We start from the raw sequence: 57,671 nt of genomic DNA, 5'->3' as shown, positions 1-57,671 counted from the left end.
TATTTTGAAAATAAAGTTTTAAAACAAAATATAATGAAAAACATTGATAAAAAAATGTTTAAGATCAAATACTATTTAAGTTACATGATACAAAATAAAATTGACTATGATTATGCGAACTTAAACCTTGAAATTAATGCCATTTCAATTTATATAACTAGTTTAATTAATTATGATTTATCGTTAGCTATAAATGAGAAAAGAAACACACAAAAGATTTTTAATATAATTATGATTCTTTCAATTATTTCTATTATTTTGGTATTTTTGTTTTCAATTGTTTTATCAGTTTATATTATCAATAACTTCAAGATTTTACATAATTCATTAGAGCAAAAAGTAGAAGAAAAAACCAAAGAGCTTACAGAATTAAATGCTTATTTAGAAATAAAAATTTCAAAAGAAGTAGCGCAAAATAGGAAAAAAGATATTATTATGTTTCAACAAGCAAGACTAGCAAGTTTAGGAGAAATGTTAAATAATATTGCTCACCAATGGAGACAACCTTTAGGTTCTATTACTATGATAGTTCAAAGTTTTCAAACAAAAATGTTACATGGAAAATTAACAGATAAATTTGTAGATGAAAAAGTACAAGATGCTTTACTTTTAGCAAATAATATGTCACAAACCCTAGATGACTTTAAAAACTTTTTTAGTCCTAATAAACAGAAAAGTACTTTTGAAATAAAAGATTGTTTAGATCACTCAATTGAGCTTTCTAAATACTCTTTAGAGAAGCAAAATATAAAAATAAAACTAGAAATTAAACAAAATGTAAAATTAAATACTTTCTATAATGAACTATCTCATGTTTTTTTAAATATCATTTCAAATTCAAAAGATGCTTTATGTAACATATCCAATAAAGATGATAGAATCATAAAAATCATTGTAAATAAATATAAACACAGTGTTGTTGTAAATCTAATAGATAATGGTGGAGGAATCAATGAAGAGATTGTTTCTAAAATTTTTGAACCTTACTATACAACTAAATATAAAAGTGCAGGTACAGGGATAGGTTTATATATGTCAAAACAAATAATAGAAAAACACATGAATGGTTCAATCTCTTATAAAAATATTGTACATAAAATAAAACCTGATAGTAATGAAAACTTTAAGTGTTCATTGTTTACAATAAAAATTCCAATTACTAACAACAAAGAGGCTACAAATGAATAATAGAGATTTAAATATCTTACAACAATTTAATATCTTATATTTGGAAGATGATGTAAACCTTTTAAAACATACAAAAGATGTTTTAGAGGATTTTGTTAATAATATCTATGCTGTGAAAACATCAAATGAAGCGATGGATGTACTATTAAATAAAAAGGTTGATGTTATAATTTCTGATATTTTACTTGAAGATGAAAATGGAATAGACTTTTTAAAGCATATAAAACAAAAAGATATAAATATTCCTACGATTTTAACAACTGCACACACTGATACAAAATATTTACTAGATGCAATAAAACTAAAAGTAGAAAACTATATAATTAAACCTATAAATATAAAAGAGCTATTAAATAGTTTACATGATGTACTACTACCTATAGTACAGCAAAAAGAAATTCAAAAAAACTCAAATGTAATTAGAACTATTTCTGCCATAACTGATAGTAAACAAGTTGATATAGTAAAATTTATTATAAATAATCTAGATAATCAAAATCTATTTACAGCCTCATATAGTGATATTATGGAAGAAGTTTCTATATCAAAACCTACATTGATTAAACTTTTTAAAGAATTAGCAGAAAAGAATATTTTAGTAAAAGTACAACATAAAACTTATAGATTTAATGAAGCAGCGTTAAAGAATATTTAATGCAAAAATACAATTTAGAAAATACCTATGTCATTTCAGATGTGCATGGGTGCTATAATACCCTAATGGCTCTACTACAAAAACTTCCTAAGAATGCAAACTTAATATTTTTAGGAGATTTATGTGATAGAGGACTTTATTCAAAAGAAGTAATAGAATTTGTAAAAAGTAATAATTATCCTTGTATTTTAGGAAACCATGACTTTTATCTTTTAGATAATATTGAAGCTTGTCTAAATGGTGCTTTGGTTAGATGGAATGTAAAATCATACATGGGTGGTATTGAAACCATTGAAAACTATAAAAAAGATTTATCTTTACTCTCTTCTCATATTGATTGGTTAAAAACTTTACCTCAATATCTAATCATAGAAAAATATTTTATTACCCATGCTTTTTGTATGCCTTATTTTAAAAGAAGAGATGATAAAACAAAAAGTCATGCTATGATGGTAAATAGATTAACAGATGAAAAAGAGTGGATTTGGGATTGGGAAAAAGATTGGCAAAGTTACGATTATATAAATATATATGGTCATGAATCATCAAAACATGTCATAAAAAAGCACAACTACATTTGTATTGATACAGCTTGTGTTTATGGAGGGAAATTAACTGCATTAAATCTTGCTACATTAGATATAATACAACAAGATTTAATAAAAAAAGATGTTTTACTTTAGGTCACATCCACAACCAATAAGTTTTTCATCTGCTCTTAAATAATCTCTTACTTTTTTTGATATCAAATCAATAGAAATATTTAAAAGTGCTGTAAAAAATAAAAGTATTACAACCTTATCAAGTCTAATATCTGCAATTGCTGAATCAATAAAAAATCCTAGTGTAGCTATTCCTAAAATACCTAGAATAGCTGACTCTCTCATAATAACTTCCCATCTATAAAAAAGAAAAGCTAAAAAAGAACTATAAAGCTTTGGTAACACTTCATAAGTATATAAATTTAGATGAGTTGATTTGTCTAAGACATATTGCATTTCGTTTGATTGTTTTCCAATAATAAAAGCTATAATCGCTCCATTATGAAGCATAAGAGCTAAGACTGCTGGAAGCATAGAAGCTCCAAATATTGATAAAAATAAAAAAGCTAAAAGATACTCAGGAGTTGATCTTAAAACTACTAAAAGTATATGTGAAAAAAACCTTCCTGTTTTACCTACAAACTTATAAGAGATTAAAGGAAACAAAACCAAAGCTAAAATTGCAGTTGCTACAAGTGAAATTTGAGTTAAAACTACAGTATTAAAGATTCCTGGAACTATTTCATTTATAAATATTTTGTAAAACCAGTTAAGCCCTTCTACAAAAGTAGAATCATTTTTAATTGGACTTGGAATAATATCACTTGTAAAAAATCTTATAAAATTATCATAAGAAAAAGATGATATAGACATAGGCATTTTAAAAATCGAAAATACAAAAAGAGGTATGATTGTGTATTTATTAAACCAGTATTTAATAGTAGCTATTAAAATGTAAAAGATGATAAGCATTAACCATACTTCATTGTAATAACCTTGATTAAAAGATGAACTTAAGTAGTAACCCAAAGTAGTAATCCCAACAAAACCTAAAATAGCAGAAGATTTCATAGCACATTCAAATCTATATAAAGTATAAGAGATTAAATGTGGCATTGCATTTGGAAGCTTTGTATAAAAAAATAAACACACTTTTGATACTTTACTTGAAATAGTTCTTTTATCAAAACTATCATACTCTTCAAGTATTTCAAAATAAACCTTAGCAAGAATAGCACTATATGGTAAAACTATGGCTAAAACTGCAGTAAGAGTATTGAAGCCAAATATTTGTAAAAAAATCAATGCCCAAAATATCTCATGTATAGCTCTAATATAAGATAATACAACTCTTACAAATAAAAACTTGAAATAAAAACTTAAAATAAAACCTATAATTGCAGATAAAACAATAGAAATAGTCGCAATATAAATAGTCTGTAAAGAAGCATCTATAAGTAAATCAATCGATGAAAAACTCATATCTTTTATGGCAAAAATAAATTTTGAAAACTCCAAAAAAGGCTCATAAGCACTTATTTCTAAATCAGCAAAAAATAAAGAGATTATAAAAATACCAAGGAAAATAAGACTTACCCTTAGTTCTTTTGAGATATTAGCTAGCAACATAATATAATTTTTTTGTGTCTTCACTATTTATATCACAAGATAGTTTATCAAGAATAATTTTTCCATTTTTAATCCCAATAACTCTGTCAAATGATTCAATGGCAATTTTTACATCATGAATTGCACAAATTATAGTTTCAAAAGATTTATGAAGTAAAGCTATTGATTTTTTACAGATATATTCATCCAAAGCTGAAATAGGTTCATCAGCAAGTAATACTTTCTTTTGAGAATAAATAGATTTAGCAATAGCTACTCTTTGTTTTTGTCCACCTGATAAATTTAAAGACTTAGTTAAAAGCTTATCCTCTGTTTCAAGCTCTTTCAAAATCTTAACAATTTCATCCATATTTTGTTTAAAAGGTCTTATTAGATTTATAAGATTATAAATAGTTGATTTTTGTTCTAATCTTGCTGTATAGATATTGTGATATGCACTTAGATTATGTACAAGTCCTAAATCTTGTGGCAAATAAGAAACCTCATCACTTTTTAGTTCATATAGTCTTTTTAGAAGGGTTGATTTCCCACTCCCACTCTTACCAAGAAGGGCTATTTTTTCGCCCTTCTTTACTGATAAGTTTATAGAATCTAAAACTTTTTTATTCTCATAAGAGATTGTTTCATTTTCTAAATTGAAAATCATTAGTCGATTAACCCAATTTGTCTTGCTGTTTTTAATACTGGCTCAAAATCTTTATTTTCAGCTTTGATAAAACTAGCTCTTGGAAATGCACTTAAAATAGTTTTATCTTCTAACTTGATTAAAGCGTCTTGAACTTTTTTTGTAAATCCAGCTCCATAGTTTTTATCAACATCTGCTCTGATTGTAAAGTTATAATCAGGATATGCAGGAGTTTTATAAATAACTTTTACTTTTGAAGTATCAATATTACCAGCTTTTAGCTCTCTATCCCATACTTTAAAGTTTACAGCACCTACTTCATAAGCACCATTTTGAACTAATGAAATAGTTTTAGAGTGATTTCCTGAAAAACCAACTTTTTTAAACACATCTTTTGGTGCTTTATTAAAAGTCTCTCTAATAAAATACTCTGGCATTAATCTTCCAGAAGTTGAACCTTTTGAACCAAAAGTGAAAGTTTTACCAGCAATATCTTTGCTTAAGTTATCAGATTTTTCTAAACCTGTACTTTTATGAGCTATAATATAAGAGTGGAAATTTGGATCTTCAACACCTTGTGCGATTGCTTGTGAATCTTTTACTAAAAGTCTAGCTTTTACACCTGATAAACCACCAAACCATGCTAATTGAACTTGATTATTTCTAAAAGCTGCGATTGAAGCTGCATAAGATTTAACTGGAACAAATTTTACATCAACATTAAGTTCTTTACTTAAATATGTTGCTAACTTAGAGAATCTCTCTTTTAGCTTTGTTTCATCCTGATCAGGAATAGCTGTAAATGTAAATGTTTGTGAGAATACTGTAGTTGCTAATAGTGCAACCGAAACAAGAATTTTTTTCATAAAAAAACCTCAAATATTTGAAGCATTAATGAAGAAATAAAGATAGAAAATTATACTTTATGTCCAACCTAAACCTTAGGTCTATATGCTAATTTATGTCGAAATACTATAATATCTTGTATAAAATAAAACTTAATATAACACATAAAAGTAAAATTTTCTTTACTTTTTAAGCTTTTTAAAAATGAAAAATCTGTATTATAAAAGATATAAATTATAGTAGAATACTATCTTAATATAAGGAGTTTTATGAACAATGAATATAAATTAACCAAGTTCGTTAAAGCTGCTGGTTGAGCTGCAAAGATGGGTCCGGGGGATCTTAAACAAACAATTTGTGACTTAAAACCAAATGACAGCAGAATTTTAGTGGGCTTTGATACAAGTGAAGACGCTAGTGTATACCAAATAAATGATGAACAAGCTATAGTACAAACTCTAGATTTTATTACTCCTGTGATTGATGACCCTTATGTTTATGGACAGATTGCAGCTGCTAATTCTTTATCAGATGTATTTGCTATGGGAGCAGAAGTCAAAACTGCTTTAAATATAGTAGGATTTGATAAAGCTAATCTATCTTATGAAGCTTTAGGAGAGATTCTAAATGGTGGAAATGAGAAGATTAAAGAGTGTGGTGGACTTTTACTAGGTGGTCATACTATTGAATCACCTGAGATGTATTATGGACTTTCTGTTACAGGTATGATACATCCAAATGAAATAGTAAGAAACAATACAGGAAAAATTGGTGATGTTTTAGTTCTTACAAAACCAATAGGAATGGGTATTTTAACAACAGCTATTAAAAGAGATTTATTAGAACCTGCACTTATTAGAAAATGTGCAGATATTATGGCAAGTTTAAACTACTTACCTTCAAAAATAATGAAGAAATATAGAGTAAGTTCTTGTACTGATATTACTGGTTTTGGACTTTTAGGTCATGCTTTAGAGTCTGTAAATGAAACTACATCATTTATGATAGAGTGCTCAAACGTACCTGTGGTTGAAGAAGCTATTGCTTTAGCAAATGATGGAGTTGTTCCAGGTGGTACAAAGAAAAACATGAAATACTTAGAAGATAAAGTATCTTACATGAGTGGTTTATCACAACACTGTAAAACCCTACTTTGTGACGCACAAACATCAGGTGGTTTACTAATAGCAATGCCAAAAGAAGACGCAGTTGAGTATATAAAAGAGCTTGAAGAGTTAAGCTTTGGTTATGCTTCAATTATTGGGGAAGTTATTCCTAAAGGTGTTAAAGATATTATAGTTCACTAACTGTAATATCTTAATACATACTACTTATAAGCTCATCTTTCTTCTCATGAGCTATCTCAAAATCACAAGCATATAAAGAGTTTGATTTTAGAAATGAAATTGAGTCATTTATAGTTTTCATAGCATCATTTGAAAGAATAAAATATTGCATTAAACCTTCATGAATATCAACAGCAACTAATTTTAAACTATCACTTTCTTCTAAAGCTTTTAAGTGATTTTGTTCAAATGCAGTAAAAAAAGCCAAACAAGCAGGATCAGGAAACATAATATCATCACTTGCATGATACTTATGCTTTATAGTAACTAAATGACTAAAACTTTCTAAAGTGCTTTTTAAATCAATATCATTTCTGATTCTTAACATTTGATTTAAATTATCCGTTACTTTTAGTTGCCAAATCTCTTCCATACTCTCTCCTAAAATTTATTATTTTTCTAGTCTATTTATTAGCTTTTCACCAAATGCTTTTTCTATATATGGTGAGATTTGCCATTGGTTTTTAAACTCTTTGTATTCGTTTACTACTTTGCTTATATTTTTAGTGTCTTCAAAAAAAGCTCTTATCATTATATTTTTTGGAGTATGTTCCATATCTATAAACTCTAAAACTTGTGTTCTATATCCCATAATCTCTAAAACATTTGCTCTTAAACCATCAGTAAGTAATGATGCTACTTTTTCTTTGATGATTCCATACTTCATAATAGGAGCCATTTTTTCATTTTTGATTTTCTTTAACAGCTCATGTTGACAACAAGGCACTGCTAAGATAACCTTCGCACCCCATCTTACTGCTTGAGCTAATGCTTCATCTGTAGCAGTATTACAAGCATGAAGTGAAATAACCATATCAACCTCACCGTAATGCTTAAAACCTTTTATATCACCTTGCTCAAATCTTAAATCATCATAGTTTAGTTTTTTTGCTAGGTTTGAACAAAACTTGATTACATTTTCTTTTAAGTCAAGCCCTACAATCTCTACATTGTAACCCATCTTTAACACTAGATAATCATAAAGAGCAAAAGTTAAATACGCTTTTCCACAACCAAAATCAATAATTCTAATAGTTTTGTTTTTATCTAAATAAGGAATACAATCAGAAACCAACTCTAAATAACGATTTATTTGTTTAAACTTATCGTATTTTGATTTGATAACTTTACCTTCTTTTGTCATAATTCCAAGTTCTATTAAAAAGGCTGATTTTTCACCCTCATTTATAATATACTTTTTCTTTCTATTATGACTTATCTCTTCAAACTTTCTAGTGGCTTGCTTTTTGTTTATCTTAGCTTCACCTTTTTTGTTTACTAAAATATGATAATCCCAAGAGCTTGTATGAATAACAGCTTGTTTAAAATATGTTTCAATAAGCTTAGATAACTCTTCTTTTGTTTCGTCATTGTTTAAGTTTTTATGTTCTACATTTTTGTCATAAAAGTATTCAAATTGGTATTTTTCTTCATTTTGAATGATTACTTTTTTTATTGTTACTTTGTTGAAAGTTTTTTGGGCATTTTTTTGTATACCACTTAAAACTGAATATATTATCGCTTCTTCATCTACTATATTTTGTATTGATTGAGTTATGCTTTGCATATTGTATTAAACTCCTGTTACTTACTGCTTATCTATAAGACTATTTTTTCGTATAATATCTAAAGTGAGTTCATTTATATATTAATCAATGAACTCATTTTTGTTGCCTTGGATTTTTTCTATTAGTTTGTTTCTTTGTCTTTCCCACTTATCTACTGGATCTAGCTTATCCCAAACTTCTAATATCTTTTTATCTTTTGGTGAGATTTTCATGCCATAAGTCTTTTCAAAATAAAAGTATGTTCTTGCGATATTTCCTTTTATCTCATCCCTTGGCTCTACTACTCTTCTTTTGAAATCCACTTCAAAATCCACATCTTTTCCATACCATCTTCTCTCACCTTCAATTTGAGAAAATCTAAAGTTTGATCTATCAGCATTTAACTCACCAATGGCTGGAACTAAATTGTGTAAATCAGCTTGCATAAATCTATACTTTTGATTTACTTTAGTACAACACTTTCGACCTTTGTAAGATTTGCCATTTTGCTTTACACACTGTGAATCACCCTCATACCAACAAGAAAACTGTCTACCAAAGTTTTGTGCAGGTATTACATGCTCCCACTCAATTCTTCTTGCTCTTTTATTTTGCTTGCCTTTTTTTGTGTATTCATTTCTTGGTGTATAACCACATGAGCTTCTATCAATCATACTTGATTTATCTTTATAGTTGTATTTACAAGCTGCATAAAAAGTAATCTGATTACCTTTATAAACTTTCTTTAGAAGCTTTTTTGACTTACTAAAAGAATCAATAGTAGAATTTGCATACATAAATGCAAAAGATAGAATAAAAATAAAAACTAAACGCATAAACTCTCCAAACTTTTTGAAGAAGTATAACGTATAAATAATTGCTATAGATTTATAAAAATGGGAAGTTTTAAAATAAATAATATTTTAATTTGTTTTATATTTATATAGTTATTTATTAAAAATATATCTATTTATAAGTTAAGGAAATAAAGACTAAAATCAAACAACTAAATCAATTTTAGGATTAACATGAATAGTGATTATAAAAAACGAGCTTTGATAAATACAAACAATATATCATTTTTCAAATGAACAAAAAATCATTATTGATACTGAAACTTCACAATGCCTAGAAGGACAAGGCAATCTAAAAATAATGCCTCTTGATATTCAAACAACACTGGTTAAATGGCCAAAAGACGAAAGTTTTATTCCTCATAAACATTGGGGAGGTGAAGAGATATTTGTTTTAGATGGTGTATTTATGGATGAATATGGCAACTACCCAAAAGACACTTGGATAAGAAGTCCTCACTTAAGTGAGCATTTTCCCTTTGTAAAAGAAGAAACTATCATCTTTGTAAAAACTGGGCATTTATAGAAGAGTATATTTTGTGAGAAAGTATGCTTCTAAGGGCAGTTTGACCATTTAGAAATGGCAGATGTAGGAATCAAACCTCCGATCAGGTTTTAAGACCTGCAGGGCATACTTAAAGAACACCCTATATATAGGCTTTTTAAGAGTAAATAAATTTTTCAAATCCAACTTTTAACCCAACTTTTATGATAAAAAATGATAAGATTTGATAAAATTACTAATTAATTTTTTAACTTAAAACTATCATTAATTTATTACTTTTATATCCTTTATTCTTTAATAATATTTTCAAATTCACTAAAAGATTTATTTTCATAATTATCAAAATCTTCTTTTATGGTCATTGCATCTTGGTAATCTTTTTCAAGAGTATCATAGTACTGTACAATCTTATAAGGTACACCATAATCACTTGCTAACTTTCCCTTCTTTGTAAAGGCGTTATGTTCTAGCTTAGATAATAATTTATCAATACCTGCAACATCTTCTTTATTTTCATACTGTGAACGCCAAAATTTATATAAATTATTAAAAACTCCCAAGTATTTAACTAATTGATATTTCAATGTATTATAAATAAACTTTGATGATTGTTGTATAGCCTTATCTACCTCAATACCCTGATTATTAATTTTATAATCAATTAATCCCCTAAAACCATATTTTAAATATGCATTTAATAAAAAGGTTATATTGGAATATCTTCTGTTTGAGAACTCACTAAACTTAGTTCGTTTTATTAAGTTTTTCAAATCTTGATTATGAACAATTGGTAACATTTTATTTACAACTAAGTCAAATCCATCAAAATCAATTTTTAATTCTTCACCATTTAAATAAGAAATTAATCTCTTTATGCTCTTATTTTCAAAATATGTTAAATTATCAATAATGTCAAAAAGTTTGATTTTATCAGTATAACTAATTACTTTATAAGTATTTAAAATTTCAAGAGGTATTCCTCTTTCCGCAATTTTTTCAAGAATATCCACTTTATTACTTAAATTTTCATTATTTAAATATTTATCATTTGTTATAAAATAATCAATTTCATCTTTTGGTGAATTTTCATCATAATTTTTATGCTTAATACCAATATCTTCTGAATTAATAATATTAAAGAACTTTTCGTCAATAATAATTACATTGCCTTTATAATGATGCATAAATCTACCTGCTCTACCTTCAATATTTTTTGCATCAAATTTTTTCAAGCTTTTATTACCTTTTAAACTATCAAAAATAATAATATTCTTAGCAGTAGTATTTACACCCTCAGTAATGGTTGTCGTAGAGAAAAGAATTTTTATAATTCCTTTATTAAAAAGATTAATTATTTCTTTTTGTATATATTTAGGAACCAACCCATGATGTATTCCAATACCTTTTTCTAAGGCCTTTGATACAATCCAATTAGAATTAAACTTACTATTGATATGATTAATTAAATTTTTAACTTCTAATTCATATACTGAACTATTAATATGTTCATGAAGTAATATTTCCTTTGCCCTACCTTCTGCAGTCCCTGCACCTCTACAATAAATAATACAATTATCAAAGTTTTGAATGATAGGGGTTAGCACTTGCTTTAACTTTTCTTTTTTATTTAATTTTATTGAACTAGAAAATAGCTCTCTATGCTTATTAACTATTTGATAATCATTATAATCAATTAATTCAAAATCACTTTCATTTAAAAAGTTTATAAATGATGGATTGTAATTTTCATCATAAGCATTTGATACAGAGATATAAGGTCCTACTAATAACATATCTGACATATAATTTAATGCATTATATAATGCTACCCTATAAGCCGTATCTCTTTCATTTTCTTTAGCTTCCTCATTATCAATAATATATTCATTATCAATCTTATAAATTTCATCCATAAATATAAAATCAAAATCTAAATTACTCTTATCAAGAAAGGATAAAAATCTTTCAGGTGTAAATATAAAAATATTATTTTGAGCTAAGTCATCTTCTTCTATTTGACTTAATGTATGGATTTTATAATTTTCTCTAAAATACTGATAGTAATTATCAACTTTTAATTTCTCTAAATTTTCTGATAATAAAGCAATTGTTGGAAACATAAGAACAATATTTTTGTATTTCATTTTTTTAATTATTTCATATACAAGATATGTTTTTCCAAAAGAAGTACTTGCAGATAAGAATATTCTATTAAGTTGAGAAGGATTAAACTTTTGCAGTATAGTATTCTGATGTTTATGTAATTTAATCTGCTCATCAATATATAAACTACTTTCATAAAATAATGAAGCAAAAGTATTTAAGTTGAATTCATTAAAATCTTTATCAATACCTTGAAACTTTTCTAATAACAAATCATAATAGTGAGGGATACCTATTAAACTCGAAATATATTTTAAGAATTTCATATCAGAAAATGATAAATCAGAATATTTAATTAAATCAAAATAATCACATATTTGTTCAGTTAACTCAAATTCTAAAAGCTCACCATTTTTATATTTATTAATAGAACTTATGATAATAGAGGCTTCTTTGACTCTATCCATTGAATAACCTCCTTTTTGATATTTGTAGTTTCATGTAATGGTAAAAAAATAAAAAAGATTTCAAAATCTACAGTTATATCATATTTTATTTTTTCAAATTCACTATTTATTAATTTAACTGCTTTATTGATTTTTTTATCATAATCAATTTCTTTATCATCATAAACTATTAAAATAGGATACACAAGCTTCATATTAAAATTGTTAATTTCATTTATAATATTTATTGTTGGTTCTTTCATCCATTTATCAATAATTAATTTTATTTTAGAATCTTTAAATTTTTCATTTTCTTTATAATTTACCATTGCTAAAATATTAGAATTTAAATAATCATCACTAATTGCTTTTTTCAAACCTTCAATAGCACTTGTTACACCATCTTTAAAAGATTTTCTAAATTTAACTTCTCCAAACCAAAGTTCAACTCTGTCTAATGTTTCAATTAAGTGGTAAGAATCATATCCTTTTGTTTCTGACTTATTTAAAGGATCATAAAAATAACCTCTTGAAATAAGAGTATCTGTTTTATACTTTGTCATTAAAATTGAATATAATAATACTTCTCCAAAAAAGCCATATGCAATTTTAGATTTTTCACTTACTTCTTTATTATATTTTAGTTTAGTTAGTAATGCTATAGTTAATAAGGAATCATAATCATATACATTTAGTTCAAATTGATCAAAAGAGTATTCAATTATTGAGTTATAAATTATTTCAGCTAAATCATTATTATCAACAGAGATATAGCAATCATCTTTAGATGTAGTGAATATTGTTTTTTCAATATTTCTAAGAGTACAGGATAAAGAATATTGATATAGAATTGTTTTATCTATAAGTTCAATTAAATTATTTCTCATAAGTAAGACCTTATTTTAAATTAATAAGTATATTATCTTATTTTTTATTATAAAAAAATTATTAGTTTTATATTAGTTTAATATTATTTAATTTCTAACTATCTATACTATTGACTTTGATGTTTTATAAAATGTTTAGTATTAAAAACTCAGTCTGTTAGCCAACACTAACAATCGATAGCATATTGAAAAATTGGAGTATTAAGAATCTATAAACAAAAAAAACAAACCTTAAACCCACCTCTTATGATAAAAGATGATAAGAATTGATAAAGCTAAGTCTTAAAAGTAAAATATTTTTTACCATTTTATTAAGTTAAAATGAATTATATATTAGATAAAATCTCTGAATTATTTTGTAAGAAAGCATGATTTTAAGGGGAGTATAGCCATTTTAAAATGGCGAGAAGGTGTAGGAATCGAACCTACCTCTTCTTTTTCTCAAACCCCTACTTTACGGACTCCCTCAAATTAAACCCCTATATTTCCAAGCATATTTTAATGTACTTTGTAGTATAAATGTAGTATAAATTCTAATGCTACAAAGGTTTGAAAATGAAGTTAATTAAAACTGAGATGTCAGGAATTTCTTACACTGAAAATAAGAATAAGACTATTACTTATTATGGTAATTTTAGACATCCTCTTACAAAAAAACCAACAAGAAAAAAACTCTTAACTAAAGACAAACATCTTAAAAAAAATAATAGAGAAGCACTTGAAAAGTTAAATAAAATTATTGAAGAAATCAAAGAATCAAATAATTCAAATATTATATTGAATAACAATAATGAAATCAAAAATTATTTAACAATTAATGAACTTGCAGATTCACATTTTACAATCAGAAAAGAATTAGCTATTAAAAAACTAAAAGAAGATAATCCAAGTATTACGGATGAAGATTTTTTCCAACACGCAAAAGTTAAAGCTAAGATGAAAAACTTAATGAAAGATGTTTATACTTATAATAAACATATTCGGAACTCTTGTGTTGGGGATGTTGCAGTTAATAAAATTGATGTTAACTTAAAAGATGAGTTTTTACTTAATATTGATGACAGATTATCAAAAAAAAGTAAATTTAATGTATTCAGTATCGTTAAAACAGTTATTAACAAAGGAAAAGAAAGAAGTTTAATTACTGTTGATAATATCTTTGCAAACGATAAAACAATTACTAACCCTAAACGTCAAAGGTCGAGAGTTCTAAATGAAGAACAGTTATCAGAGTTATTAACAAAATGTTATGAATATACAAGCAATCCAAACGTTTATCTATCTGTTTATTTTGCAACATTAACGGGTGCAAGGTCTAATACGATTCTTAACTTAAGAGTTAAAGACATTGATATTGAAAATAGAATTATTTATTTAGACAACTTTAAAGCAAGTAGAAAATACAAACAAGTAATAGACCAAAATCAAATAGATTATATAAAAAATCAAATTCTCCCAAATTACTCTTCAAAAGACGAGTACATTTTAAGACATAATAACCCAAATAAAAGAAAACTAGAACCAATGAGTAGAATCCCCGAAAAAGTCTATGAAATCATGGATATAAATTTTAATGAAGATATTAATAAACAAGATAATATTGAAAGAGATTCAGTTCTAAATTTTCATAGCATCAGAAGAAGTGTAGCTACAAACCTTGCTAAAAACGGTACAAGTCTTTACAATGTAATGATATTCTTAAATCACTCAAATATAGAACAAACAATGAAATATTTAAATCTTACAAACAACGACCTACAAAAAGGTGTAACTACAATTATGAATAGTATTTTTAAAAGTATAGATTTAGAAAATAAATTCTTTGAGAAAGAAATGGTAGTACCTAATTATCGGGAAGAAGAAGATAAAGAGGAAATGAAAAAATTAGATGATTCAATTAGAATCAGAGAAGATGTTAAAACAGTTCTAAATGAAGAGTTTGATAAAAGAAAACTTCCAAAGAAACAGATATTCAATCCTTTCGCTAAAGAAGAAACAATTAAGTAGCATACATAAGTATATTTAATAATATATTAAGATATGTAATGCTACTATTTTTAAGTTCAATTATTTATTTTTTATAAATTCCTGAACCGCTTGACGTAAGATATAAGAATTTGTACGTTCTTCAGACTTTGCGATTTCTTTTATCTTATCAAGTTCATATTCATTTAGATAGGTTACTACTCTTTTGTCTGCTTTTTCCGCTGCACTTAAAGTTTTTGGTCTACCTAACTTTTTTTCTTCATCACTCATTGATTTACCTCATAAAATATATTTAACTAACTATTATAACATACTGTACTTTTTAAATATATTTAATACTTTATTATACTTTAGTGTGCCACTTAAGTATTTTGTGTGCTACTTAATGCTAGAATTATTATAAATTTAGTAAACAAGGAAGCAAAATATGAAACACTTTACTTTAATCGTATTAGTACTTTTATCAGGTTATGCAGTAACAGATGTTATATCAAATCTTTCAGAAAAAGACACTCCTAAGTACAAAAAAGTAGAAACAATTAAGGTAGATGAATAATGTTTGAATTACTAACAGAAGTAGCAATAATCGCAATTGATGTAACAGTAGTAAATGTAGTAGATTTAATCTTATTACCTTGTCATTTATTAACATAATTAAAAACAAAAAAAAGGATACAGACAATGAAAAAAACACTTTTAACTTTAGCACTTACAGCAAGTGCTTTATTAGCTCAAGATTGCTCTTATGCACACAATTTATCACCACATCAATATAAATCATCAGATTTAGACTGTATAGGTAAAATAACAGAAAAAGACTTTGCAAAAGCAACACCTTTACGAATAGATAATACAACTGTTTTAACTTCTTTAAAATATGATGAGAAAACTAATACAGTTATTAATAAATATACACTATTTCAAGGTATGCACGTAAGTAAGCGTGATTGGGATTTAGCAGTTAAAGAAGTATCTAAAAACACAACAGAAACTAATTGTACAAACCCAAATTCTAAACAATTATTAGATTTTGGTTTAAATGCAAAACACATCTACACAGACTATAACACGAAAAGACAATTTACAGTTCTTGTAAATAAAAACATCTGCAAGTAAAAACACTATGAAGAGATTGATAATAAAGTATTACATACGTTCAAAGAACTTTACTCTATTATCAATACTTCTATTATTGCATTACATATCACTTATAACTCTTCTATTTTTATAATATTTCTTCTATATTAAACGTAATATTGAATATCTTTCATAGAAAAGTCTACAATCTTTATAATCATTTCATTTTCATCAATTATTGAAATATCTCTTAAGTTGTTAATTCCTAAAGATTTAAAACTATCAAGTAATTCTTTTTTATTTGAAAAATCATTTGTACCAAGTTTTCTAAATCTACCATTAACATATTCCATCATATAAGAATAACTAGTATAATACTCGTTACTTACATCTTCTTCATTTTTATTAAAAATTTTACTAATTGCTACTTGTCCAAAAAAGTTTGGAATATATTCTTTCGTTATATCATTCTTATATGCGATTTGATAAGCTTCTATTTCACTTTCAAAAGTTCTTTTTACGTGAATATCTCGTTTTGAAGTTAAATCATCTTGCTTTTTATAAAAAACTTTGATAGCTTTTGTTTTATTCTCATTAACAAAAACACGACCATATGAACCATGAAAATTAGTATTTTTTATATTACAACTAAATTTTTCATTATCTAAATATAAATCATGTTCCATAAAATTAAAACAATCTTTCATTAGTAATTTTATTTATTAAAAACTCTATCATTTCAAAGGAGTATTTTGATTGTATTCCTCTTCTACTATTTTTGATAATAACCAAGTTCTCATTACCTTTTGTAGGTAAATAACAGCTTTTTTCTTTAATAACAATTCTTTCATTTAGTAAAAAACTATTAATATCTCTTGCTGTTTGAAAATGATTAATATCTCTTTTTTGCAGTTCCTTTATAACTTCTGATGCTGTTAAACCATTATTCGAACTATATAATTTTTGTATATTAGATTCTTCTTTTTCTAACTCATTTAAAAAGTCATTTTTCTTTGAACTATAAACTTTAAATGGCTTATTTAGCTTAATCAATCGTAATATATTTTCAAAGCTTCCTTTACTCTCTTCATCCCAAATCACTAAACCATAGTCACAATCTTCAGTCATTTTAATATCTTTAAACTTTTGACGTTCTCTTTCTGATTTAATTGAGTCATCATTTATATTTACTGTTTGTGTTAAGAACTCTGAAGATAAGTTATTTCTGCTTTCATAATATATTGAATATACCTTTAAATTGAAATAATTATTAATAGTACAATATTTTTGTATTTCTGTATCAATTCCATTTGCATCACCAACCAAAATCATAAAATTATTTGATATTATTTTATCAACACTTTCAGTTACAATATTGGTTAATTCTTTTATTGAAATTGAACCACTAATAAATACTTTCGTCACCTTTTTACATCCTTCGCTACTATAAAGAAATAGTTAATTTTATTAGTTATATCATAAAACTTTTTTAATGTAGTTAACATACTACATCCTAATCCCATAACATCGTCAACAATTAAATACATTCCATCTTTATTTTCAGTAATAAATTTCGAGTTATATTTATATTTTTTTTGAGAAAATTCCATTGACTCAAAATAATCCTGAATACTTTTACTATCTCCAAGTTCAGAGTCTTTTTTTATCAACTTTTTTAGTGTTATATCATAGTCTTCAGAAAGTTGTTTAGCAAGAAGATTTGATGTTTTTGTTGATGAAGGTATGTATGTTATAAAAAGCTCTTTCTCTTTTCTCTCAGCTTTTCTAATTAAAGAATTAAGATTCTTTTCAAAACGTTCTGCAAATGAATTTATATATGTCTTTCTAAGACTCTTTGGAATTTTTGGTGAAGTATAGAATTTTATTTTATGAATTTTATTTCCAATATTTGTATTATTTAGTGGGAATGTATAAAGATTTCCCCAATCACTTGTTCTTATTTCAAATTTCTTATAAAAGTCAAGAATTACACCACGTCCTATTTTTTTCCCATCATAGAAAACTTCTACATATAAAGTTTTACCCTTTCTATCTTCTTTTTTTGTATATGATAAATATGGATTTTTTGGTTTTATAGGAACATCATATTTATAGTCTATATTTATAGTAAATTTTTTAAAATCTTCATAATTCATTTTGAACCTTCGTAAATATTTTAAATATTATATCTAAGCTCAAGTTATAGTATAAAATTGAATTCTAAAAATAAACCATATAATTAAATAAAAAGGATTTTAAATGATAGAAATTGAAGAAGAAAAATTTCAAGCTATGAAAGTTATAGTTGAACTTTATCAAACTAAATATAAACCCTTAGAAAAAATTAAATTAAAGCCTAGAGATATTACTAAGCTGCGTAAAAAAATTCAAGAAAAAAAAGTAGAGGGATATACTCATTTACTTAGAATCATAACTATGTATTCACAAGAGCAAAATGAAATATTAGAACTATATGTAAATAAATTATACTTAGAATACTTAGACCCTAAAGAAGATTAAAACCAAGGGGCATATTTTCTTTCAAAAAAAGATAAATATGTCTTAGTCTGTAAAGAAATATTATTTGAGCATAGAAAAGCCCACCTAAAGACTATTACAAAGAAGCTGACCTAAAAAAGACACAACCACCCAAAAAAAGAACACCACCCGACACATTATTTTTGATTAATTAATATCGTTTGAAGATAATTAGACATTTTTTAATTGGAGAAGAATAGACGTGATTTTTGATGAGGGCAAAATCTCTGATTTTGCACGATTGGACTTGCAAAAAACGTGGTGATTGTTAGCCAATGTTAAGAAAAATGGTGAATTATAGTCAAAAGAAAGAGATTATTTAATCTTCTCGAAAAATACCTGAATCAGACCCGTAGGGCTAGTCTATCTGATTCAATGTGTCACCCACCCAAAAAAAAGCCCATAATATCGTCAAATATGAAATTAGCCCTTTTCATACCCCAAAAAAACAATACTTCAAGCAAAATTTAACATCAAAGAAATTCTGAAATTTATACTACTTAGAAATTGAAAAATAGAATCTACGAATATAATCTTTCTATATCTAAAAAATTAAAAGGAAATTGATGTTAGAAGAACTTAACTTTGATAATTACAGTTTTAAATCAATAAATATTATTAACTCTATTAATTCTAAAATCAATGACCTAGATTATAAAAGTCAAAGATTCATAGATAATTATGATGATATGAAAACAGTAATGAAAAAATCATTCATTCATAAGTCATATATTCAAAAACAATACTTCTTAAACAATATATCTCAAATGTATAACACTATGACTAATAAGCCTATTGTAGACTTCTACGATAATGAAAATGCAGTTATTGATTATCAAAGAGATTTAACTTATTCACTTGATAAAAACAATGAAATTTCATATAAAATGTCAAGTGAACTTATATCAGGTCAATTCATTAAAAATCAAAATAGAACTAAAAACTATAAAAGATTTTCTAAAGTAAGATACCTTGAACATCATAATCAAGATAAGAAAAAATTTTTCCTTACTTGGACGTTACCATCGTCATTCCACAAGTTTAAACAAAGAGAGCATTTAAACAAATCTTTTAGAAAATACGAATCAGAACAACTAGTATTAAATCCTAATTATCAATTTGATAACTTCGAAGAGGGCATTATCAAAGGTTTAGAAACTTTAAATGAAATGCACAGATATTTTTATAAAAATTTCAAAAGAAAAATACAATATAAAATCAAGAAATCAAAAAAATATTTATCTCTTAGAATAGCGAAGTTATCGAAATTAAAAGAAGAACTTAAAGAACTTAAGAAAGATAAAAAAGCTAATAAAGCTTTAATAATTAAGAACCAAAAAAAGAGAAGAAAACTTATATATTCTATCAATTACAGTAGAGATATTATCAAACATAAAAAAGAGTATTATAACTTTGATTTTATCAAAATGATAGAACCTCATAAGTCTTTAACACCCCATCAACACGCTTTATTTTGGGTTACTCCTAAATTCGAGCAAGAGCTTAAAAGAGCTAGAAAAGCTACTGTAAAAGAATTTGGACTTAATCAAAAATATCAAGATTTAGAAATAGTAACTACGGCTAAAGCTAGTACTTATATTATTAAATATCTTATGAAAGAAATCGAATTAGAAAGGGGTGAAGATGGTGTTGTTGATATTGAAGCTTCAAAGGATGATGAACACGTATTCGAAATCTATAAACAATACTTTGGAAAACACACTAAGTTTTTCACAACTTCGAACTTTAAAACAAGAGGACTTAATCAAAAAAAGATAGATATTATGTACTCATATCTAAGAGATAATAGACCTAATATCTTATCTGCTATGAAAAGAAATGAAAAAGATATTCCTATGTACTTTTTCTTTGAACTTTTATACAAAAAAGGTATTTTTAAATTCGAAGAAAGAGAAAATGAAAGTGAAGAATATACTAAGTTTCATATATTAAGACCATCTGAATTAAAAGATACTCTATTCAAGAAAGATTTAAAAATTTTTTTTAAGGATAAAAAGAATCATACTTATGTTCTTGAAAGAGAAAATAAATTCGGTGATAAGAACATTATCGAAGTTAAACAAGTATGTAATATTAATACTAAAAAGTTAAATTATGCAATAAAAGATTTAACTGTTAAGCCCTATTTTAAGGTAAATAATAGTTATATTGAAGAACAATTTAAAGAGTTTCAAGAAGAAGCTATTAATAAAGCTAATTCAAAATTATTAGAGATTTATTCTAATAAATATGATGCTAAAAAAATAGTTGATAATGAGTATGTAAACTACGATTTAGACGACTATAAAAAGATGTTAAAACATCAATATAAAGATGATTTAAATTCACTTATAGAATCAAAAGCAAAAGAATTATTAATAGAAGATATTAATAATAAAATGAACTTCTGTACATATGAAGAAAACCCATATATTGACTATTCAAAGGGTAAAATTATTACAAAAGTTTATTACAAAGACTCTTATAATCCTCAAAACAAAGATTACAAGCTAATCTATGAAGAGGGACAATATCAAAAAGAAGAAATTGATTTAGATGTATTCGTTAATGAATATGTAAATTATCATGGATTCTCAATCAATCACGATTATTACAAACGTAATCATATACATCATAGAGATAATTATGAACATCTATTTAATCAAGAGCCAACAGAAGAACAAATTCAAAATCTTAAAGATATTGAAGATGAAATATCAGATATATTTGATGAAGAATTTGAAAGAGTAGAAATAAAAAAAAGAATCAAGTTTAGAAAATATTTAAAGCTTTCTCCCGAAGCTATTAAGAGATTAGTTTCATAAAAAAATAACGCTAAATGACTTTTTTTAAAAATCCTTTATAATCAAACATATTAGCTGAAAAAGCAAAAAAATTAAAAAAGGATTTACTATGAAATTTATAGATTTAAAAGGTGATTTTAACCCAACTAAAAAACAAGAGATATTAGATACTTTTAACAAAATGTTAGAAGAACAATTAAAAGGAAAAATAGAACCTAATAAGTTCTTTAGTATATTTTTTGAAGGTTCAAATACAGTTAACACGTTACATTTGTATGTAAAAGATTTTAAAGAATCTCCAATAGTAGGGAAAACTTATGTATTCCCACTAAATGATAGAATTAAATGGTTTACAGCTAAAAAAGAAGATGGTAAAAGAAGAACTATCGAATTAATTTTAGAACCATGTATTCAAGGTTCACCATCACAAGCATTTAATCTATTAGATATTAATAATCTAAAGAATCATTTAGAGTTAATTAAAAGGAGTTAATAATGGAAAAAAATTTTAAAAAAGCAGAAGTAATGGGTTGTGAATATACATATCATAATAATCAATCAGAGATTAAATTTATTGAATTTAATGAAGACGGATATATTATAATACATAAAGTAATTTTAACTAACAAAATATCAAAAGAAAAATTAATGTCTTTAGTTGGAAAAATAGCATTACTAACAGATGTAAAAAAGATAAAAGTAAAAGGTTTATATGAACATCATTATGAAGCTAATTTAGATTTAAATTCAATAACTTAAAATCTGTATAACCATAACATCAAAATATCAATAAGAGAAGCCTAAAAAACTTCTCTTTCTACTTAAAACTAAATAAAAAATAACAAATTTCAAAATTTCTCAAAAAAAACATATACATAATTTGACAAAACTTTTAAAATTAAATTAAACTTAAAAAACAAAAAAATTTTTTTCTAATTATAATGAATTATACAAGACTTGAAAAAGTCAAAATTAATACAAAGGATTAATTATGAATAAAACAGTTAAAGCAATAAAAGAAGAGTTTGAAGAAGAATATCAATATTTATTAGAAGAGTTTAAATTAGAAGAATCACAAGATGAAGAATTTCTAAAAAAATTACTAGAAGAAGAAGTTAAATATAATGAATGTGTTCAAGAAATAGTTGGTGGTACTAATTATTCATTAGAAGAATTGCAAGAATTATTGAAAGAACTTCAAGAAAAATATTTACCAAGTATTCTTTATTATACAGGAATAGAACGTGATATAGAAGATGAAATATCAGACCTTAAAGATTTTACAGATAGAGGGAATCAATTTTATATAGGAGATTTTTATAGTGATATAATCAGGTATCAAGGTGAATTTAGATTTTTATATGACTTTATTTCAGATGGTCTTGTTCATGAAGACCTAAATCGTGCTTATAATTTTGAAAGTCATAGTGAAAGAGATATTTTTTATAGAATTGAAAATACGTATTTATTATCTGATTACGTTACAAAATCTGAAATAAGAAAGATAATAGAAGAACTTGAAGATGAATATAAATTAACATCAGACGAAGAATCAATATTAGAAGATATAGATGAAGAAGTAGACTATGAAGAATTAAAATCTTCATCTATAATCAAAAGATATATTATTGATAATCACACAACATCAACAGAAGAAGAGTATTAATTTACTCTCTTCACCTAACAAATAAAACCTACAAAATCACAACTTTCAAAAAATATTAAAAATAATAAAATTAAATTTTTTTTTCGATTATACTCTAAGAACAAGGCTTGAAAAAGTCAAAATTAAAATAAAAAAGGATTACTATGAGTAATAGAATAGAATTAGAACACTTACTAGAGCAATGGTTATATTTCGATGAAGAGATAAGTAAACATTATAATATTGATGTTTATTATGAATCACATCTTCCTGATTGGAAATATGAATCAAGATTATTTGGTGATGTATCAGAATATATTGAAAAAGAAACAACATCAGAAATTTATAAATATACAGATGAAGTAAATGATTTAGTACTTGAGAAAGAAGGAATATTATTAGAACTGAATAATTTATATATTCGTAGAGAAGAAATTTTACTATCTATACTTGATGATGAATATAAAGATGAAAAACTAACTAAAGATAAAGATGAAATTATTAATGATATGTTAGAGTTAAATACATCTACTTATAGTGAAAGAAATAATTTAATTCACCACATTCAAGAATATTATGTTGAAGAAGAAACATATGAAGAACTTTATAGTATTGTTGAAAAATTCATTATAGAAATCAAAGAAGAACTAGATGATGAATATATTATAGAAGACTATGGTGATTTAGATTATCAAGTTGTAACTAGTTTAGAATTATTTGATATAGAAGATTATGAAACAATATCAAAATCAATTATCAAAGACTATATTATAAATAACCATGCAAAACCAAAAGAAGAAGAGGATTAAATCCCTCTCTTCATTATTCTACTTCTAATCCTAAATCATCTTTATTATCGTATATTAATTTTGCCCAATCATATAATTTCCTTGCCGTACTACTCGCATATGTTTTATGTTGACTTTCATCAATTAAATCAGGAATTATATCCTTAAAGTTACGAGCTTTTATATTTGGTTCAGTACAAAGTTTTGAAAATGAATAGTTAATTTTATGAGCTTTAAGAGCATTTCTATATATTATTAATCTATCATTTTTAGCTTCATTACCTAAAGATGTTAATCTAACTTTATGATTCTTATAAGTAATTAATCCAAGTGCTTTTAAATCATATAAAAATTTATTTTGCTCTTTTGTAAATTGCTGTTCATCAGATAAGTTATCAAAAAACTCTAAAACTCTATTAGGTTTTTCTTGAGGAGTAAAAGTATTTTCATTTCTAGTTTTTCTTAATAGTTCAGGATTAATATTTCCTATTGATAATTCAACATAATTAAGCCAATTTAGAAATAGTTGAGCATAATCAGAAAGTGTTTTTTGACTATAACTACTTCCTGTGTTTACTTTATCTGTTATTATTTCAACCAATTCACTTAAGTCAATTTGTTTATCTTTAATTTTTAATAACTCCATATAAAAAGTATGTTTTTCAAGTTTATTTTTCATAAATGCTTTAAAGTTTTCTTCTGATAAATCAAAGTTTTCATCCTTTAATTTATATTTTTCACTATCATATTCAATAATATTAAAACCTCTTAATTCTCTTAGTTGATTTTCAAGAGTACTTTTTGAATTATTTGTTAAGAGTGAAATCTCATCTAAAGTCATTTCTTTTTGAGAATCAAAATATGATAAAACCTCATATGCAGAATTAGGTTGTGTTCTAATGATATATGTTTCACCAACTTTTGGTACATTATCTGTAACAAGATAGTCTCTAAAAATATCCCAATAGATATTATATTTTGCTCCTGTTTTTATAATTAAATTTTTATTTGTTAAACTTGTAATTACATCTTGAGAAACTAATTCATTAACTTCTGTTGTATCAAACATATTACTTTCATAAGCTCTTTGTGCAATAATTCTTAAAGCTCTAATTTCATCTTCATTACATTGTTCTAAGTCCTTTGTAAATAAAGATTCTACATTTAAGTCTTGAGAAAATAAATCTACCAATGAAATCCCATCACTTACTTGTTTATAAATATGTACACATAATTTTTTAACTAGCCAAGGAAAACCTTGAGAATTATCAATAATTCTATTAATAAATTGAATATCTAACTTCTCATTAATGTCTGTTTCTAGTTGTTCAATAATTTTTTTACATTCATTAGTTGTAAATTCTGACATTGTAATAGATACAGAATGTTCTCGTGATTGTGATAGTAATCTTGATACTTCTTTTTCATCAGCAGAAATAAAAGTTTCATTTTTCCAAGAAAAGCCTAATACAATATTAGATTGCTCCATATTCACATCAGTTAATAATTTGAAAAAGCTTTGTAAAATACTTTCTTTTCTAAATATATCTTCAAATTGGTCAAAAATTAATATAAGTAGTTTATTATTATCTTCAAGATACTTTTTAAGTTCTTCAATACCTTGAGAATTCATAATATCAAAATAAGATGGTATTTGAATATTAGAAAGATTTTCAGGAATAAACTTTTCATTAGAAGCTTTATTTAACATTGTTGTAAATGCAAGAGATATAAAACTCTGTGAATTTGCACTTCTTGAATCTACAACATATCCATAATATTTGTTTTTATAATGTTTATTTCGCAGTTTTCCTCGTAAAGCAACTAAAAGAGAACTTTTCCCCCAACCTGATTTTCCATCAATATAAAAAACTCTATGTTCTGTTTTCTTATCAATAATATCTTTAAGTACATCCATTATTTTTTTTGTAAATTTATCTCTACCAACAAAATATTCTAAAGATGCAGGTTTATAGTCATACCAACTTTCACTTTCCTTAACCTCTGCAATACTTTCTATTTCAATTGGATTATTTTTTAATGTAGATTCTGTTTTTGAGTCTAGTTGATAGTGGTCTAATTGTTTAGTTTCTTTTATATGTTTTTGAACAACTTCAATTGTATTTGGATTTGTAATACTTTCTAATGTCTTTGCATTAATTACTGAAAAATATTTAGGTAGAGTGGTGTTAGAGAAGAAAGGTATATAATAAAATCCATCATATGAAAAGAATAGTATTACCTTTGTTATTTGGAAATTTTCACTATTAAAAGAATATTTTTTAATTTGATTTGATTCAACTAGTAGTTCAATAACTTTTTTACCATTCCAAAATGAAAGGTTATTATACTTATTACCATTTTTCCACTTATCTATTGTTCCTTGTACTTGATGACCAAAGTCTTTAGAATAAATAAAAATACCCTTACTATATTCATTATCTAATACTTTAAAATTGAAGAGATTAAGTTCTGCACTACTTATTGATTCTTTAGCTTTACATTCAATAAGTATTTGTTCATTTGTATTTATATCTTTATGCGAACATACTAAATCAAATTCTTGACCTGTAATATTCATATTTTTTGCATCAATATTAAACCTTTGATTAACAAATATATTTCCTACCAAATCTTCAAAGTAATTTCCCTTTTTACTATTATTTTCTTCACTAAAAATTATTGCTATTTCTTCAATCATAAAATATCCTAAAAATTATATATTAAGCAAATATAGTATCTAAAAATAACATAAAATACAAAATTATATTCACTAGAAGACTAAATCAAAAAACCCTTTATAATCAATCTAAATAATATTAAGGATATAGAAATGAATAGATTTGATGAAGTGACTATATGGGTTAGAGATTTAAGTAATATGAATAGACCTGATTTTGAATTAACATTACCAACATCAGAAGATTTAAATTATGAATTTGATTATCTAATAGCAGATGTAGAAGATGATAATAATGTCTTTTATACATTTGGGCTATATGAATATCAATCATTAACTAAACTAAATGAAATTGCAGAAGCATTAACAGAAGTAGAAGATATTACTTTAGTGTTAGCAATTCATGAAGCTCATAGTTTAGATATTAATGAGATACTAGATTTAAACCTAGAAGATTACTATATATATGGTAATTACGATTTGAAAGAATATGCAATAGAATATGTAGAAGAAAATTATTCTGATTTAGATAGCTTCATTCTTAACTGTATAGATTATGAAAAGATGGCTAGAGAATTTAGTCATGATAGTAATTTAAATGAAACTTCTCATGGTTTACTTATAGGATAGAAAAATCTTCTATCCAAAATTGCAAAAAATCTATACTTCAAATACAGTAAATGCAGTAAAAACAGTAAATAAAGTAAAAATCTCAAAAAAATCTTACAAATTTCAAAATTTTTTTTATTAAGAAAAAGCCCATAATATCCCTAAAAATAGAACTTACAGTAAAAAATTTAAAAAAATTACAAAAAAAATAAAAAAAATAAAAAAAAATTCTTTTATAAATAAAGTAACAAAAGTTTGAAACACAGCTTTTAAAAAATTAAATTAAAAAAGGATTTTCCATGGGAAATAAAGACTTAAACTTAAACACAAAAACAGAGAACAAAGATAGTAAATTAAAAGCTAATGAAACAACAGTAATAGATAATGAGGTATTAAAACTTGACGAAGACGCTGTATTCTTAAATACAGACTTAACATGTACAGTAAGTGGTTTTTCATACGGTTCAGTATGGGATGATGATAAAGGTGAGTATGTTGAAGATAGAAGTTCATTCCAAATCCAATCAATTGTATGGGATGAAGAATTAGGTAGATTTGACAGAAGAACTATAAAAATCAAAAAGAAAATGGAAGAAGATGAACTTGAAAAATTACGTGGAAGAACATTTTTCTTTAAAGATGTTAATGTTTACCCAAATAAAAAAACAAGAACTAATGCGTATGGTACTGATAATTTAGGTGAAGAATTAAAAGATATTAAAGAACCTACATTTATAGTTAACTCTCATGCAAAAGTTATTTTATCTCACTTATATACTCCACAAAAAACAGTAGATAAAAAAAGAGGTATGACTGTAAAAAAAGTAAAAGTTGATACAAAAGATACAATGGTTCAAGCAATCATTCAACATGGTACAAGAGTTGATTTAAAAAATATTAAAATCAAAAATACGAATGTTTCTGACATAGAACATTTAAAAGGTCAAGAAGTAATTATTGAGAACATCGAAGTATTTAAACCATCTAACGGTGCTACTTCATATTCAACAGAAACTTTACCTAAAAAGTCTTAAGAGGTTAACCCCTCTTATAGGTTATTAGCATGAAAACTTTAAGAATCCATTTAACAAGCGAGGAGCTAGAGCAACTAGAAAACATCTTACCTTATACATCTTTCAATACATTAGAAGAGTTTATCTACGACTCTTTAAATGACCTCCCAAAATATTCTAACTTTCATGAAGCTAATAACCTTTTATTAATTCAAAAAAAGGAAAATCATGAAAACGAATCAATCAAATAAAAAATATACAAAAAAGAAAATTTCAATTCAATTATATGTATATCAAGATGAATATACAGAGCTTCAAAAACTTAATAAAGAAGATATGCCAATGACTATGTTTGTTAAGAAGCAAGTATCTAAAGCAACAAACATAAAATTCAAATAAAAAAAATTTAAAAAAGGATTTCACATGATTTATTTATTCAAATTTATAGATTTTATAATCGCATTATATAACCAATTAGACTTTATACAAATTACATTAATTTTATTTATGGGAGCATTTTTAATTTTATCAATTTACTCTTTAATATTAATTTTCAAAGAATCAATTATTGATGTTAAAAAAGAAGTTGAAAAAAGAGTTGATGAAAGAATGAGAGGTGAAATATGAGAAATTTATTAAAACTATCATTAATCACTTCAATGTTATTAACATCTAATTTATTTGCATTAACAGACGCAGAACAAGATATAAGAATAGAGCAAAACACAGATGATATTAATGAAGATTTAAAACCTCGTATGGATTCTGTCGAAAGACTTGCAAGTGATGCTTTTGCAACTGCTACAAATGCAAGAATAAAAGCAGATAATAACACAAGTGATATTACAACACTTAAAACAAGAATGACTAATGTAGAAGATAATTATGTAAAACAAGATATGTTTTTTAATGAAATGACATATGTTTTTAATGATATTAATCAAAATAAAGATGATATTTCTATTGAAAAAGATAGAAATGATAACCAACAAATACAGATAGATAATAATACGTCTAAGAACACTTCTCAAGATATATCTATTAATCAAAATATATCTGATATTTCTATTGAAAGAGATAGAAATAATGTACAAGATACACAAATTTCAGACAATAGAAATTCAATTAATATTAATACATCAAATATTTCATCAAATAGAAGTTTAGCTCAAGATAATCATTCAAGACTAAATCAAAAAGATGTAGTTGATAATAGACAAGATGCAGATATAGCAGAACTTAAAAAAGATGTAGAAGAAATCAAGAACCAAGGTTTAGAAAACTTCTTAAGTAAAGTAGATGAAGAAATGGATAAAAAAGCATCGGTGTTAGGTGCATTAAATGCAAATCATGACTTTACAAATGGCGATACATCAGTTTCACTTAATACTACATCATTTAATGGTAAAGAAGCTTTTGGGGCAAGTATAGCAGTTAGAAAAGAGAATTTGATTTTTAGTTTATCAGGTGCAACAGACTTTAAAGGGAATAAAGCACTTCAAGGAAAAGTTCAAATGAGTTTTTAAAATTGCAAAAAATCAATAGAAAAAATTGCAAAAAACAAAAAGTGAGGGTGAAAATCCCTCAAAGGTAAAAATTAAATTTTTAAAAAAGACCATATTTTCGTAAACCTTTGAAATTTGTACTTTATATACAGTAAAAAAAGTAAAATCTTTTATAATCTTAAATATAGCTGAAAGGCAAAAAATTAAAAGGATTATATTATGAATGCAATTATCAAAATGGTATGTATTTGGTCAATGACAATGGGGTTATATTTAACTCAACAAATTTTACAAATCATCTAAAGGAAAATAATGTTTGACAAGTTAATCACAATATTTATAGTTATCTTAGCTCTATTAGTATTTTATTATGAGCCACCAAAACCACCAAAAACTAAGAGTGTAAAAGCTTCAGTTGCGAAGATGGTATTTCAAAATAAAAAAGATGCTGTAAAAGAAAAAATTAAAGTTATAAAAGAATCAGAGAAATACCAATCTACTAAAGAAGTAGTAACTCAAACCATAGCAAAATGGAAAAGAGGTTTTAATGGTATGAAGCAACGTAGGAAAGAGAGAAAAGAACTCGAAGAATTACAAGAAAGGATGAAATATGCAAGATAAAATGAAAAAAATTTTTCAATATTTATTAATAGTGTATGTAGTATTTGGACTTACTCAAGCAACAAATAAATATCACGTAGCAAATCTTTTATATAAAGAAGATGCAAAGATATTAACAGAGTTTAATAGATGGTCTAAGGTAGAAGAAAATCAAGATGAAATCAATAAGATTTTAAAAGGTGAAGAAGAGACTAAAAAAGATTCTTCAACTCCTAAATTTGTAACATCAAATACTAAAGATAAAGAACATAGAACATCAGATAATAAATATTCATATTCAGAGGTAAGAAAATATCATGAAGATGTAAAAGGTTTCAATAAAATAAATTCTTTTATCTTTAATATGAATACTATAAACTTCACAATTGTTTTATATCTAGTGTTCAAGTTTTTTAGAAGAAGAAGGTTTTAATTATGAAGTCTGAAAAAAAATTTGAATACGACTATTTCGATAGAGAGGGTAACTTAGATAAATCTTCTCTAAATAATTGGAGAATAGGATATTTTGTCTTATCTTCAATTTTAGTTTTTATAGCCTATACATATGTATTTGCTTTTATAGTTATAGGTCAAAACCCATTCGTTGATTTTGCTTCTACATTTGAAAATTTAAAAATTATGGCTATTTTTATAGCTTCTACTGAATTTAAAATACATCAAATAATTTATTTATCACTATCATTAATTCTTTCATATTTTATTTTTCAATTACATTTTAAAGATATGCAAACTAAGGCTTCACATCAAAAGAAGCTACATCAGTTAGGATTAGGTCAATATTACTTAGAAAAAATTGATAAATCTAAAGATTGGTATTATTATAAATTATCGCCAAATGGTACGATAGCTTATGATAGGTTCTTATCTAGTGCTAATAACTTTAAACAATTATTCAATGTTCCAAATGTAAAAATAGAACGTGATGGTGAAGATAAGGTTATAGTTAAGTTTCAACAAAAAACACCATCTTTAAGTGCCTTGTATAAAGGTAGCGTTTTAACTATGGATGAAATGGATGAACTTGTTACAGATGGAGCATCACCAAAAGATTTTGAAATAGTATCAGATTGTGAAAGAACAGATTTTTCATCGGAGTTTGGTGAAAATAAATCAATTCTTGGTACTCAAGATATTAAAGGTAAACCTTTATTCGCCCCATTCGCAAAAACAGTAGGTGTTTTATATGGAATGTGTTTAGTTGCAGGTGGTATTGGTAGTGGTAAATCTTTTCTAGGTGTTAATTGGGTTAAAACATGGTTCTTACCTGAAAACTATAAAAATCTAGGTCATGTATATATAATAAATTTAAAGCAAGGTTCAAAGGATTGGAGATTTTTAGACGGTATTAATAAAGTAACTTTTGTTGATATAGAAGATGGTATAGATGCAGTATTAAATACATTAAAAAAAGCTTATATCTTATCTACTGCTAAATCTAAAGATAATACAAACTGTGGTGTTGAAACAACAGAACATTCTCAAGATATAGTAGTTATTGATGAAATTCATGTCTTAATGATGATGATAAAAGATAATACTTTGCCTAAGCCAATTAGAGCTAAAGCTGAAAAATGTGTATATTTTATTGATAAGTTATCTACTCAATCAAGAAGTTCAAATCTTTTTATAATCGGTATCTTACAAAAAGCTACATTAGACATGATTCCTAATGTATTTAGGTCTATGGTTACATTCTTCTTATTATTAAGAGCAGATAAAATAACTGCAAATATTTTAATAGATTCAGAAACTCAATTAGAATTTGGTGTAGATTCTTCAACTTTAACATCAGGTCAATTCTTGATGTATGATAAAGATAAAAGAATATTAAAATCAGGGTTTGCAGTTGAAGCTGTTAAAGAATTTAATATAGATGAAATTAATAATTATGAAGAAACAGAAGCTTTAAAAGAAGCTAGAAAAAGAATAGAAAAACTAACTGAACTTACAAAAATAGTAATTAGGTTAGAAATGGAAGAAGCTGAAAAAGAAGCTGAAAGTGATGATTATAAAGATGAAATTAATAGCTTTGATAATTTAGATAAAAAGAAAGAAAATCTTTGGATTAAAGCAGAAGAAGTTTATAAAGCTCAATTAGAATCAAAAGGTGATGATACTAAAGAAGAATCTAAAAGTGAAGAATTAAATCTTGATAAGAAACCATCTAACTTAAAAAATAAGAAGAGAAGAAAAGTTAGTCATGCTAAAAAACGTACTTTATCAGAAGAAGAAATCAAAAAGTACGAAGATAAAAAAGAAGCTATGAAGAAAAGACTTTTAACTAGAAATAAAGAGAAGTTAGAAGAAGAATCACAAAAAGAAGTAGATTTAGAAGAAAGCACTATTGAAGATATTGAAAAAAAAGCAAAAGAAGCTCTTGATGAATCTACACTACAACAAGTTGAACAAGAAGTAAAAGAAAAGTTAAATAAAGAAAATATTCAATATTCAGAAGATTTAACATTTTAAAAACTAAAAATCACCAATATTATTATAATGAAAACAAAGGGGTTAATAGCCCCTTAATTAAATTAAAAAAGGATTCACATGGAAGTAGAAAAATATTCAAAAAGTATAGACCAATTAGTTGAAAATGTTATATCGAAACATAGGATTCAAAATACCATAGAACAAATAAATTCATTTGGTTTTGATTTTGAAGATATGTTTGTTAAAAAAGATTATCTAATAAAAGATGAAGAAATTGTTACAGAAGTTGAAATTAGATATTTAAAAGATTACTTTTTAGATATTGTAAAGTCAAAATATAAAGTTGATAATATTCAATATACTTACAATAACTATCAAATTGAGATAGAAGAAGTAAGTAGTGAAGATTCTTCAATATCATTAAATTCTAAGATTAAAAAACTTCAAGCTCAAGCAGAAGAATGGAAAGATTTATTTAAAAAAGATGAATATGATAATGAACATGAAGATGTAAATTTTAATCTATCAAATAACTATCTTAGACATGAAGAAGAAATAGAACAATTAGAACAACTTGAAAATAAAAGACTTTCAAAAATAGCTAAAGAAATTGAAGTAACTATTAATGAACAGTTAGTATTTCTTAAAAAAGAAACACTTGATTTAGAACGTGAGTTAGAAGAAAAGATAAAAGAGTTTTTAGAAACTAAACAAATTAAAAAAGGTTTCTTTAATAAAGTATCAGATTTTTTTAAAAATGCTCAAGTTGAAAGAACTAAAAGTCGTGTAGTTTCAGAGTATATGTTAAACATAGATAATCATGTTGACAATTTAAAATTAGAAAAGATAAATCAAAATAAGAGAATCGAAAAACATAATGATTTAATCAAAGTTGCAGCCAAGCAGTATGATAATGCTCCATTCTACAAATTACCTCAAATATTCATGGAAATTAGAATATTAAAAAACAAAGGTAAACTTCTTAAAAAAGAAGTAAGAATTAATAGAGAAAAAATAGATGCACAGATTACTTATTTTAGAAAAAAATATAATGTAATAGAAGAAGAAATTAGACTATTAATTGATGAAAAGTATGAAGAGATTTTACTTAATCAATATATAGATAATGGTGCGGATGAAATGTATGTAAGTGAAAGAGAATTAGAACATTATACAATTCAAGACTATCTTAAAATTGCAAAAAAATACAATATCGACTAAGGAAAAAGGGTAAAAATACCCTCTTAGTCAATCAAAAACCCCTTATTTTTAAATTTATACTTTATTTACAGTAAAAAAAGTACAAATAATAAACTTTCCTAAAAAACTTATTATAATCTTAAATATAGCTTAAAAGCAAAAAACCAAAAAAGGATTATAAAAATGAAAAAGCTAACTTTAAAAATAGAGTCAAGTTTAAAATCAAATTACGAAGAAGTTTACATTGAAATATACAACCCAAATGATATTGATATGTCAAATGAATATAACTATGAAGATAGTAATGATGAAACGGTTTATTTTGAAAAGAATAACAACATAAGAAAAGCACAAAGAAAAGCTTTCCTAAATCAATAAAAGGAATATTATGGATTTTTTAATAGTATTATTAATAGTAGGAATACTAGCAATTATCATAGTAGATAAAGAGACAAAAATAAAAGAGTTAGAAGAAGAAAATAATTTACAAATAGAATATATAGAAGAGCTTAATGAATCAATAAATTTTCAACGTTCTCATATAGATTCTGCAATATGTTATATAGATACAATCGAAGATGAAAATGAAAAAGAAAAATTTGCAAAATATCTATTAGATAATGAACATTTTTTAGAAATAACTAATGGACTAATTGACTTTGTACAAGATAAAAAAGAAAGAGAATTATATATTAAAAAGCATAATCAGATTATGGAAAGATTAGAGGATATGTCATGGAGATAATTAACGAATACTTCAATTACTTCTTTAGTCTGCCTAAGTGGATTCAATATACAATTTTAGGTGTACTTATTTGGATAAATAAAGGTAGTATATTTAAAGCAGTAGTTGAAACAATTACATGGATTATTTGGAAGTTATTAGGTAAGACTTTTAGAGTTCCAAGTAAAGTAAAAAATTTTTTCATAAAAAAGCCTTTTGAGTTCAAAACTTTAAAAGGTCACAATAACAATAACAGTAAAGAAATTCTAAATTATATGAACAGTTTACTAGATGAAGAATTTTTAATAAAAAACTTAGAACTTAAAATAGATGAACAATTTCAAGAACTAAGATTTAATTATCTATTTTTATTTTTAAATGATGAAAAAGTCTACAAATTCATAAAACCACTTAATAAAAAATGGTTTGAATCAGAAGAAATCATAATCACAATAGAAAAAATATAGAAGAGACTTAAAAAATCTCTTTTATATCCTCATAAAACGCAAATAAACACCCAAATTCAATTAATAAAGTGTAATTCGAATCTTTATGTATATAATATATTAAAAGGCACATAAGGAGCAAATATGAAAGCAATTAAAGAATTATGGTATTACACAACATTACCATTTATAAAAATCAAAGATTGGTATATCAAAAATGATGTAGAAGATAACACAATTGAGTTCAAACATTATCATATAAAATATACTAAATTAGACAACTTAATCAAATGGTTTACAGATAATCAAGAAGACTATGTAAATGCAATAAAAGGTGTAATATTTCTATATAAACAAACAAAGTCAAAATATTTGGCAAGGTTTCTTAATGAGACTATTTGGGATATTGAAAAAAATACTAATGTAAAAATGTAAAAAATCACTAAACTCTTCTAATATATTCAATTATCAACAATATCTTATGCATTAATCAATGTTCAAAAAAACCCATATTTTCGTAAACCTATTAAATTTGTACTTTAAATAAAGTATAAATAAATTTTATTCTCAACAAAATCATTATAATAACTTAAAGTTAACTTAAAGGATAGTTTATGATTAGAAAAAATGGTCTTTTTCAATACTTCTTAATTTTCCTAGGATGTATAGGGTTTCTTATAGCATCAGATAATGATAAAAACTTCTTAAAATTTATTCTAAGTCAAGATTGGAATTACATAGGAAATATAATCATGGATAAATGGGAATATCTAAAAAGTATAGAAATGACAACAGAAGTTAATAATGTAAATTTTGGAAGTCCAATATCAATATTTAATTTCGCAGTATTCTTTTTAGCAGTATTCAAAGGTGTAATAACATTACCCGCAGTTATATTCTATTTGTTAGCAAAGTTTTCAAGAACAGAAGGTGGAATCTTAACAAGACTAAGACTTACTTTCGATGGTCTAATAGCTATGAAAATATTGGGACTTTTATTAATATTTGTTGTTCCAACATTAAGTAGTTATGTGAACTCATTATTAATATAAAAAATAAAAAGGATTCAACATGAAAAATTTATTAATTCCAACAATAACAACAGCACTTTTATTAGGTGCAACAACATTAAAAGCAGAAGAACCAAGTTCAAGTCCATGTATAGTTATGTATAAAGCTATGACTTGTTCAGTAAATGATATAACATCAAGAACAATAAACAAAGTTGAAGGAGTAGATTATTCAAGCGGTTACGATACCGATATTACTTCAATAGATGTAGAATTAAATAGTGAAAGAGAGACAGTATTTCTAAATCTTAAACCATATAAATATTTAAAAACATTAAATATTAAAAAGAACAAAACTAAAAATATATATGTACAAACTTACTATACAACTTTGAAAATAGAAGATAAGTAAGAGGTGATAAATGAAAAATATAATTAAGTCACCAAACTTTATATTATTGATAGCAGTAATATTATTAATAGCTCTTTTTTCGACAAATAATACAGAAGTGGAAACAGTAGAAGAGGTGAAACAAATAGAAACACCAAAAGAAGTAAAAGAGGTTGCAAAAGTAATCTCTTCACCTCTTAAAAAAGTTCATAAAGTAATTGTTAAAAAGAATGATATTAAAGAAGATAAAGAGTATCAAAGGCTAATTAATAAGTTGTTTAATGAAGATGATGCACTATACAAAAGAGGATATAAAAAATCTGATATTGATATTGTTATTGTTAATGAAAGAATAGCTTATTATAAAAGGAAAATTTCTGAAATGGAAGTTGATAAGTATATTCAATATAAGAAAGATTATAAGTTATTAGTTGAAGATTATAAAATCTTAAAAAGGTTAAAAATCTTTTATGATAGAGAATATAAAACATATAGAAAACAAGGTAAAAGTAGAGTATGGATATATAAAACTTTTAATGAAAGAATATTATCACCATTTGAAAAAAAATTTGTAAAACTTCATAAGGGTGTTTTATCTTATCATGAAGTAAATGCTTTAACAAAATATCATTTTAAAGATACAAGCGGTTCAAAACTTAATCCCGTGGGATTCTTAGAAAGAATTAGAAAAAAAAGGGATAATAAAAAAATATTTGTAGAGGTTTATGAAATCAATAAAAAGTCATTCGATAAAATCTTATCATTGTATGGAAAACTTAAAAAGAAAATGAAGGTAGGAGATAGTCATGAAAATAATTAGTTTTACACACAATGCAGAAACAAACATATCTACATTTACAACATTAACAACAATAGATACTATTTACAAAATAAATAATATAGAAGTCAAAGATTTAAATTTTAGTAAGTTCCATTTTCAAAATACTCAAGCTCTACAAGAAATTGAAATTGAGTTTGTACAATTAAGAAAAATAAGTAATAATCTATTTAAAGCAAAAGATGTAAAAGTTTTACCAATTAGTAAGACTAATTAATTTAAACTAATATAATAAGTTTATGGATATTAAATATCCTAGTGATTCTTCTTATGGAATCCTTTTTAAAATTATAGGCTAGAGTAGTTAACATATAATACCTTTTAATTTATTTTATGCTCTAGCCTATTCTATTTTATATCAAAAGTAAAAAAAAATTGACAATTAATCAATCTCATTATAAAAAAATGCTAAAATCAAAAAAATATAAAGTTGTAGTATATTTGTAGTATATTTACATTTTTATAGACAAAGAATTATGTAAGAGTTACGATTTTACGGGATGGGGAATGGCGAGAAGGTGTAGGAATCGAACCTACCGAGGCGCGTACACACGAACCTCCGATCAGGGTTGAAGCCTGCGGTGTCCACCAGGATCACATACCCCCCGCTTAAAAGAACTGAAATCTTACACCATTTTATTTTAAAACTATCTGAAAGGGTAAATATGGGTTTACTTAAGAACCTTCCAAAGGTTGACAAGTTTGTCAACAACAAAGCTTTTGAAGAGCTTTCAAAACAGTTGATTACGAGTATCAGTAAAGATACTATAAATCAGTATAGAAAAGATATCTTAGATGAAAAAATCCAAGATTTTACACAAGATGATATTATAAATGATGTACTTAAAAAGTACAAAAACATCACAAAACCTTCACTTCAAAAAGTTATAAATGCTACAGGTATTATCGTGCATACGAACTTAGGTAGGTCTTTGATAAATCCTGATAGTTTTGATAGAGCAAAAGAAGTTGCTACTTCATACAACAACTTAGAGTATTCTCTTCAAGAAGGAAAAAGAGGTGAAAGATATGAACATATAGTATCTACTCTTCAAGCTCTTACAGGTTGTGAAGATGCAGTTGTTGTAAACAACAACGCAAGTGCTGTATTTTTGATACTAAATACTTTTGCAAAAAACAAAGATGTAGTTGTAAGTCGTGGAGAACTTGTGGAGATTGGGGGAAGTTTTAGAGTTCCTGAGGTTATGAGCCAAAGTGGTGCAAAACTAAAAGAGATAGGTACTACAAACAAAACTCATCTTAGAGATTATGAAAATGCCATTGATGAAAATACATCGATGCTTATGAAAGTTCATAAATCAAACTATTCTATTGAAGGCTTTACATCAGAAGTTTCTTATGAAGACATCATCAAAGTAGCCAATGAACACAATGTTATAGATTACTATGACATGGGAAGTGGTCATATCATAGATTTGCCTTACAATCTTGACTTAAGTGAACCATCACTTATAAAATACATGCAACACAAACCAAGTCTACTTAGTTTTTCAGGAGATAAACTTCTTGGTTCAGTTCAAGCAGGTATCATAGTTGGTAAAAAAGAGCTAATAGCAAAAATCAAAAAAAACCAACTTCTAAGAATGCTAAGAGTTGATAAACTCACTTTAGCAATACTTGAAGATAATCTTACTTCATATCTAAAAGGTCAAACACAAGACATCCCTACTTTAAAGATGTTACATGAAGATATTAAGACTTTAGAGCAAAGAGCAAATACTTTAAAACAAAGTATAGAAGATATTTGTAAATGTGAAGTTATAAAAACTCAGTCTTTAATAGGTGGAGGAACTACTCCAAACAAAAAGATACCAACTATCGCACTTACTTTAGAATACAAAGATTATAAAGCAAACAAAATAGAAAAACTTCTTAGAAAACAAAACTTGATAATAAGAATTGAGAATGAAAAAGTTTTAGTAGACTTTAGAAGTATTCAAGAACACGAAGTAAAAGAAATAGAAGAGATTATAAGAGGAGTTTTTAACTAATGTCAAATATTATTATAGGAACAGCAGGACATATTGACCATGGTAAAACTGCTTTAATCAAGGCTTTAAATGGTTATGAAGGTGACTCTACAAAAGAAGAGCAACAAAGAGGGATAACTATTGATTTATCTTTTTCAAACCTTTCAAGAGGACAGCAAAACATAGCATTTATTGATGTGCCTGGGCATGAAAAACTTATCAAAAACATGATTGCAGGTGCTTTTGGATTTAACTGTGTTATGTTTGCTATTAGTGCCCAAGAAGGTATCATGCCACAAACTGTTGAGCATATTGAGATTATCAATCTTTTAGGTATCAAAGATATAGTCATTGTGATAACTAAAAAAGATTTAGTATCACAAGATGAGCTAGAAGACCAAGAAAAAAGAATTCAAGAGTTTTTTAGTGAATATGACTTTGATATAAACTTTATTCAAGCTGTTTCTGTTTATGAACCGGATTCAATAGAAACCTTAAAAGACAAACTTTTTAGTATAAAAAATAAAGCAAAAAAAGAAGAAAACTTCTTTAGGTACTATGTAGATAGAGTGTTCTCTCCAAAAGGTATAGGTACTGTTGTTACAGGTACAGTTTTAGGGAAACCTTGTGAGTTAAATGAAAAGGTTTTTTTATGTCAAAGTGAAAAACAAATCAAAATCAAAAACATCCAAGTTCACAATGAAAATGCCCTAGAAGCAAACATCTCAAATAGAGCTGCTTTAAACCTACAAGGTATAAATGCAAATGATATTCAAAAAGGTGATTTACTTAGTAAAAAAGGCTTCTTAAGAGGCTTTGATATGATTGATATTTCTTTTAACACTTTAAAACAAAAAGAGTTAAAACACAATCAAAAATATACACTTTTCATAGGTTCAAAAAAACTTGAAGTTAGAGTTTTATTATTTGATTCAACAACTAGCTTAAAAGAAGGTTTTGCCACTATAAAAGCCGATGAAAAACTATATACTATTTTTGGTGAGAAAATCATCTTAAGATTAGGAAATGATACTATTGCTGGTGGTAAAGTTTTAAATCCTATCGCAGATCCTATGAAAAAAAATCAAAAAAGAGAACTTTTAGAAGCTCTAAAAGAAGAGAAGTTTACTTATGCTTACAAAAAGCTTCTTGAAGCTCACAAAAAAGGTTTAGGGCTTATTTCATCATCTCAAAGATTTGCACTAAGTCATGAAGAGGCTATCGAGTTTGCCAATAATTTAGAAGATGTATATATTGATGAAAAAGAACTTACGATTTATCCTATTGAAACAAAACAAGTTATTATTGACTTTATCAAAGAAATCTATACTAAAAATAAGTACGCCCTACTTTCACCAGCTTCTATAAATCTTAGAATCAAATGGGCAAGTGAAAGCTTCATCGAAGATGCTTTAACACACCTAGTGGATGAAGGCTTTTTAGTAAAAAATAATAAGCTTTACAAAAGTAAAGATATAGAAGAAGATTATGAAGACAGACTAAAAAACATAGTTTTAGAAAGATTAAAAACAGAGCATATTACACCAACAGCACCTTATAATATCTATGATGATTTAGATTTAGATAGAAAACTTGGAGATAATATTCTTAAATCTTTAACAGCAAAAAAGCTTGTGATTAGACTTCAACACAATCTATTTATTCATAGTGAAAGTTTAGATAGTATCGTAAGACAGATGAAAGCTATCATTCAAGAAGATGGATTTATTGAAATTTCAAACTTCAAAGAAAGACATCCTTTAAGTAGAAAATATCTTATTACTTACCTTGATTATTTAGACAACTTCTCAAATATCAAAAAAGACGGGAAAAGAAGAGTTCTAGCCTAACTAACACTGCTTTAATTATAAAATAAGTACAATTCCAATCTTATATAAATTTAGGATAAAAAATGGAACTTGTACTTATTGCTATTGCATTAGCTATGGATAGTGTTGCTGTGTCTATTGCTAGTGGAAGTAAATATAAAAATATAAACTTTTCAAACACTTTAAAAATAGCAGCTTTTTTTGGTATAGCACAAGGTTTAATGCCTCTACTTGGATACTATCTAGGTGCTTTATTTGCAGATTTTGTGGATAGTATTGATCACTATATTGCTTTTGTGATTTTAGTATTTTTAGGTTATAAGATGATACAAGAAGCAAGAGAAGATGATTTTGAAGATGAAGTAAAAGACTTAAAAACTAAAACACTTTTTATTTTAGCAATTGCTACATCTATTGATGCACTTGCAGTTGGAGTTACTTTCTCTTTTTCAAATACTGATATTTTTTATGCTGTAAGTTTAATCACTCTAATAACTTTTACTTTATGTATAGTTGCTGTATATATTGGTAAATATTTAGGTGGATATTTAGAAGATAAAGCAGAATATTTAGGTGGGTTTATATTAATAGCCCTTGGATTTAAGATACTAATAGAAGGATTAGCTTAATATAAAATGACTTTTACAAAAGAACAAGAAGAGATTATTTTCTCAAAAGAGCCATCTTTTAAAATAAATGCCGTTGCAGGTAGTGGTAAGACCACTACTCTTTTAGAGTATGCAAAGCAAAACAGACATTTAAAAACTTTATATCTAGCATACAATAAATCCCTTCAACAATCAATCCAAAAAAAGCTAAGCGAATATAACTTATCAAACATGAGTATTAGCACTATTCACTCTTTAGCCTATAATAAAATAGAAGCATATAGATATACTCTTGCCCATGATTTAAAGGTACAAGTAATTGAAAGAGTCTTATGCTCTTTTGAGCAAACAGTAAATCAAAGAAATAACTACTACCCTATTCCTGAATATATTGCTCTTATGAAAGACCTAGTAAACTTTTATTGTAACAGCTCATTAATAGCACTTGATTTAAAACTTATAGAAAACTACAAAAAACAATCAGACTTAAGTGCTAAGATTTTAGAACTTATCAACAAAGATACTTCAAGAGTATTGGCTCATCTAAAACATATCTTATCATCTATGAAAAACAAACAAATAGACGCAACTCATGACTTTTATCTAAAGATGTTTTATCTAAACAAAAAAATCAGCTCAAACCTTGGATATGATTTGATTTTAGTGGATGAAGCCCAAGATATTTCAGATGTAATGATAGGAATAGTTGAATCACAAAACTGTAGAAGAGTTTATGTGGGGGATTCCTTTCAACAAATCTACTCTTTTAGATATGCAATAAATGCTTTAAATAAAATAGATTTACCAAGCTTTAATCTTACAAAAAGTTTTAGATTTTCAAATGAATATGCAAAAGACTTACAAAGAAGAATCAATAGTCTTTATGAAAAAAACAGTACTAAACCTTTAAATATTTCAGGTATTGACTCAAAAACTTCTTTTCATAGAAACTGTATTGATGAAGATAAACAATATACTATTATCTCAAGGTCGACTTTTGGTCTTATGCAAGAGTTGGTTCAACATATTCATTCAGATAAAAAGTTCTATTTTGAGGGAGGATATAACTCTTATTCATTTATGAATCAAACTGTTTACTCTATTTTTTATCTAAAAGAGAAAAAAAATGATAAAGTAACCCTAGATGAAATAAAAGATTTCGAGTCAATCTATGAGTTAGAACAGTTTGCTAAAGATACAAAAAATCAAGACTATTTAAACATCATAAAATTTATCAATACCTATGGAGATAATATCTTTGATATAAATAAAAAAATTAAAGATAGGCTTACTACAAACAAAGAAGAAGCCAATATTATCTTCACAACAACCCATAAATCAAAGGGTTTAGAGTATAACCAAGTTTTAATGACAAATGATTTCATCACAAAAAAAGAGATAAGTAATCCAAAAAGTAAACTATCTCACTTAAGAATAAATGAAGAGTTAAATATCTACTATGTAGCAGCTACAAGAGTAAAAAAAGCTATTGATTTAGCTTCACTAAATCTTGATTATACTTATAAAGAAGGTGATATGGTAAGTTCAATAGCCAAACCAAGATATGCGAAAAAAACAAGTGATAAAAAGATGAAAGACTTACAAGAAGAGTGGCTCAAAAAAAACAGAGTGAAAAAAGTCGATGCGTTCTAAAGTCCTAATTTTAATAGTAGTTTTTATAGCTATTGTAAGTTCATATCTTATTTTTACTCAAAAGCCAAAAATTGAAGTCTCTTTTTATCACTGGAAAAATAGCTTCAAAGAAGAGAATGTCAAAGAAAGACTTTATATAAAAGTCTTAGATATTTCATACTCAGGTAAGTTAGAGTTTGAAAAGACAAACTTTATAAAAAAACCACCAAAAAACTTCATTCCTACTGTTTATATCACAAATGAAGCTATGAAAAATATAGACTCAAAAAAAATAAGCAAACTTATTTTAGAGCAGACAAAAACTTATGACTTTAGTGAACTACAAATAGATTGTGACTGGTCACTTTTAAGTAAAGCAAACTATTTTGACTTACTTAAAGAGCTTAAAACTAAATCAAATAAAAAACTTAGTGCAACCATAAGACTTCATCAAGTAAAATATTATGCAAAAACAGGAGTTCCACCTGTTGATTATGGAGTTTTGATGTACTATAATATGTCAAATATCACAGATATAAATACAAAAAACTCTATTTTAGATAATAGTATCGCAAAAAAATATCACTATAACTTTGATGAATATCCACTAAAATTAAAACTAGCTTTGCCTTTATATAACCAAGCCATTAGATTTAGAAAAAATAAACCTTTAGATATCTTTGAAGGTGTAAAAGAAGAAGACTTTAAAAAAAGCTTTGTCAAACTAAACAAAAATCTTTATAGAGTTGAAGAAAGTATGTATTTTCAAAAAAGATATGTTTATAAAGGTGATATCTTTAGGTTTGAGCAAAGTTTAGAAGAAGACTTAGCTATTGCTATAAATGACTTTTTTTCAATAACTAAAACTCCTTTTAATGAAATCATTTTTTATAGATACTCTTATAAAAATAGATATAATCTAAATAATTTAATCAAGGAAAACTTATGATATTAAAAATACTCTCTTTTGTTTTATTTCTTACTATAAACCTTTTTGCTTGTGCTTCTGGTTGGGATTATCATGATAAACAGTTTGTATTTTTACAACAAAGAGAACTTCCTTTTTCAAATCATACTGGCAACTTAAAAGATGTAGCAACATACAATAGTATTCATTGGGAATATCAAAAAAGAAATAAACAAGCCAACTTAAAAGAGTGGCAAAAACAGTTTAAAAATAGACTTACATTAAAACAAATTGAACAAATAGTTTATAAAAGAAAAAACCTAAAACTTATAAAAAATAAAGAGATTTTAGAATACCTAAATTTTGTAGATAAACAAGAAGCCTTAGTCGCTCCAACTTACTACTATTATCAAAAAAAGAAAAAAAACATAGACCCACAAGTTTTGATAAAAGAAGCTTTACAAAAAGCAGAAAAAGTAAAATCAACTTATTTACAACTAAGATATTTTTATCTTGCATTTAGACTTGCACACTATAAAAATAAAAATGCCTTAGAAATTTACGAAAGTTATAAATATCTTTTAAATAACAGCTCTAAAACTATAGTAAAAGATTGGATTGAAGCACTATATGCAGGAGCTTTGATAAAAGACAAACAAATAGCTTTAGGAGTTTATATATTTACAAAACTTTTTGATAAGTCAAAAATAAACTGGCAATTAAGCTTCTATAACTTTTATCATATAAATACAAATGAGCTCTGGAAAGAGCTACTAAAATATGCAAAATCAAAAGAAGAAAAAGAGAAGTTTATAACTCTGAGAGCTTTAAATACAAATGCAAACACTCTAATAGAACTTCAAAATCTATATGAAATAAATAAAAACTCAAAATGGTTTGACTTTTTACTTTATAGACAGCTTTTATATACACAACACTTCTTTGACGAGCATACTTTATATGAAAGAGATTTTCAAGTAAAAGAATATATTAACTTTTTAGAATCAATTAGAAAAGATGATATGTATTTGATTGATTTATCACTAGCATACTTCTATTTGTATGAAGGCAATATCAAAAAAGCCCAAGAATTTTCAAAAAAATTGCTTAAAACATATAAAACTCACGAAACAAAAACATTAAGTTATATTATTTATTTAAATGGCTTAAAGGAAGTGTCTTTAGAAGAAGAAAATACTATTTATGAGAGAATGACAGAACTTTTAAAAGAACACAATCATACAAATATACATAATGATTCAATTCATAACTATACTTTCAAAAAATTAGAAAAGCTTTATAAATCTCAAAATAATGAATTAAAAATGATTTTAAGTGCAAGTGTAAACTACTTAAGTTCTACTATTTTTGACTTAAAAAGTATTGAAAATTTTAAAGCCTTTATAAATTTAAAACCCAAATCAAAACTTGAAGAATACTTCATAAAACAGCATAAAAAAAGAGCTTATATCTTAGAAAACAAAGAAGGGTTTAGTTTATCAAAGAATCTAAAAAATACAAATACAAAACTACTTATAAATAATCTAAAATTTAAAGAAGCTCTTGATATAAATGCAAAACTTTTAGATGAAAAAATCAGATTTAATCCTTTTAATGTAAACATAAAAGGAAACAACAGACAAGGGAAACAATACACTTATACAGTAAAACAATTTTTAGAAAAAATACTAGAGATTAAAAAACAACTAAGTTTAAACAAAAAAAGTGTTATAGATAACTATCTATATGCAAATGCTTTATATAACTTAAGCTATTTTGGTAACTCAAATAACTTAAGCACTGTATATAGAAGTGTTTACTCTTTTGAAGATAAAGACCTAGAAGAGCAAAAAATAGACTTATCAATAAAACACTATAAACAAGCTTTAGAGTATGCAAAAAACGAAGAGTTTAAAGCAAAAATATTATATATGCTAGCAAAATCTGAACTAGCCTCTTTTGATATAAAATTCTCTAAAAAAAGAGAACCTTACTATATCACAGGAAAAGAAAGTTATGAGCCTGAAAGATTTTGGATATATTCAAAAAATAAAGTTTATAAAAAATACTTAAAAAATGGCTATGGTGAATTTTTTGAAAAATTAGACAAAGAATACTCTAATACAAAATACTATGAGGAACTAATCAAAGAGTGTGCTAATCTAAGAATATATAAAAAAGAAATTAGATAACATTCAAACATAAATAAATAAGGAAAAAAATGCAATATTTTGGAACATTTGAGACTAAATATGAAGAAGTTTTTTTAACTTCAAGCTATATGTATTTCAATTATGATGAAGATGACATCATAACAGCAAAAGACTTAAAACAAAAAATAAAAACAAACAAAGATAGAAAGAAAAATATCATAGGTACAGTTTACTTATATAACCCAGTTGTAACTCCTGTAGGTTATGACTCAAATACTTTTCTTTTAGATCAAGACTTTGATCAATGGGGTGATTTTGTTGAGATAAAAGGTGAAAATTATATAACTATCTTTAAACAAGCTATGAAAGAGCAATGTAAAGGAAAAATTGTAGAGTTTAAAAACCTATTTAATCTTGTAGAGCAAAATATCGATGCCTCATCTCTTCTTATGAAGTTTAATTCAGATTTAGAAAAATACAACTCTTTCCAAAATACAGAATTTGATAGAGATATTATGTATTTAGATGCAGCAAATTTAATACCAAATGGAAAATTTGTATTTTTTGCATGGGGAGATAAGATTAGAGAAAAAGAATTTCCATATATAAATGACTATGCAAAGCTATTATATGAAAATGTTTTAAAGCTTGGGAAAAAAGAAGCCTTTGTTTTTAAAGAAGAAAAATCAAAAGAAGGTGCTATTGAGTACTTACAATTCTCTAATCCAATGCAAAATATAAAAAATAAAAACTCAATAAGTGAAGCAATAAAGAAATCTTTTGAACAATTTCCACCTGTTCCTACACCATATAAGTAAAAAAGATTATATAAAAATAGTCTTTTTTGCTTATTTAGAAAAAAAATAGAATTCTCTTATAATTTCAGGGAAATTTAATAAACAAGCTATTATAATTTCACCCACATAAGCGATTGGGGTATCGCCAAGCGGTAAGGCACTGGTTTTTGGTACCAGCATTCGCAGGTTCGAATCCTGCTATCCCATCCATTTATGTAACAATTTTATCATTGGTGAGGTTGGAGAGTGGTCAAATCCTGCGGATTGTAAATCCGCCGCCTACGGCTTCGAAGGTTCAAATCCTTCCCTCACCACCACTTAAGTATTGGTTCGATAGCTCAGTCGGTAGAGCAAAGGATTGAAAATCCTTGTGTCGGCAGTTCGATTCTGCCTCGAACCACCACTTATAAATAACAATATACACTGTGTGCGAGTGTGGCGGAATAGGTAGACGCGTGGGACTTAAAATCCCATTCCGGTTTCGGAGTGTGAGTTCGATTCTCACCATTCGCACCACCTTTTAAATAACTTTCAAATAAAAAAATAATTAACAAAATACATTTAAATTAAACTCTTTTATAAATATTTTTTATATAATAACAAAACTCATAATAGTTGCTGTTTTTGTATTATTTTGATACCTTTAGACTTGATACTATTAAAATACTTTTTTAATATATAATTTATTAAATATATAAAAGGACTAGCTTGAACATAGAAGAAATGAAAATTATTTCTATTGATGACAATGAAAACAATCTATTTTTAATAGAAGCTTTTTGTAATGACATGGGTCTAAGTGTAAAAAGTTTTTCAGAACCCTTAGATGCTTTACTATACGTACTAAACAATCCTATTGATATGATTTTGATTGATTATATGATGCCTCAATTAAATGGCCTAGAGTTTATTAAAGAGTTTAGAAAAAACAATACTAAAGTACCTATTATTATGATTACAGCTGCTAATGATCAAGAGATACATAATGAAGCTTTTCAAGCAGGAGCAAATGACTTTTTAAAAAAACCTGTAAACTCTACTTTATTTAAAGCCAGAGTTCTTAATCTTTTAAACTTATATAAAAATACATTATTATTAGAAGACAAAGCTAAATTGTTAGAAGAAGAAGTTCTAAAAGCAACTAAAAAACTTATTGATAGAGAGCATGAGACTTTAAGTATCTTAGGGAAAACAGCTGAATATAAAGATCCAGAAACAGCTTCTCATGTATCAAGGGTGGCACACTATTCAAAAATATTAGCAAGAGAATATGGTCTAAGTCCTAAAGAACAAGATATAATTTACTTTGCTTCTCCTTTTCATGACTTAGGAAAAGTAGGAATTGAAGATGATATTTTACTAAAACCAGGGAAGTTAGATAATAATGAATTTGAAACTATGAAAACACATCCTTCTATTGGATATGAAATACTTAAAAACTCAAATAGTGAATATCTTCAAGCAGGGGCCATTATTGCTATTACTCATCATGAGAAGTTTGATGGTTCAGGTTATCCAAAAGGTTTAAAAGGAGAGGATATTCATATTTATGGAAGAATCGTAGCAATAGTTGATGTTTTTGATGCTTTAACTTCACACAGACCTTATAAAAAAGCTTGGAGCTTTGATAATGCTCTTAATTTACTCATAGAAGAAAAAGGTAAACATTTTGATCCTAAAATCATAGATTTGTTTATTGAAAATATTGATGAAGTAAAAGATATATACAACTCTTTTAAAGAAGAATAAAATGAACTTTATAAAAAAAATATTTGCCTTATTTCTAAACCCTTTTACTGGGCCTATTTTTGTTATTACAATAATTTTAACAGTATCAATGGTTTTTATTATCCCTCAATACACAAAACAAAATAACCACAAACAAATGCAACAAAAAGCTCAAGAGCTTATAACAAATTTGAAAAAAACAAGAGCTTACTATACAAAAAATGTTATAAATAAAATAAAAAACAATAAAGATATAACAATAAACTATAATCATGCAGAAAATAAAAATACTATACCTTTACCTGCTACATTGTTACATGATTTAAGTGTAATATTACCAAACAATAATATAAAAATTAAAATGTATAGTAACTATCCTTTTCCAAATAGAAAAGATAGAGTTTTAAGTAAACATGAAAAAGAAACTCTTTCTTACTTAGTAAATAATCCTAATCAAATCTATACTAAAGAAATAAAAGACTATTCAAATAAATTTTATAAAGTAGCAATAGCAGATATTTTTACTGATATGTCTTGTGTAAATTGTCATAATACAAGAGCAGACACTCCAAAGGATGATTGGAGAATAGGTGATGTAAGAGGTGTTATTGAAGTTAGTATACCTTATAAAAATGAATTTATATTAACAACAAAACAAACATTAATTATGGTTTCAATTTTAATATTTTTTATCTTAGTTTTAGCAGTTCACTACAATGTTATTTCAGAAAAAAACAAAAAAAATCATAAAAAAGCAAAAGAACTATTAGAAAATGAAGTTGAAAAAAGAACTCAAGATTTAAGAAATGCAAACAAACTTTTAGGACAATATAAAAAAGCTGTTGATTTAAGTGCCATAGTTTCAAAAACAAATAAAAATGGAAAAATCACCTATGTAAATGATGAATTTATCAAGATATCTAAATATACAGAAGATGAACTACTTGGGGAAAATCATAATATTGTTAGACATCCAAATATGCCTGTGAGTGTATTTAAAGAATTATGGGCAACAATTTTAGATAAAAGAATATGGAAAGGGCTTATAACAAATAAAGCAAAAGATGGAAGTGATTACTATGTTAATACAACTATTGTACCTATTTTAAATTATGAAAATGAGATTGAAGAATTTTTAGCTATAAGGCTTGATATTACAGATGTAATAACTTCACAAATAAAAGCTCAAAAAGCAGATGAAGCGAAATCCATATTCCTAGCAAATATGAGTCATGAAATTAGAACTCCTTTAAATGCTATTATTGGTTTCTCTGATATCCTTTGTAAATCTAAATCTTTAGATATTCATGGTGTTAAACAAGCTAGAATTATTCAATCTAGTGCTAACTCTTTATTATCTATTATTAACGATATCCTTGATATCTCTAAAATTGAAAGTGGTAATTTTGATATTACTATTGATAATACTGATTTATATTTTATCTCTGAACATGTTGTTGAGCTTTTCTCTAAAAATGCTATTGAAAAAAATCTTAAACTTATTTTTAATATTGATCATAAAATACCTATGTGTATCCTATCTGATGGGGTTAGAATTAGGCAAGTCCTTTCTAATCTTTTATCTAATGCTATTAAATTCACTCCTGAGCATGGTAAGGTTGAACTTAATATATCTTTACTTAATATATCTGAGGCTAAGGCTACTATTAGTTTTGAAGTTAAAGATACGGGTATTGGTATCCCTAATGATAAACTTGACAATATTTTTAAACCTTTTATTCAAGTTGATCATAAATCTACAAGGGAGTTTGAAGGTACTGGTTTAGGTTTAAGTATTTGTTCTCATATTATTCAAGCTTTAGATTCTAAAATCAATGTTAAGAGTTCTATTGGTTTAGGTACTATTTTCTCTTTTGATCTAACTTTTGATATTTGTGATGATTCTATTCATACTAATAAAAACTATTTACATCATTTAAATTTCAAAGTTGAGAATACTGACAATGATTTATATCATTATATTAAGAGGTATTTATCTATTTTTGGTACTATTAATATTAATAAGTCTTCTTCTAATGATATTTTTGTTTTTAATTTCAATAAAAATTCTAATTTAGATGAGCTTAGAAAAGCTCATAAAGACAATCCTATTTTAATTTTATTTGAGTATGAAGAGGATTTAGAGTCTTTTTCTTTAAATTCTAATGAGCAAGGTTTAGCTTTACCTTTTTATGCTTCTAAGGTTAATGATGCTTTACAAGAGTTACAGAAAAAGTCCTCTTCTGTTCCTTCTATTCAAGAAGAAAGTTTAGGTGAGTCTTTTATTGGTAATATTTTAGTTGCTGAGGACAATTTAGCTAATCAGGAGTTAATCTCTTATATTTTACAAAGTTTCAATCTTAATTATACTATTAAGCCTAATGGTTGGGAAACTTTAGAAGAGTTTATTTCTAATCACGAATCTTATGATTTAGTTTTAATGGATATTAATATGCCTGTTATGGATGGTATTGAGGCTTTCAATAAGATAAGGGAGTATGAAAAGAATAATGCTTTAGGTAATATTCCTATTATTGCTTTAACTGCTAATGCTATTAAAGGGGATAGGGAAAAATTCTTAAATCTTGGGATGAATGAGTATTTATCTAAGCCTGTTAATACTAATGAGTTAGTCTCTTTATTTAGTAAGTTTTTAAAGAAGAAAGATATTAATCTTTCTTTACTTCAAGATGATAGTAATTCTACTGATGATAATTCTCAGGATATTTTATCAGTTGATATTGATATTCAGAAGGTTGTTAATAAGCTTGGGGTATCACAGAATATTGCTATTATGATTATTGAGAAGTTTAAGAAGGAAATTCATAAGGATTTAGATGAGTTAGAATCTTTTATTCAGGCTAAGGATTCTTCTAATATTATTTCTAAGGCTCATTATATTAAGAACTCTTGTTTAAATCTTGCTTTAGATGATATTTGTTCTTCTCTTCAACTATTAGAAAGTGAAAATGTCTCTATTGAAAAAAAATTTACCCTCTTCTCTTCTATTAAAAATGCATTTACTTTTATACTTAAGGATTAAAATGAGAGGTGTAATTTTTACTGAAATGATAGAATTTGTTGAAAATGCATTAGGCTTTGATATAGCTGATAAAATGATTGAAAAAGCTTCACTTCCTAATAATGGGGCTTTTTCCCAAGGAGGAAATTATCCTTTTGATTATATGGCAAAACTCTTATCAGCTTTATCTAAAATTACAGGTAAAACTTCCAATGAATTACTTTTTATATTTGGAAAGCATCTATTTTCAACACTAGTAAGACTATATGGCAAAGATATAAAAACAACAAATAATGCTTTAGATTTTATTGATAGTGTAGAAAACTATGTTCACGTAGAAGTAAAAAAATTATATCCAGATGCCGAACTTCCCAAATTTACAACAATAAAAAAAGAAAAAAATGAACTAATACTGATTTATACATCAAATAAAAAACTTGAAGCTTTTGCACATGGTTTAATGGTAGCTTGTGGAGAATACTTTCAAGAAAAACTTGAAATTAATTTTGAGATTATATCAAGTAAGCCTCATGAAGTAAAATTTACTATTAAGAAAGTCTTATGATAGAAGAAGAAAAAAATCCTTGGAAAAAAAGGTTTGAAAGAGAAAGAGAAGCAAGAAAAGAGAGTGAAAGGCTTCTTGAAGAAAAAAGTTTTGAGCTATGGAAAATAAATCAAGAACTTGAAGAACAAGTAAGAGATAGAACCCTTAGTCTTGAAAAAGCTTTAGAAGAAGCAAGAAATGCAAATAAAACAAAATCAGATTTTCTTACAAACATGAGTCATGAAATAAAAACACCTTTAAACTCTATTATTGGTTTCTCTAAATACTTATATGAATCAAACTCTCTTAATGAAAAAGATAGTAAATATGCTTCAATTATAGAATCAAGCGCAAACTCTTTACTTTCTATTATAAATGATATTCTTGATTATTCTAAGATACAAAATAAAAACTTTGAAATTACAGAAAATAAAACTGATATAAATAAATTATATATCTATATTATAAATTCATTTACTGAAAAGATGAAATCTAAGCAAATTAATTTTTTACATACAATAGATAAAGATATACCTAAATATATATTTATTGATGAGATAAGATTACAACAAGTATTAACTAATTTACTATCAAATGCAGTAAAATTTAGTAAAGAAAATAGCAAAATACAATTTGATATAAAAGTTATAAAAAAAGATTTAAAAGAAATAGATTTACTATTTTCAATTAAAGATACAGGAATTGGTATCCCTAAAGATAAATTCAAGTCTATTTTAAAACCTTTTGTACAGTTAGAACAAATTGCTAACAAACAAAATAGTGGTACGGGATTAGGCCTTAGTATTTGTACCCAAATATTACAACTTTTTAAATCAAAACTTAATATAAATAGTGAAATAAACAAAGGTAGTACTTTTAGTTTTGAACTATCATGTTTATATGAAGAAGAGAAAATACAAGAAGAAGAAAACACTATTGTTCAAATAAATTTTGATATAAATAAAATTTCTAAAAATCTTGGTATTTCTGAAAATATTACAACTTTACTAATAGAAAAATTTAAAAAAGAAATAATTACTGAATTAGATGAGCTTGAAGTTTTTATAAAAACTAAAGACTTTAAAAATATCACAAAAAAATCTCAAGATATTAAAACCTCATGTTTAAATTTAGGATTAAATAATCTTTATAATATATTTGAAGATCTTGAAAAAGATAAAGAGAATATTCAAAAAAAATTTTCTACTATAAAAAACTCTTTAAAAAGTATAAAGGAATAAAATGAAAAATCTGTCTATTAAAGTTAAGCTAATACTCTTATTTATTTTAATAAAAATTATTCCTTTATTACTAATTTCATATATAGCTTATAAAGGAGCAGTAAAATTAGAAGAGTATTTACAAAATAGTACTAGATTTTTATACAATAAAAATAAAGAGATTATTTTAAATACTGCAAATGAGTCTATAGAAGATAGTATAAAAAATCTTGATAAAAAATCTCAATTAGCTTTAGAAAGGCTATCATTTGAAATTGCACAAAAAGTTGCTTCATTTTTATATGAAAGAGATAAAGATATTCTTTTTTTATCTAAAATGGAACCAAATAAAAATACTATTGAAAATTTTTATCTAAACAAAACAAAAGAGATAATAGTACATGAAAACTATATTTATAATGATAAAACAAACACTTGGGAAAGTACAGCTCTACCAACAAAACATAAAGATGAAAAACTTATTGCATCTTTAAAAGACAATGAAAAAGAGTTCAATTATACCAATCCTATAAAATTTACTAAAAAAAATATTCCTATATATAAAGAAATAAACTATTTTTCCTTGAACGGAAAAGAAATATTTAAAGTATCTCAAATAAATCAAAATCTTTTAGATATCTCTAAAAAAGAAAATACATATATTGGTTCTGAAAACTATTTTTCAAAAATACAAAATCTTAAAAAGGGTGAAATTTATGTTTCTGAGGTAATTGGAGAACAATTATATTCTAAAATAATAGGTGATTTTACAAAAGAAAAAGCTAAAAAAGCTAAAATAGATTTTGAACCACAAAACTATGCTTATGCGGGAAAAGAGAATCCTGTAGGTAAAGAGTTTGAGGGAATTATAAGATTTGTAACACCTATATATAAAAATGAAAATAAAATTGCATATATATCTTTGGCTCTTGACCATAAACATATTATGCAATTTACAGATACTGTAAATCCAACAAGTAGTAATCCTACTCAAAATATTTCAGATGCTAGCAAAGGAAACTATGCTTTTATGTGGGATCATAAGGGTAAAAACATATCTCATCCAAGAGATTACTTTATTGTTGGATATGATAAGAATACGGGCAAACTTGCTATGCCTTGGCTTAGTAAAGATATTGCAGATAAATTCTACTCTTCAAAAAAAGATATCAATGAATTTTTATCTTCTTACCCTACTTTTGAAAAACAAACCTTAAAGAAAAAACCAAATATAAAACAACTAAAAGAAAAAGGTAATATAAGTCTTGATTGTAGATATTTAAACTTTGCACCTCAATGTAAAGGTTGGATGCAAGTTACAGAAGATGGAGGATATGGTTCTTTTATTATATATTGGAGTAAAGTATGGAAACTTACTACAGCAGCAGCTATTCCTTATTATACAGGAGATTATGCAAATACTAAAAGAGGGTTTGGGTTTATAACTATTGGTGCAAATGTAAATGAATTTCATCAAGCTGCAAATGAAACAAAAAACAATGTAAACAAAATTTTAAGATATCAAACAGAACAAATGAAAGAGATTGTTGATGACAATACAGCAGAAGTTGAAGAGTTTATAAGCTCCTTAATAAATGAACTTTCTATTTTTACACTTATTATGGTTGCTTTAATAATTGCTATTGCTATTTGGATGTCAAACTATATTTCTTCTAAAATTCAAAACCTTTTAATTGGTACAAAAAGATTTGCTAATAATGATTTTGACCACAAAATAAAAGTAAGTTCAAATGATGAAATAGGAAATCTTGAAAACTCTTTTAATGAAATGACTTGTAAAATAAAAGTATTAATAGAAGAACAAAAACAATTAAATCTTCACTTAGAAGAAAAAGTTAATGAAAAAACAAAACAATTAGTTTTAATAAATCAATCCCTAGAAGAACAAATAGATCAAAGAACACAAAGTTTAAAAAAGGCTTTAGAAAACACAAAAAAAGCAGATGAAGCGAAATCCATATTCCTAGCAAATATGAGTCATGAAATTAGAACTCCTTTAAATGCTATTATTGGTTTCTCTGATATCCTTTGTAAATCTAAATCTTTAGATATTCATGGTGTTAAACAAGCTAGAATTATTCAATCTAGTGCTAACTCTTTATTATCTATTATTAACGATATCCTTGATATCTCTAAAATTGAAAGTGGTAATTTTGATATTACTATTGATAATACTGATTTATATTTTATCTCTGAACATGTTGTTGAGCTTTTCTCTAAAAATGCTATTGAAAAAAATCTTAAACTTATTTTTAATATTGATCATAAAATACCTATGTGTATCCTATCTGATGGGGTTAGAATTAGGCAAGTCCTTTCTAATCTTTTATCTAATGCTATTAAATTCACTCCTGAGCATGGTAAGGTTGAACTTAATATATCTTTACTTAATATATCTGAGGCTAAGGCTACTATTAGTTTTGAAGTTAAAGATACGGGTATTGGTATCCCTAATGATAAACTTGACAATATTTTTAAACCTTTTATTCAAGTTGATCATAAATCTACAAGGGAGTTTGAAGGTACTGGTTTAGGTTTAAGTATTTGTTCTCATATTATTCAAGCTTTAGATTCTAAAATCAATGTTAAGAGTTCTATTGGTTTAGGTACTATTTTCTCTTTTGATCTAACTTTTGATATTTGTGATGATTCTATTCATACTAATAAAAACTATTTACATCATTTAAATTTCAAAGTTGAGAATACTGACAATGATTTATATCATTATATTAAGAGGTATTTATCTATTTTTGGTACTATTAATATTAATAAGTCTTCTTCTAATGATATTTTTGTTTTTAATTTCAATAAAAATTCTAATTTAGATGAGCTTAGAAAAGCTCATAAAGACAATCCTATTTTAATTTTATTTGAGTATGAAGAGGATTTAGAGTCTTTTTCTTTAAATTCTAATGAGCAAGGTTTAGCTTTACCTTTTTATGCTTCTAAGGTTAATGATGCTTTACAAGAGTTACAGAAAAAGTCCTCTTCTGTTCCTTCTATTCAAGAAGAAAGTTTAGGTGAGTCTTTTATTGGTAATATTTTAGTTGCTGAGGACAATTTAGCTAATCAGGAGTTAATCTCTTATATTTTACAAAGTTTCAATCTTAATTATACTATTAAGCCTAATGGTTGGGAAACTTTAGAAGAGTTTATTTCTAATCACGAATCTTATGATTTAGTTTTAATGGATATTAATATGCCTGTTATGGATGGTATTGAGGCTTTCAATAAGATAAGGGAGTATGAAAAGAATAATGCTTTAGGTAATATTCCTATTATTGCTTTAACTGCTAATGCTATTAAAGGGGATAGGGAAAAATTCTTAAATCTTGGGATGAATGAGTATTTATCTAAGCCTGTTAATACTAATGAGTTAGTCTCTTTATTTAGTAAGTTTTTAAAGAAGAAAGATATTAATCTTTCTTTACTTCAAGATGATAGTAATTCTACTGATGATAATTCTCAGGATATTTTATCAGTTGATATTGATATTCAGAAGGTTGTTAATAAGCTTGGGGTATCACAGAATATTGCTATTATGATTATTGAGAAGTTTAAGAAGGAAATTCATAAGGATTTAGATGAGTTAGAATCTTTTATTCAGGCTAAGGATTCTTCTAATATTATTTCTAAGGCTCATTATATTAAGAACTCTTGTTTAAATCTTGCTTTAGATGATATTTGTTCTTCTCTTCAACTATTAGAAAGTGAAAATGTCTCTATTGAAAAAAAATTTAC

57 protein-coding genes and 5 tRNA genes (1 of these 62 running past the window's edge) are annotated in these 57,671 nt (G+C 25.7%); 48 read left to right on the top strand and 14 right to left on the bottom strand.

The window, feature by feature from the left end; genetic code table 11:
• The 3 genes in view from ACH5BH_RS13145 to ACH5BH_RS13135 are tightly spaced (each overlapping or abutting the next) and all read left to right on the top strand, a layout consistent with a single transcriptional unit that may run on beyond the window.
• On the top strand, positions 1-1,188 hold the 3' portion of the coding sequence (locus ACH5BH_RS13145; RefSeq protein WP_423298681.1) for a sensor histidine kinase. 411 nt of this gene lie to the left of the window's left edge; 1,188 of the gene's 1,599 nt are visible here — the last part of the coding sequence; its start codon lies beyond the left edge, outside the window; the stop codon is at positions 1,186-1,188.
• Positions 1,181-1,843, top strand: coding sequence for a response regulator (locus ACH5BH_RS13140; RefSeq protein WP_423298680.1), 663 nt, complete (start codon positions 1,181-1,183; stop codon positions 1,841-1,843). The genes ACH5BH_RS13145 and ACH5BH_RS13140 overlap by 8 nt, the downstream gene beginning before the upstream one ends.
• Positions 1,843-2,526 carry a metallophosphoesterase gene (locus ACH5BH_RS13135; protein ID WP_404308214.1) on the top strand — a complete coding sequence of 228 codons (684 nt, stop codon included), beginning with the start codon at positions 1,843-1,845 and terminating at the stop codon, positions 2,524-2,526. The genes ACH5BH_RS13140 and ACH5BH_RS13135 overlap by 1 nt, the downstream gene beginning before the upstream one ends.
• Here ACH5BH_RS13135 and ACH5BH_RS13130 read toward each other — a convergent pair.
• The 3 genes from ACH5BH_RS13130 to ACH5BH_RS13120 are packed head-to-tail and all read right to left on the bottom strand — an operon-like array spanning position 2,518 to position 5,505.
• Positions 2,518-4,014 carry a PhnE/PtxC family ABC transporter permease gene (locus ACH5BH_RS13130; RefSeq protein WP_423298679.1) on the bottom strand — a complete coding sequence of 499 codons (1,497 nt, stop codon included), beginning with the start codon at positions 4,012-4,014 and terminating at the stop codon, positions 2,518-2,520. The genes ACH5BH_RS13135 and ACH5BH_RS13130 overlap by 9 nt on opposite strands.
• Positions 4,001-4,660 (bottom strand): ATP-binding cassette domain-containing protein, encoded by a 660-nt coding sequence (locus ACH5BH_RS13125; protein WP_404308218.1) that lies wholly within the window; start codon positions 4,658-4,660, stop codon positions 4,001-4,003. The genes ACH5BH_RS13130 and ACH5BH_RS13125 overlap by 14 nt, the downstream gene beginning before the upstream one ends.
• The gene (locus ACH5BH_RS13120) at positions 4,660-5,505 is read right to left on the bottom strand and encodes a putative selenate ABC transporter substrate-binding protein (RefSeq protein WP_404308220.1); all 846 of its coding nucleotides are present in this window, start codon (positions 5,503-5,505) and stop codon (positions 4,660-4,662) included. The genes ACH5BH_RS13125 and ACH5BH_RS13120 overlap by 1 nt, the downstream gene beginning before the upstream one ends.
• Before the next feature lie 249 nt (positions 5,506-5,754).
• Here ACH5BH_RS13120 and selD point away from each other — a divergent pair, with 249 nt between their 5' ends.
• Positions 5,755-6,792: a selenide, water dikinase SelD gene (gene selD / locus ACH5BH_RS13115; RefSeq protein WP_404308222.1), complete on the top strand. Its 1,038-nt coding sequence runs from the start codon at positions 5,755-5,757 to the stop codon at positions 6,790-6,792.
• A gap of 10 nt (positions 6,793-6,802) precedes the next feature.
• Here the strand turns inward: selD and ACH5BH_RS13110 are convergent, their stop codons facing one another.
• The 3 genes from ACH5BH_RS13110 to ACH5BH_RS13100 form a co-directional block, all read right to left on the bottom strand.
• Complete coding sequence (locus ACH5BH_RS13110; RefSeq protein ID WP_423298678.1) at positions 6,803-7,204, bottom strand: DUF695 domain-containing protein; 402 nt, start codon at positions 7,202-7,204, stop codon at positions 6,803-6,805.
• Between the two features lie 18 nt (positions 7,205-7,222).
• Positions 7,223-8,398, bottom strand: coding sequence for a class I SAM-dependent methyltransferase (locus ACH5BH_RS13105; protein ID WP_423298677.1), 1,176 nt, complete (start codon positions 8,396-8,398; stop codon positions 7,223-7,225).
• A gap of 81 nt (positions 8,399-8,479) precedes the next feature.
• Entirely contained in the window at positions 8,480-9,214 is a 735-nt protein-coding gene (locus ACH5BH_RS13100) for an endonuclease (RefSeq protein WP_423298676.1), read from the bottom strand.
• A 226-nt stretch (positions 9,215-9,440) separates the two neighbouring features.
• On the opposite strand from ACH5BH_RS13100, the gene ACH5BH_RS13095 reads away from it, so the two are divergent.
• Complete coding sequence (locus tag ACH5BH_RS13095; RefSeq protein ID WP_423298688.1) at positions 9,441-9,758, top strand: cupin domain-containing protein; 318 nt, start codon at positions 9,441-9,443, stop codon at positions 9,756-9,758.
• Between the two features lie 266 nt (positions 9,759-10,024).
• On the opposite strand, the gene ACH5BH_RS13090 is transcribed toward ACH5BH_RS13095, so the two are convergent.
• Together ACH5BH_RS13090 and ACH5BH_RS13085 are read right to left on the bottom strand one after the other, a co-directional pair.
• A complete protein-coding gene (locus ACH5BH_RS13090; RefSeq protein WP_423298675.1) occupies positions 10,025-12,307 on the bottom strand; it encodes a helicase-related protein in 2,283 nt (760 codons plus the stop codon).
• Positions 12,274-13,173 (bottom strand): HamA C-terminal domain-containing protein, encoded by a 900-nt coding sequence (locus ACH5BH_RS13085; protein WP_423298674.1) that lies wholly within the window; start codon positions 13,171-13,173, stop codon positions 12,274-12,276. Before ACH5BH_RS13085 ends, ACH5BH_RS13090 begins: the two co-directional genes overlap by 34 nt.
• Before the next feature lie 555 nt (positions 13,174-13,728).
• On the opposite strand from ACH5BH_RS13085, the gene ACH5BH_RS13080 reads away from it, so the two are divergent.
• On the top strand, positions 13,729-15,180 hold the full coding sequence (locus ACH5BH_RS13080) for a tyrosine-type recombinase/integrase (protein ID WP_423298673.1): 1,452 nt from the start codon (positions 13,729-13,731) through the stop codon (positions 15,178-15,180).
• Between the two features lie 60 nt (positions 15,181-15,240).
• Here ACH5BH_RS13080 and ACH5BH_RS13075 read toward each other — a convergent pair whose 3' ends face one another.
• On the bottom strand, positions 15,241-15,429 hold the full coding sequence (locus ACH5BH_RS13075) for a ribbon-helix-helix protein, CopG family (protein WP_423298672.1): 189 nt from the start codon (positions 15,427-15,429) through the stop codon (positions 15,241-15,243).
• A 157-nt stretch (positions 15,430-15,586) separates the two neighbouring features.
• Between ACH5BH_RS13075 and ACH5BH_RS13070 the strand changes: the two genes are divergently transcribed.
• Both ACH5BH_RS13070 and ACH5BH_RS13065 read left to right on the top strand, forming a co-directional pair.
• Positions 15,587-15,715, top strand: a complete 129-nt coding sequence (locus ACH5BH_RS13070) for a hypothetical protein (protein ID WP_423298671.1) — start codon at positions 15,587-15,589, stop codon at positions 15,713-15,715.
• Positions 15,716-15,840: 125 nt separating this feature from the next.
• On the top strand, positions 15,841-16,275 hold the full coding sequence (locus tag ACH5BH_RS13065) for a DUF8479 domain-containing protein (protein ID WP_423298670.1): 435 nt from the start codon (positions 15,841-15,843) through the stop codon (positions 16,273-16,275).
• Between the two features lie 128 nt (positions 16,276-16,403).
• Here the strand turns inward: ACH5BH_RS13065 and ACH5BH_RS13060 are convergent, their stop codons facing one another.
• Genes ACH5BH_RS13060 through ACH5BH_RS13050 form a run of 3 tightly spaced genes read right to left on the bottom strand, consistent with a single transcriptional unit; the run spans position 16,404 to position 18,392 of the window.
• Complete coding sequence (locus tag ACH5BH_RS13060) at positions 16,404-16,922, bottom strand: hypothetical protein (protein ID WP_423298669.1); 519 nt, start codon at positions 16,920-16,922, stop codon at positions 16,404-16,406.
• Positions 16,923-16,926: 4 nt separating this feature from the next.
• Positions 16,927-17,661, bottom strand: coding sequence for a hypothetical protein (locus tag ACH5BH_RS13055; protein ID WP_423298668.1), 735 nt, complete (start codon positions 17,659-17,661; stop codon positions 16,927-16,929).
• Positions 17,658-18,392, bottom strand: coding sequence for a hypothetical protein (locus ACH5BH_RS13050; protein WP_423298667.1), 735 nt, complete (start codon positions 18,390-18,392; stop codon positions 17,658-17,660). Before ACH5BH_RS13050 ends, ACH5BH_RS13055 begins: the two co-directional genes overlap by 4 nt.
• 103 nt (positions 18,393-18,495) lie before the next feature.
• Here ACH5BH_RS13050 and ACH5BH_RS13045 point away from each other — a divergent pair, with 103 nt between their 5' ends.
• The 6 genes from ACH5BH_RS13045 to ACH5BH_RS13020 all read left to right on the top strand — a co-directional run bounded on the left by ACH5BH_RS13045 (position 18,496) and on the right by ACH5BH_RS13020 (position 24,032).
• Positions 18,496-18,756 carry a hypothetical protein gene (locus ACH5BH_RS13045; RefSeq protein WP_423298666.1) on the top strand — a complete coding sequence of 87 codons (261 nt, stop codon included), beginning with the start codon at positions 18,496-18,498 and terminating at the stop codon, positions 18,754-18,756.
• Positions 18,757-19,340: 584 nt separating this feature from the next.
• Entirely contained in the window at positions 19,341-21,599 is a 2,259-nt protein-coding gene (locus ACH5BH_RS13040; protein ID WP_423298665.1) for a hypothetical protein, read from the top strand.
• An 88-nt stretch (positions 21,600-21,687) separates the two neighbouring features.
• A complete protein-coding gene (locus ACH5BH_RS13035) occupies positions 21,688-22,071 on the top strand; it encodes a hypothetical protein (protein WP_423298664.1) in 384 nt (127 codons plus the stop codon).
• Positions 22,072-22,073: 2 nt separating this feature from the next.
• Positions 22,074-22,337, top strand: a complete 264-nt coding sequence (locus ACH5BH_RS13030; protein WP_423298663.1) for a hypothetical protein — start codon at positions 22,074-22,076, stop codon at positions 22,335-22,337.
• Positions 22,338-22,569: 232 nt separating this feature from the next.
• On the top strand, positions 22,570-23,244 hold the full coding sequence (locus ACH5BH_RS13025; protein WP_423298662.1) for a hypothetical protein: 675 nt from the start codon (positions 22,570-22,572) through the stop codon (positions 23,242-23,244).
• Between the two features lie 143 nt (positions 23,245-23,387).
• Positions 23,388-24,032, top strand: a complete 645-nt coding sequence (locus ACH5BH_RS13020; protein ID WP_423298661.1) for a hypothetical protein — start codon at positions 23,388-23,390, stop codon at positions 24,030-24,032.
• Positions 24,033-24,045: 13 nt separating this feature from the next.
• Here the strand turns inward: ACH5BH_RS13020 and ACH5BH_RS13015 are convergent, their stop codons facing one another.
• Positions 24,046-26,712 carry an nSTAND1 domain-containing NTPase gene (locus ACH5BH_RS13015; RefSeq protein WP_423298660.1) on the bottom strand — a complete coding sequence of 889 codons (2,667 nt, stop codon included), beginning with the start codon at positions 26,710-26,712 and terminating at the stop codon, positions 24,046-24,048.
• Positions 26,713-26,844: 132 nt separating this feature from the next.
• Between ACH5BH_RS13015 and ACH5BH_RS13010 the strand changes: the two genes are divergently transcribed.
• From ACH5BH_RS13010 to ACH5BH_RS12925, 18 genes are all read left to right on the top strand, one after another.
• Entirely contained in the window at positions 26,845-27,321 is a 477-nt protein-coding gene (locus tag ACH5BH_RS13010; RefSeq protein WP_423298659.1) for an antirestriction protein ArdA, read from the top strand.
• A gap of 278 nt (positions 27,322-27,599) precedes the next feature.
• A complete protein-coding gene (locus ACH5BH_RS13005) occupies positions 27,600-28,334 on the top strand; it encodes a hypothetical protein (protein WP_423298658.1) in 735 nt (244 codons plus the stop codon).
• A 29-nt stretch (positions 28,335-28,363) separates the two neighbouring features.
• Positions 28,364-28,564 (top strand): hypothetical protein, encoded by a 201-nt coding sequence (locus tag ACH5BH_RS13000; RefSeq protein ID WP_423298657.1) that lies wholly within the window; start codon positions 28,364-28,366, stop codon positions 28,562-28,564.
• Positions 28,542-28,712: a hypothetical protein gene (locus ACH5BH_RS12995; protein WP_423298656.1), complete on the top strand. Its 171-nt coding sequence runs from the start codon at positions 28,542-28,544 to the stop codon at positions 28,710-28,712. The genes ACH5BH_RS13000 and ACH5BH_RS12995 overlap by 23 nt, the downstream gene beginning before the upstream one ends.
• 24 nt (positions 28,713-28,736) lie before the next feature.
• Positions 28,737-28,940 carry a hypothetical protein gene (locus ACH5BH_RS12990; protein WP_423298655.1) on the top strand — a complete coding sequence of 68 codons (204 nt, stop codon included), beginning with the start codon at positions 28,737-28,739 and terminating at the stop codon, positions 28,938-28,940.
• Entirely contained in the window at positions 28,937-29,839 is a 903-nt protein-coding gene (locus tag ACH5BH_RS12985; protein ID WP_423298654.1) for a hypothetical protein, read from the top strand. Before ACH5BH_RS12990 ends, ACH5BH_RS12985 begins: the two co-directional genes overlap by 4 nt.
• Positions 29,840-30,130: 291 nt before the next feature.
• Positions 30,131-30,439: a hypothetical protein gene (locus ACH5BH_RS12980; RefSeq protein ID WP_423298653.1), complete on the top strand. Its 309-nt coding sequence runs from the start codon at positions 30,131-30,133 to the stop codon at positions 30,437-30,439.
• Positions 30,429-30,851, top strand: coding sequence for a hypothetical protein (locus ACH5BH_RS12975; protein ID WP_423298652.1), 423 nt, complete (start codon positions 30,429-30,431; stop codon positions 30,849-30,851). Before ACH5BH_RS12980 ends, ACH5BH_RS12975 begins: the two co-directional genes overlap by 11 nt.
• A 2-nt stretch (positions 30,852-30,853) precedes the next feature.
• Positions 30,854-32,908: a hypothetical protein gene (locus ACH5BH_RS12970; RefSeq protein WP_423298651.1), complete on the top strand. Its 2,055-nt coding sequence runs from the start codon at positions 30,854-30,856 to the stop codon at positions 32,906-32,908.
• Between the two features lie 78 nt (positions 32,909-32,986).
• Positions 32,987-34,090: a hypothetical protein gene (locus ACH5BH_RS12965; protein WP_423298650.1), complete on the top strand. Its 1,104-nt coding sequence runs from the start codon at positions 32,987-32,989 to the stop codon at positions 34,088-34,090.
• A 162-nt stretch (positions 34,091-34,252) separates the two neighbouring features.
• Positions 34,253-34,447 (top strand): hypothetical protein, encoded by a 195-nt coding sequence (locus ACH5BH_RS12960; protein ID WP_423298649.1) that lies wholly within the window; start codon positions 34,253-34,255, stop codon positions 34,445-34,447.
• A gap of 10 nt (positions 34,448-34,457) precedes the next feature.
• Positions 34,458-34,814 carry a hypothetical protein gene (locus ACH5BH_RS12955; protein ID WP_423298648.1) on the top strand — a complete coding sequence of 119 codons (357 nt, stop codon included), beginning with the start codon at positions 34,458-34,460 and terminating at the stop codon, positions 34,812-34,814.
• Entirely contained in the window at positions 34,805-35,260 is a 456-nt protein-coding gene (locus ACH5BH_RS12950; RefSeq protein ID WP_423298647.1) for a hypothetical protein, read from the top strand. Before ACH5BH_RS12955 ends, ACH5BH_RS12950 begins: the two co-directional genes overlap by 10 nt.
• A gap of 123 nt (positions 35,261-35,383) precedes the next feature.
• Positions 35,384-35,674 (top strand): hypothetical protein, encoded by a 291-nt coding sequence (locus ACH5BH_RS12945; RefSeq protein ID WP_423298646.1) that lies wholly within the window; start codon positions 35,384-35,386, stop codon positions 35,672-35,674.
• Between the two features lie 179 nt (positions 35,675-35,853).
• Positions 35,854-36,291 carry a hypothetical protein gene (locus tag ACH5BH_RS12940; RefSeq protein WP_423298645.1) on the top strand — a complete coding sequence of 146 codons (438 nt, stop codon included), beginning with the start codon at positions 35,854-35,856 and terminating at the stop codon, positions 36,289-36,291.
• A 19-nt stretch (positions 36,292-36,310) separates the two neighbouring features.
• Complete coding sequence (locus ACH5BH_RS12935) at positions 36,311-36,661, top strand: hypothetical protein (RefSeq protein WP_423298644.1); 351 nt, start codon at positions 36,311-36,313, stop codon at positions 36,659-36,661.
• A 10-nt stretch (positions 36,662-36,671) separates the two neighbouring features.
• Complete coding sequence (locus tag ACH5BH_RS12930; RefSeq protein ID WP_423298643.1) at positions 36,672-37,460, top strand: hypothetical protein; 789 nt, start codon at positions 36,672-36,674, stop codon at positions 37,458-37,460.
• Positions 37,447-37,695 carry a hypothetical protein gene (locus tag ACH5BH_RS12925; RefSeq protein WP_423298642.1) on the top strand — a complete coding sequence of 83 codons (249 nt, stop codon included), beginning with the start codon at positions 37,447-37,449 and terminating at the stop codon, positions 37,693-37,695. The genes ACH5BH_RS12930 and ACH5BH_RS12925 overlap by 14 nt, the downstream gene beginning before the upstream one ends.
• A gap of 291 nt (positions 37,696-37,986) precedes the next feature.
• Here ACH5BH_RS12925 and ACH5BH_RS12920 read toward each other — a convergent pair.
• A tRNA-Sec gene (locus ACH5BH_RS12920) sits at positions 37,987-38,085 on the bottom strand.
• A 58-nt stretch (positions 38,086-38,143) separates the two neighbouring features.
• On the opposite strand from ACH5BH_RS12920, the gene selA reads away from it, so the two are divergent.
• The 16 genes from selA to ACH5BH_RS12840 form a co-directional block, all read left to right on the top strand.
• Positions 38,144-39,490: an L-seryl-tRNA(Sec) selenium transferase gene (gene selA / locus ACH5BH_RS12915; RefSeq protein ID WP_423298641.1), complete on the top strand. Its 1,347-nt coding sequence runs from the start codon at positions 38,144-38,146 to the stop codon at positions 39,488-39,490.
• Positions 39,490-41,319, top strand: a complete 1,830-nt coding sequence (gene selB, locus ACH5BH_RS12910) for a selenocysteine-specific translation elongation factor (RefSeq protein ID WP_423298640.1) — start codon at positions 39,490-39,492, stop codon at positions 41,317-41,319. Before selA ends, selB begins: the two co-directional genes overlap by 1 nt.
• 62 nt (positions 41,320-41,381) lie before the next feature.
• Entirely contained in the window at positions 41,382-41,927 is a 546-nt protein-coding gene (locus ACH5BH_RS12905; RefSeq protein WP_404308235.1) for a manganese efflux pump MntP, read from the top strand.
• A 6-nt stretch (positions 41,928-41,933) separates the two neighbouring features.
• Entirely contained in the window at positions 41,934-43,559 is a 1,626-nt protein-coding gene (locus ACH5BH_RS12900) for a UvrD-helicase domain-containing protein (protein WP_423298639.1), read from the top strand.
• Positions 43,549-44,487 carry a hypothetical protein gene (locus ACH5BH_RS12895; RefSeq protein ID WP_423298638.1) on the top strand — a complete coding sequence of 313 codons (939 nt, stop codon included), beginning with the start codon at positions 43,549-43,551 and terminating at the stop codon, positions 44,485-44,487. Before ACH5BH_RS12900 ends, ACH5BH_RS12895 begins: the two co-directional genes overlap by 11 nt.
• Positions 44,484-46,637: a hypothetical protein gene (locus ACH5BH_RS12890; protein ID WP_423298637.1), complete on the top strand. Its 2,154-nt coding sequence runs from the start codon at positions 44,484-44,486 to the stop codon at positions 46,635-46,637. Before ACH5BH_RS12895 ends, ACH5BH_RS12890 begins: the two co-directional genes overlap by 4 nt.
• A gap of 29 nt (positions 46,638-46,666) precedes the next feature.
• On the top strand, positions 46,667-47,416 hold the full coding sequence (locus ACH5BH_RS12885; RefSeq protein ID WP_423298636.1) for a hypothetical protein: 750 nt from the start codon (positions 46,667-46,669) through the stop codon (positions 47,414-47,416).
• A 114-nt stretch (positions 47,417-47,530) separates the two neighbouring features.
• Positions 47,531-47,605 (top strand) — tRNA-Gln (locus tag ACH5BH_RS12880).
• A gap of 22 nt (positions 47,606-47,627) precedes the next feature.
• Positions 47,628-47,712 (top strand) — tRNA-Tyr (locus tag ACH5BH_RS12875).
• 10 nt (positions 47,713-47,722) lie between these two features.
• Positions 47,723-47,798: transfer RNA gene (locus ACH5BH_RS12870), tRNA-Phe, on the top strand.
• A gap of 26 nt (positions 47,799-47,824) precedes the next feature.
• A tRNA-Leu gene (locus ACH5BH_RS12865) sits at positions 47,825-47,911 on the top strand.
• A gap of 192 nt (positions 47,912-48,103) precedes the next feature.
• The gene (locus ACH5BH_RS12860) at positions 48,104-49,144 is read left to right on the top strand and encodes an HD domain-containing phosphohydrolase (RefSeq protein ID WP_423298635.1); all 1,041 of its coding nucleotides are present in this window, start codon (positions 48,104-48,106) and stop codon (positions 49,142-49,144) included.
• 1 nt (position 49,145) lies between these two features.
• On the top strand, positions 49,146-52,166 hold the full coding sequence (locus ACH5BH_RS12855; protein ID WP_423298634.1) for an ATP-binding protein: 3,021 nt from the start codon (positions 49,146-49,148) through the stop codon (positions 52,164-52,166).
• Position 52,167: 1 nt separating this feature from the next.
• A complete protein-coding gene (locus ACH5BH_RS12850; RefSeq protein WP_423298633.1) occupies positions 52,168-52,710 on the top strand; it encodes a heme NO-binding domain-containing protein in 543 nt (180 codons plus the stop codon).
• The gene (locus tag ACH5BH_RS12845; protein ID WP_423298632.1) at positions 52,707-53,930 is read left to right on the top strand and encodes a sensor histidine kinase; all 1,224 of its coding nucleotides are present in this window, start codon (positions 52,707-52,709) and stop codon (positions 53,928-53,930) included. Before ACH5BH_RS12850 ends, ACH5BH_RS12845 begins: the two co-directional genes overlap by 4 nt.
• A 1-nt stretch (position 53,931) precedes the next feature.
• Positions 53,932-57,671: ATP-binding protein (locus tag ACH5BH_RS12840; RefSeq protein WP_423298631.1), on the top strand; the 3,740-nt coding region annotated here is incomplete at its 3' end.

The organism is Arcobacter rhizosphaerae (assembly GCF_049472155.1).
GTDB lineage: Bacteria > Campylobacterota > Campylobacteria > Campylobacterales > Arcobacteraceae > Arcobacter_B.
Note: the sequence above shows the minus strand (reverse complement) of the source record. Positions and strands in the feature narration are given on the sequence as shown.

Excerpts from the sequence above, each read along its gene's own strand:
- ACH5BH_RS12970 (WP_423298651.1), top strand. The coding sequence starts at position 30,854 with ATGAAGTCTGAAAAAAAATTTGAATACGACTATTTCGATAGAGAGGGT.
- ACH5BH_RS13040 (WP_423298665.1), top strand. The coding sequence starts at position 19,341 with ATGTTAGAAGAACTTAACTTTGATAATTACAGTTTTAAATCAATAAAT.
- ACH5BH_RS12845 (WP_423298632.1), top strand. The coding sequence starts at position 52,707 with ATGATAGAAGAAGAAAAAAATCCTTGGAAAAAAAGGTTTGAAAGAGAA.
- ACH5BH_RS13005 (WP_423298658.1), top strand. The coding sequence starts at position 27,600 with ATGGGAAATAAAGACTTAAACTTAAACACAAAAACAGAGAACAAAGAT.
- ACH5BH_RS13045 (WP_423298666.1), top strand. The coding sequence starts at position 18,496 with ATGATAGAAATTGAAGAAGAAAAATTTCAAGCTATGAAAGTTATAGTT.
- ACH5BH_RS12925 (WP_423298642.1), top strand. The coding sequence starts at position 37,447 with ATGAAAATAATTAGTTTTACACACAATGCAGAAACAAACATATCTACA.
- ACH5BH_RS12950 (WP_423298647.1), top strand. The coding sequence starts at position 34,805 with ATGGAGATAATTAACGAATACTTCAATTACTTCTTTAGTCTGCCTAAG.
- ACH5BH_RS13140 (WP_423298680.1), top strand. The coding sequence starts at position 1,181 with ATGAATAATAGAGATTTAAATATCTTACAACAATTTAATATCTTATAT.
- selB (WP_423298640.1), top strand. The coding sequence starts at position 39,490 with ATGTCAAATATTATTATAGGAACAGCAGGACATATTGACCATGGTAAA.
- ACH5BH_RS12850 (WP_423298633.1), top strand. The coding sequence starts at position 52,168 with ATGAGAGGTGTAATTTTTACTGAAATGATAGAATTTGTTGAAAATGCA.
- ACH5BH_RS12990 (WP_423298655.1), top strand. The coding sequence starts at position 28,737 with ATGATTTATTTATTCAAATTTATAGATTTTATAATCGCATTATATAAC.
- ACH5BH_RS12980 (WP_423298653.1), top strand. The coding sequence starts at position 30,131 with ATGTTTGACAAGTTAATCACAATATTTATAGTTATCTTAGCTCTATTA.
- ACH5BH_RS13130 (WP_423298679.1), bottom strand. The coding sequence starts at position 4,014 with ATGTTGCTAGCTAATATCTCAAAAGAACTAAGGGTAAGTCTTATTTTC.
- ACH5BH_RS13050 (WP_423298667.1), bottom strand. The coding sequence starts at position 18,392 with ATGAATTATGAAGATTTTAAAAAATTTACTATAAATATAGACTATAAA.
- ACH5BH_RS12940 (WP_423298645.1), top strand. The coding sequence starts at position 35,854 with ATGATTAGAAAAAATGGTCTTTTTCAATACTTCTTAATTTTCCTAGGA.
- ACH5BH_RS13015 (WP_423298660.1), bottom strand. The coding sequence starts at position 26,712 with ATGATTGAAGAAATAGCAATAATTTTTAGTGAAGAAAATAATAGTAAA.
- ACH5BH_RS12985 (WP_423298654.1), top strand. The coding sequence starts at position 28,937 with ATGAGAAATTTATTAAAACTATCATTAATCACTTCAATGTTATTAACA.
- ACH5BH_RS13120 (WP_404308220.1), bottom strand. The coding sequence starts at position 5,505 with ATGAAAAAAATTCTTGTTTCGGTTGCACTATTAGCAACTACAGTATTC.
- ACH5BH_RS13035 (WP_423298664.1), top strand. The coding sequence starts at position 21,688 with ATGAAATTTATAGATTTAAAAGGTGATTTTAACCCAACTAAAAAACAA.
- ACH5BH_RS12955 (WP_423298648.1), top strand. The coding sequence starts at position 34,458 with ATGGATTTTTTAATAGTATTATTAATAGTAGGAATACTAGCAATTATC.
- ACH5BH_RS12995 (WP_423298656.1), top strand. The coding sequence starts at position 28,542 with ATGAAAACGAATCAATCAAATAAAAAATATACAAAAAAGAAAATTTCA.
- ACH5BH_RS13080 (WP_423298673.1), top strand. The coding sequence starts at position 13,729 with ATGAAGTTAATTAAAACTGAGATGTCAGGAATTTCTTACACTGAAAAT.
- ACH5BH_RS13065 (WP_423298670.1), top strand. The coding sequence starts at position 15,841 with ATGAAAAAAACACTTTTAACTTTAGCACTTACAGCAAGTGCTTTATTA.
- ACH5BH_RS13025 (WP_423298662.1), top strand. The coding sequence starts at position 22,570 with ATGAATAAAACAGTTAAAGCAATAAAAGAAGAGTTTGAAGAAGAATAT.
- ACH5BH_RS12945 (WP_423298646.1), top strand. The coding sequence starts at position 35,384 with ATGAAAGCAATTAAAGAATTATGGTATTACACAACATTACCATTTATA.
- ACH5BH_RS13125 (WP_404308218.1), bottom strand. The coding sequence starts at position 4,660 with ATGATTTTCAATTTAGAAAATGAAACAATCTCTTATGAGAATAAAAAA.
- ACH5BH_RS13010 (WP_423298659.1), top strand. The coding sequence starts at position 26,845 with ATGAATAGATTTGATGAAGTGACTATATGGGTTAGAGATTTAAGTAAT.
- ACH5BH_RS13030 (WP_423298663.1), top strand. The coding sequence starts at position 22,074 with ATGGAAAAAAATTTTAAAAAAGCAGAAGTAATGGGTTGTGAATATACA.
- ACH5BH_RS13000 (WP_423298657.1), top strand. The coding sequence starts at position 28,364 with ATGAAAACTTTAAGAATCCATTTAACAAGCGAGGAGCTAGAGCAACTA.
- ACH5BH_RS13070 (WP_423298671.1), top strand. The coding sequence starts at position 15,587 with ATGAAACACTTTACTTTAATCGTATTAGTACTTTTATCAGGTTATGCA.
- selA (WP_423298641.1), top strand. The coding sequence starts at position 38,144 with ATGGGTTTACTTAAGAACCTTCCAAAGGTTGACAAGTTTGTCAACAAC.
- ACH5BH_RS13090 (WP_423298675.1), bottom strand. The coding sequence starts at position 12,307 with ATGGATAGAGTCAAAGAAGCCTCTATTATCATAAGTTCTATTAATAAA.
- ACH5BH_RS12965 (WP_423298650.1), top strand. The coding sequence starts at position 32,987 with ATGGAAGTAGAAAAATATTCAAAAAGTATAGACCAATTAGTTGAAAAT.
- ACH5BH_RS12900 (WP_423298639.1), top strand. The coding sequence starts at position 41,934 with ATGACTTTTACAAAAGAACAAGAAGAGATTATTTTCTCAAAAGAGCCA.
- ACH5BH_RS13020 (WP_423298661.1), top strand. The coding sequence starts at position 23,388 with ATGAGTAATAGAATAGAATTAGAACACTTACTAGAGCAATGGTTATAT.
- ACH5BH_RS13110 (WP_423298678.1), bottom strand. The coding sequence starts at position 7,204 with ATGGAAGAGATTTGGCAACTAAAAGTAACGGATAATTTAAATCAAATG.
- ACH5BH_RS13085 (WP_423298674.1), bottom strand. The coding sequence starts at position 13,173 with ATGAGAAATAATTTAATTGAACTTATAGATAAAACAATTCTATATCAA.
- ACH5BH_RS12975 (WP_423298652.1), top strand. The coding sequence starts at position 30,429 with ATGCAAGATAAAATGAAAAAAATTTTTCAATATTTATTAATAGTGTAT.
- ACH5BH_RS12885 (WP_423298636.1), top strand. The coding sequence starts at position 46,667 with ATGCAATATTTTGGAACATTTGAGACTAAATATGAAGAAGTTTTTTTA.
- ACH5BH_RS12855 (WP_423298634.1), top strand. The coding sequence starts at position 49,146 with ATGAACTTTATAAAAAAAATATTTGCCTTATTTCTAAACCCTTTTACT.
- ACH5BH_RS13060 (WP_423298669.1), bottom strand. The coding sequence starts at position 16,922 with ATGGAACATGATTTATATTTAGATAATGAAAAATTTAGTTGTAATATA.
- ACH5BH_RS13075 (WP_423298672.1), bottom strand. The coding sequence starts at position 15,429 with ATGAGTGATGAAGAAAAAAAGTTAGGTAGACCAAAAACTTTAAGTGCA.
- ACH5BH_RS12930 (WP_423298643.1), top strand. The coding sequence starts at position 36,672 with ATGAAAAATATAATTAAGTCACCAAACTTTATATTATTGATAGCAGTA.
- ACH5BH_RS12890 (WP_423298637.1), top strand. The coding sequence starts at position 44,484 with ATGATATTAAAAATACTCTCTTTTGTTTTATTTCTTACTATAAACCTT.
- ACH5BH_RS12905 (WP_404308235.1), top strand. The coding sequence starts at position 41,382 with ATGGAACTTGTACTTATTGCTATTGCATTAGCTATGGATAGTGTTGCT.
- ACH5BH_RS13135 (WP_404308214.1), top strand. The coding sequence starts at position 1,843 with ATGCAAAAATACAATTTAGAAAATACCTATGTCATTTCAGATGTGCAT.
- ACH5BH_RS12960 (WP_423298649.1), top strand. The coding sequence starts at position 34,253 with ATGAAAAAGCTAACTTTAAAAATAGAGTCAAGTTTAAAATCAAATTAC.
- ACH5BH_RS13100 (WP_423298676.1), bottom strand. The coding sequence starts at position 9,214 with ATGCGTTTAGTTTTTATTTTTATTCTATCTTTTGCATTTATGTATGCA.
- ACH5BH_RS13105 (WP_423298677.1), bottom strand. The coding sequence starts at position 8,398 with ATGCAAAGCATAACTCAATCAATACAAAATATAGTAGATGAAGAAGCG.
- ACH5BH_RS12895 (WP_423298638.1), top strand. The coding sequence starts at position 43,549 with ATGCGTTCTAAAGTCCTAATTTTAATAGTAGTTTTTATAGCTATTGTA.
- ACH5BH_RS12935 (WP_423298644.1), top strand. The coding sequence starts at position 36,311 with ATGAAAAATTTATTAATTCCAACAATAACAACAGCACTTTTATTAGGT.